The sequence below is a fragment of the Pseudomonas wenzhouensis genome, assembly GCF_021029445.1.
Taxonomy (GTDB): domain Bacteria; phylum Pseudomonadota; class Gammaproteobacteria; order Pseudomonadales; family Pseudomonadaceae; genus Aquipseudomonas; species Aquipseudomonas wenzhouensis.
In genome coordinates this window covers 3,428,544-3,483,412 of the sequence record NZ_CP072610.1, presented here as the reverse complement: position 1 = coordinate 3,483,412, position 54,869 = coordinate 3,428,544, and the positions used below count along the sequence as shown (strand labels likewise).

Genomic DNA, 54,869 nt, shown 5'->3' with positions numbered 1-54,869 from the left:
TGTGGTTGTGGTGAGCAGCAGCATTGTCGGTACAGGTGAGTCCTGCAGCGGAACAAGGCCGATAACAATGATGATCCTCGTGATCGATTGAACGCTTGGCCCCCGCTGCGCGAACTACAGAATGGCCAGGGCGGTAGCGCCCAGAACAGGCCGGATATACGAATGCAACCGCGCTGACGACAGGTGCAAAAGCAAAGCTTTACTCACTACTTGTGGGGAGAGTCCATATACAAACGTTAGACCCAGATCATGAACGGACTCACCCGAGAGAATTCATCAACCATTGCTTTTGTCGTGAATTGCTATCTCAGTAACTCAATCAGCACAGATGAATTGCAGCAATGGGCTACACGAATCATGGAATCAACTGAAGCATGTCCTGATTACATAGTTGAATTGCTGAGCTTTGATGCTCCTCGCTTCCATATCTACAAGGTAATCGGCTTCAGCCCTTGTCGTAGTTTTACAAGTCAGGAGGATGAAGCAATTCTTGGCATTACATACCTACGTAATCGCGAGGTTTTTGACGGCCCAACTAGAGAACGTGCTATAAGCTCGTTACATATGAGTCAGGCTGTCCTTGCAGAATTTAGAACTGCTTTCCCGTTCATCCAATTAGCGGTGTAATGTCTAACAAATGTATATGAACTCTCCCCGCAAGTAGTGAGCAATAGTTTTTTGATCCTCTCGTCAGCGCGGTTGCATGCGTATCCTGGCCTATTCTGGGCTTTTCCGCCCTGGCCATTCTGTAGTTCGCGCAGCGGTGTCCAGGTGTTCAGTCGATCACGCGGATCATTGTCGTGATCGGCCCTGCTGCGCTGCAGGGTTTGCGTGCGGCGGAGTAGCGCCGTGCAGCCAATCTCTGTAACCCTCACGCGCCCTGCGCAAACACCATCCCCAGGCCAAGGGATGGCATGTTTGCAGAACATTGTCAGAACCCCACGAAAAGTCCCGGCGCGGTGAAGTGGCGCCCGGAAGTCGTTCTATGCTGTCAGTAGTGGCTTTTTGACTGGGGAGCGAAAGGGCCGTGATCACGACCTGGGGGCGAGCGCTGGATCCCTTGCACGGCTTGCCCGAGGCTACCCGGCAGGCATTCGAGCAGTGGTATCGGCAGGCCAAGATTGCGCAGATTCGTTATGTCGCCTTCCTGACGATGGTGCTGTACCTGATCTACGCGGCCATCGAGCAGAACGTAACCGCTCCATAAACCCCACCTTCAACTGACCTGTCCGTTCCCGGATGCTGGGCTCCCCATTTTTTCCCGTGGAGCTCCGTCATGATGCGTCCCGACGCCAAGGTGCAGAAGGTCTATCTCTACCCAAAGCCCGTCGATTTCCGCAAATCCATCAACGGCCTGGCCGCTCTGGTCGAGCTGGACATCAAGGTGGAAGTGTTCAACCCCGTGCTGTTCGTGTTCCTCAACCGCACCCGCAGTCAGGTCAAGATCCTCTACTGGGAGCGCAATGGCTTCTGCCTGTGGCTCAAGCGTTTGGAAGCCGAACGCTTCAAGACCAAGCCCGATGCCGGCGACGAGGCCATCGAGCTGACGGTCGATGAGTTGAACTGGCTGCTCGACGGCATCGACCTGTGGCGCAACCGTCCGCACCAGATACTGACGCCGCGTTTCGTGACCTGAGCCGGTATAATCCACGGCCATGATCGCCGTGCCCGCCCCCCTTCCTGACGACCCAATCCTGCTCAAGCATTTACTGCTGCTGGCCAGTGAACAGGCGGCTGCGAAAGATGCTCGCATAGAACAACTTCAGGAACAGGTCGCCCTGCTGCGCCACAAGTTGTTCTCGCCCAAGTCCGAGCGCAGCCCTGAAGATACCGACTCGCCGCAGTTGGCCATGTTCAACGAGGCCGAAGAGCTGATCGAAGCGCTGTCCGCCGCGCCAAGCGAAGCCGAAGCCGAAGCCGAAGCCGAAGCCGAAGCCGAAGCCGAAGCCGAAGAAATCGTTGCGCCGGTCAAGCGCCGTGGCAAGCGCAAGCCGTTGCCGGCCAACCTGCCGCGTGTCGAGGTCATCCACGACCTGCCCGAGCACGAGCTGACTTGCGCCTGTGGCGCCTGCAAACAGCTCATCGGCGAGGAGACCAGCGAGCAGCTGGAGATCATCCCGATGCAGGTGCGGGTCATCCGCCATATCCGCAAGACCTACGCCTGCAAGGCCTGCGAAGCGGCGCCGATCACTGCCGACAAGCCGGCCCAACTGATCGAGAAGAGCCTGGCCAGCCCCAGTGTGCTGGCGATGCTGCTGACCACCAAATACGCCGACGGCATCCCGCTGTACCGCTTCGAGAAGATGCTCAGCCGCCACGGCGTCGAGATCCCGCGCCAGACCCTGGCGCGCTGGGTGATCCAGAGCGGCGAGCAACTGCAACCGCTGCTCAACCTGCTGCGCGACAAGTTGCTCGAATACCCCGTTTTGCACTGCGACGAAACGCGCTTGCAGGTACTGCATGAACCGGGACGCGATCCCACCGCGCAGTCCTGGATGTGGGTACAAAGCGGTGGACCACCGGATAAGCCGGTGATCCTCTTCGACTACACCGCCAGCCGCGCGCAGGAGGTGCCGCTGCGCCTGCTCGATGGTTATCGCGGCTACCTGATGACCGACGACTACGCCGGCTACAACGCCGTGGCCGCGCAAGAAGGCATCGAACGCCTCGGCTGCTGGGCGCATGCGCGGCGCAAGTTCGTCGAGGCGCAGAAAGTGCAACCCAAGGGCAAAACCGGCCGTGCCGACATGGCGTTGAACCTGATCAACAAGCTCTACGGCATCGAGCGGGACCTGAAGGACGCTTGCGATACCGAGCGCCTGGTCGCCCGTCAGCAACGCAGCCAGCCGCTGCTCGATCAACTTAAGACCTGGCTGGACAAGACCCAGCCGCAGGTCGTCGGGCAGACGGCGCTGGGCAGGGCGGTGAACTACCTGGCCAGCAACTGGAGAAAGCTGGTGCGCTACGTCGAAGGTGGACATCTCCCGATCGACAACAACCGCGCGGAGAACGCCATCCGCCCGTTCGTTATCGGGCGCAAGAACTGGCTGTTCAGCGACACGCCCAAGGGGGCCACGGCCAGCGCGCAGATCTACAGCCTGATCGAAACCGCCAAGGCCAATGGCCAGGAGCCTTACGCCTGGCTGCGCCACATCCTCGAACGCCTGCCGGCCGCCAATAGCGTCGAGGATTACGAAGCGCTGCTGCCGTGGAATTGCTCGCCAGTGAGCGCATCCTGACAGACCCGCTCCATCAGCAGTAGGTGGGGTTTATGGAGCGGTTACAGCAGAACGTGGAGAGCGATCAACCGCTGCTGCGCCTGGTCATCCATGCGCTGTTGGTACCGGGCATGTTGTTGTCCGTCGGTCTGTTGAGTTTTCGTCCTGAGCGGCATTCGTTGATGCTGGCCTTGTTGACCACGGCGCCTATCGTTTCGGTGTTGTCCAACCTGTATTTCAACGCCGGCACGCCACGCTTTGTGCTGTATGCGCCGGAGATCTATCTGAACCTGATGTGGACGTTCGCCATCTCCGGGCTGGCGCTCAAGCGCGCCATGCTTACGGCAATGCTATCGATGCTGGCGATCATGCTGGTTACCCTCGAAGAGACGCTTGCGCCTGGGCCGCAGCGTCTGCATCTGATCTGGACGCTGGCGTCGTTCTCCTTTGGTCTGCTCAGTGCCTTTATGCTGGAGAAGGCGCACAAGCGCATGTTCCTGCATCAAGACAGCCTGGCGCTGAGCGCCAGTGTCGACAGCCTGACCGGGCTGTGGAACCGTGCGCGCACCCTGCATTTTCTGATCGAGGAGGTGGCGCGGGCCAACCGTTACGGCGCGCCATTTTCGGTGGTGCTGATCGATATCGATCACTTCAAGAACGTCAACGATCTTTACGGGCATGCCGTGGGGGACAGTGTGCTGCGGCAGTTCGCCGGGCTGCTGCGTGATGGCGTGCGTGTGGTGGACAAGGTTGGCCGGCTTGGTGGCGAGGAGTTTCTGATCATCCTGCCGGAGACGGATGCTGCCAGCGCCGAGCGTGCGGTACATGCCCTGCAAAAACGTATCAACGGATTTTCCTTCGAGCGGGTGCAGCACAAGAGTGCCAGCTTTGGCATTGCCGAGTACCGCCCCGGCGAAAGCCTGGACAGCCTGATGGAGCGCGCGGATCAGGCGATGTACCGTGCCAAGGCCAATGGCCGTGACTGTGTCGAAACGCTCTGAGGGAGCGCCTGGAAACATACCCATTGCGCGATGTTGCGCAGCCGACATTGCCTGGCCTGCGTGCGAGGTGGTGTTTTTCTGACTGGAGACGCTTTATGCAAAGAATTGCCCAGACCCTCTGTGTGGTTGCCGTGCCGTTGTTACTGGCGGGTTGCGCCACGTCCGCCAGTGAGCAGGATGGCCGCGTGACCGAGCAATGGCAGGGCCGTTGGAACGGGCCGGAGGGCACCTACCTGGAGATCACCGGCACGCCCGCCGATTACCGCCTGACCATCGCCAATCTCGACGGCCCACGACGCTTTGTCGGCCGGGCGCAGGGTGGGCAGATCGTCTTCGTCCGTGACGGTGTGGTGGAGCGCATCCGTGCCAGCGACGGCGAGGCCACCGGCATGAAGTGGCTGCTGGACAAACAGAACTGCCTGACCGTGCGCAGCGGCGAGGGCTATTGCCGCGACTGAATCCCCGATATGCCAGAATGTGCGCCTCCATCGGCTTACGACCTGTGCATGAAAATCCTCAGCCTGCGCCTCAAGAACCTCAACTCGCTCAAGGGCGAATGGAAGATCGACTTCGCTGCCGAGCCTTTCGCCGGCAGTGGCCTGTTCGCCATCACCGGGCCGACCGGCGCCGGTAAGACCACGCTGCTCGATGCCATCTGCCTGGCCCTGTATCACCGCACGCCGCGCATGAGCACGCTGTCGGCCAGTGGCAACGAGCTGATGACGCGACACACCGCCGATTGCCTGGCCGAGGTCGAGTTCGAGGTCAAAGGCCAGGGCTACCGCGCCTTCTGGAGCCAGCGCCGTGCGCGGGACAAGATCGACGGCGCGCTGCAGGCGCCCAAGGTGGAGCTGGCGCGGATGGCCGACGGTGAAATCCTCACCGACAAGATTCGTGAAAAGGAAAGCCTGACCGCCGAACTGACCGGCCTGGACTTCGAGCGGTTCACCAAATCCATGCTGCTGGCGCAGGGCGGTTTCGCCGCCTTCCTCGAAGCCAATGCCAACCAGCGCGCCGAGCTGCTGGAGGAGCTGACCGGCACCGAGGTGTACGGGCAGATTTCGCAGCAGGTCTACGAACGCACCAAGGCGGCGGAGCAGGTGCTGAGCCTGCTGAAAAGCCGTGCCCAGGGCATGGAGTTGCTGGACGAAGCGCAGCGCACCGAGTTGCAGGCCGAAGCCGAGCGCCTGGCGCAGGAGCAGGCGCCACTGCTGGCCGAACAACAGACGCTGCTGGCGCAGCAGCGCTGGCGTGAGGTGTTGCAGCGCGCCGAGCAACAGGCTGCCGAAGCCACATTGCGGCTGGAGCAGGCCCGCCAGCGTCAGGCTGATGCCGGCCATGATCTACAGCGCCTGGCCGCCAGCGAGCCCGCCGCACGTTTGCAGCCGCTGCACCAGGGCTGGCAGCAGGCGCAGCACGATTGCCAGCAGGTTGAACAAGGGCTACTGGCCCTGCGCGAGCAGATGCAGGCGTGCGCCGAGCGTGAGCGCCAGGCGCTGTGGCAGGCCAGTGGCCAGGCCACGCATTGGCGTGACGAGCGCCTGGCCGCCCTGACGCAGGTGCAGCATCAGCACGCTGAGGTGCAGGCCTGGCTGAGCGAGCACCGCCAGCAGGCGCGATTGGGCGAATTGCTCAGTGGCTGGGACGAGCGTTTTGCGCAGCGGGCAAAGGCTGAGCAGGCGTTGCAGGCGACGCAGATGCGCCTGGACGAATCCGCTGCACAACTGACGACGCTGCAGCGCCAGCGTGAAGAGCAGGGCGTGCGCCTGGCGACGTTGCAGCAGCAGGTGCAGCAGGCGCGCGACGCCGAGGCACAGCAGCAAGGCGCCGTACTGGCGCTGCTGGGGGACGCCGGTGAGGCCGGCTTGCGCCAGGTTTGGCAGCGTCTGCAAGCACGCAGCCGGGTATTCGACCGGCTGCAGCAATTGGCGCAGAGCCGCGAAGCGCTGGCCAGGCAACTGGGCGAACTGCCGCCGCGCCTGGCCGAGCTGCAAGGTTTGCAGAGCGGCAAGAACGCGGAAATCACGACCCTGCGCGAGCGCTACAAGACACTCAAGCAGCAGGTCGCCGACAAGGAAAAGCTGCTGGAGCAGGAACAACGCATTCAGGATCTGGAGGCCCATCGCGCCCGCCTGCAACCGGGCGATGCCTGCCCGCTGTGCGGCTCGCACGAGCATCCGGCGATCAGCCAATACCAGGCGCTGAACGTCTCGGCCTCCGAGCAGGCGCTGGCGCAGTGCCGCAGTGAGTTGAGCGAGCTGGAAAGCCAGGGCGCCCATATGCGCGATGAGCTGACCCGCCTGGCCGCGCAGATCGAGCAGGTGCAGGCGCAACAGGCGCAGGCCGAGGCGCAATGGCTGCCGCTGGATCAGCAGTGGCAGCAACAACTGAACGAGCATGACATCCGGCTGCAGACCGTTGCCGAGTTGGTCGTTCTGCAACAGCAGCACGAGCACGAACTGGCGGCGGTGCAGGCGCGCCTGGAAACCGTGCAGGCGCAGCAAACCGAACTGCAGCGCCTGCGTGAGGTACGTGAAAAGGGCGAGCGCGCGCAGGCCGAGGCCGAGCGGCAGCAGGCGTTGCTCAGCCGTGATCTGGACAACACCCAGGCGCGTCTGGCTGACCAACAGACTCAACTGAGTGATTTGCAGGCCGAGCAGGCGCAGTTGAGCCAGGCATTGCTGGCCAGTCTGCAAGGCTTCGCCAGCGCGTTGCCGGCCGACAGTGCAGGCTGGTTGATGCAGCAGAAAGCCGCCTGGCAAGCCTGGCAGCAGGCGCAGGCGGACGAGCTGCAGTTGCTGCAACGCGCACGCGAAGCACAGCGACAACTGGACGAAGCCCAGGCGCAGGCCGAGCACTGGCAACAACGTTGGCAGGCGGCGGGTGCGCCGAGCCAGCAGGCTCCGGTAGCGGCGGCCGACCCGCAGCAGGCGCTGCGCGAGGCGGCCGAGCGGCTGGCCGCCACCCAGCGTGAACGCGACGGCCTGGCCGGCAACGAGCAGGCCCAGATCGCCTTGCTGGCGCGCGAACAGCAACGCCTGCAAAGCTGCTGGCAGACCTGGCAAGAGGCGCTAGCCAGCAGCCCCTTCGCCGATCAGGCGGCGTTCGAAACGGCCGTGCTGAGTGAAGACGAACGCCAGCGCTTGCTGCAGCTCAAGGCGGATCTCGAACGCGCGCACACCCAGGCCATGACCCTGCAGGCTGCAGCCCAGGCCGAGGTGCAGCGCCTGCAGGCCGAAGCGCAAACCGAGTTGAGCCTGGAGGCGCTAGTCGAGCAGATTCAGGTATTGCAGGAGCGTTTGCGTGGCCTGAGTGAACGCCAGGGCGAGCTGCGCGCGCAGTTGCAGGCCGACGCGGCGCGACGTAGCAGTCAGCAGGCGTTGTTCGCTGAGATCGAGGCGCAGACCGGCGAACATGCGCTGTGGCAGCAACTCAATGGCCTGATCGGCTCGGCCGATGGCGCCAAGTTCCGCAAGTTCGCCCAGGGCCTGACCCTCGATCACCTGATCCACCTGGCCAATCGCCAACTGACGCGCCTGCATGGCCGCTACCAACTGGCGCGCAAGGGCAGTGGCGAGCTGGAGCTGGAGGTACGCGACACCTGGCAGGCCGACGTGGCGCGCGATTGCCGCACGCTGTCCGGTGGCGAGAGCTTTCTGGTCAGCCTGGCGCTGGCCCTGGCACTGTCGGATCTGGTCAGCCACAAGACCAGCATCGACTCGCTGTTTCTCGATGAAGGCTTCGGCACGCTCGATGGCGAGACGCTGGAGGTGGCGCTGGACGCGCTGGATAACCTCAACGCCAGCGGCAAGACCATCGGCGTGATCAGCCATGTCGAGGCGATGAAGGAACGCATTCCGGTGCAGTTACGGGTACACAAGGGCGTTGGCCTGGGTTACAGCCGGCTCGACGCACGTTTTGCAGTCAAAGAAGGGGCATGACGATGTTGATGCGAGCGAAGGATTCCACCCTGCTGGTGATCGACCTGCAGGAACGCCTGTTACCCGCCATCGATGGCGGCACGGCGGTGGTCGAGCAGGCCACCTGGCTGGTGCGCGTGGCGCAGCGCCTGCAGGTGCCGGTGATCGCCACCGAGCAATATCCCAAGGGGCTGGGCTACACCGAGCCGGCCCTGCATGAACTGCTGCCGGGCGATGGGTTGCGGGAGAAGATTCATTTTTCGGCAACCGCCGGGGCTGGGCTGTTCGACTTGCCCGGTGGCGAGCGCAGGCAGTTCGTCGTCTGCGGCACAGAAACTCATGTCTGCGTACTGCAGACGGTAATGGGCCTGCTGGCGGCCGGGCGTGAAGTGTTCGTGGTCGACGAGGCGGTGGGATCGCGCCGGCCACGCGACAAGGCCTTGGGGCTGGCTCGCATGGAACGTGCCGGCGCGGTGATCGTTTCGCGCGAGATGGTCGCCTTCGAGTGGCTGGAACAGGCTGGCACCGAGTTGTTCCGCGAGGTCAGCAAGGGCTTTATTCGCTGATCATTGACTGCTCATTTTTGGTCCCCGCCTTCGCGGGGATGACGACTGTCTGGAGTCCTCGTCATTCCCGCGCAGGCGGGAATCCAGGCGCCACGTTTTTTCGGTTATGGCGCGGCATCTTCCGGCCCGGGTTGGTAGTGGCCAGCCTGCAGGTCGTCGAAATACTTCTGGTAACGACCGTCGTCGCGGAACTGTTGCAGGCGAGCGTTGAAGCGCTCGCGTAGCGCTTCGCTCTGCGCCAGGCGCTTGGGCAGCATCAGGTAACTGAGGTTGACCAGCAGCGGTTTGGGGTGGTGGGTGATGCGCTCGGCATCGGCGCTGGAGAACTCGTTGAGCAGCGCGGCGTAGCCGACGTTGAGCTCCTGCGGGTAGAGCACCACGCGCTCCTTGAGCAGCTTCTCGAAGTTCTGCCGGTCGCTGGACACTCGTTCGATGAGCACCTTGCCTTCGGCGAGAAAGGCATCGAATGCCGGCCCGTAGCTGTATTCCAGGCCGCCGCCGAGGGTCATGCCACTGAGGTCGTCGAAGCGCTGCCAGTCGAACGGCTGGGTTTTCAGGTGGAAGAACACGAACTGTTCGTTGAGCAGTGGGGCGCTGAAGAGAAAGTCGGCCTCACGCTCGGTCTTGTGCATCCATACCGCGGTGGCGTCGAACCGGCCTGCGGCGGCTTCGGCGTAGGCGCGGGGCCAGGGCAGGAAGGTGAATTCGACACGGTAGCCTTCCTCGGCCAGCAGGTCGCGCAGCAGGTGGGCCACTGGCCCCTGGTGTTCGAGCCGGGCTGACAGGTAGGGCGGCCACTCGCCGGCGCTGATGCGTAACAGCGGGGCTTCGGTAGCGCCCAGAGGGCTGCAGACGATCAGGCCGAACAGGGCGATTAACAGGCGTTGGCGCATCTGATGACTCCGACAGCTCAGGCGGGAGGATTATTCAACTTTACGGCTTTTGTTCTGTTGATCCCAGTCAGCGTCGTGCTCTCAGGCGCGTGAAATGATGACAGCCTGGGGGATGACCCTGTATCGGTTTTTGCACCCACTTGATGCGGGCGCCAGCAGGCAGATATGCCTATGCTTGGAGCAACAAGTCGGTGGCAAGCCGCGAATCGAAGGCCTGGCGTCAGGCATTCCGGTGATGGAGTCTCGTTTTGCACAAAGCGCTGCATTACTGCCTGTTCTGGCTGTTGGCCGGCGCCTGTTACGGCGCGCAGCCGACGCTGACCTTCTGTCACGAAGACCAGGACTCCTTCCCCTGGGTAATGACCGACGGCACCGGCCTGAACCTGGAACTGCTCGGCCTGGTTCAGCAGGCTTTGGGGCTGCAGGTGACTTACGTTGCAGTGCCCTGGAAGCGCTGCCTTTCAGGGCTTGAACAGGGGGTCTACGACGGCGCCTTCGCCGCCAGCTTCAAGCCCGAACGCCTGCAGATGGGCCATTACCCGAGCGATAGCCGAGGGCAGGTGGACGCGCACAGGCGTTTGCACAGCTCACGCTATACCCTGTATCGCCGGGTTGGCAGCGCGGTGTCCTGGGATGGCCGGCATTTCAGCCAGGTCAATGGCCAGGTCGGCTCGCTCAGCGGGTTTTCCATCCGCGATCTGTTGCTCGACCACGGGCTGGCGGTGGACGAGTCGAGCCGCGACCCGCTGGCGTTATTGCAGATGCTGGTGCACGGCCGGGTCGAAGCGGTCGCCTTGCAGACCATGCGTGGTGATTTCATCCTGCAGGCCAATCCGCAGTTGGCTCGGCAGGTGGAGAAGTTGCCGCATCTACTCGAAGAGAAAGCCTATTACCTGATGCTGTCCAGGGCGCTGCTGATGCGTGACCCCGAGCTGGCCGAGCGGATCTGGAGTGAAGTGCAGCGCCAGCGTGACTCGGCGGCGTATCAGGCGCGCGTCAGGGCTTATCTGGCGCGGCCCGATCCCTGAGAAAATGACCATGGGTATTCCCGTGGCGCTTCGGTATCGCTAGAGTCCGCCGCTTCTTCCGTGCATCTTTCGGGTCCATAACGCATGACCTTCGCTGCCTGGCTGACGATCAGCCTGTTCGTTCTCACCTACCTGGGCATGGCGGCTGGCGGCATTCGCGGCCTGCGCATCGACCGCAGCTGGATCGCCTGTTGCGCCGCCGTATTGCTGTTGGTCAGCGGCGCGCTGAGCATGCAGGATGCGGCCCATCATCTCGACCCTGGCGCGCTGTTGCTGCTGCTGGCGCTGATGCTGATTTCCGCGCAGTTCGACTTTTCCGGGGTGTATGCCTGGCTCAACCGCTACCTGACCGAGCATGCCGAGCGTCCGGCGCTGTTGCTGCTGGGTGTGGTGTTGCTGGGCGGTGTGCTGTCGGCGGTGCTGGTCAACGATATCGTTGCCTTCGCCCTGACTCCGCTGCTGTGTCGCAGCCTGCATTTGCGTGGGCTGGAGCCTCGGCCATTTCTCCTGGCGTTGGCGTTGTCCTGTAATGCTGGCTCGGCCGCCAGCCTGATCGGCAATCCGCAGAACATCCTTATCGGTCAGGCCGGCGGTCTGGATTTCTGGGGTTATGTGGCCGTGGCCGGGCCGCCAGCGCTGACGGCGATGGCCATCGTTTATGCGGTGATCTGGCTGCAGTGGCGGCAGCGCTGGGGCGTGGCCATGCCACTGACGGCGGACGATACGCCGGTCGAGCTGATCCATGGTGCGCGCAGTTACCTCAAGCCGCTGCTGGCCAGCGTGGCGCTGCTGGCGCTGTTCGCCACGGCGCTGCCGCGTGAATTGTCGGCATTGCTGATCGCGGTGCTGGTGATGGTGTCGCGCCGGGTAGACAGCCGCGATTACGTGAGCAAGGTGGACTGGAATCTGCTGCTGCTGTTCGTCGGGCTGTTTCTGGTCAGCGGTGCCGCCTTGCAGTTGCCGCAAATGGCGCAGGGGGCCGCCTGGATGGCCGATCACGGCTTGTTGCCGCAGGGGGTGATATCGCTTGCGACTTCTTCGCTGGTGGCGGGCAACCTGATCGGCAACGTACCGTTCGTGGTGTTGCTGCTGGGGTTGATGCCGCAGTTGTCGCCTGAATTGCTGATCGGCCTGGCGGTGATGTCGACCCTGGCCGGCAACCTGCTGCTGATTGGCAGCGTGGTCAACCTGATCGTCGCTGAAGGGGCGAAGCGCCAGGGCGTGCGCATCGGCTTTGTCGACTATGCGCGCAGCGGCGTGCCGGTGACGCTGCTGAGCATGGCCGTGGCCGGGCTTTGGCTGGTGTCTGGGGGCTGGTTGCCCTGGTAGGGCGATCAGTGCGCACCATTAGGTCTCAGCACCAGCGGCTGTCGCGCCAGGCACTGCGGGCTTGTCCGTCCTTGAACGTCCAGGCCACCAGGCGGCTCTGCTTCTGACCCTGGGACATGCCGAGGATGCGTACCTCGACCGCACCGGCCCTGGCCAGCCAGCCTTGCAGCAGTTCGACGTTACCGCCTTTCGATACCAGGCTGCTGAACCACAGCACCTGCTCGGCGACCTGCGCGCTCTCGCTAGCCATGCGCTTGAGAAAGGCAGCCTCGCCACCTGGGCACCACAGTTCGGCCGCCTGCCCGCCGAAGTTGAGTACCGGCAGCTTGCGTTTGGGGTCGAGCTTGCCGAGGTTGCGCCATTTGCGCGTGCTGCCGCTGCTGGCCTCGTCGGCGCTGGCGTGGAAGGGCGGGTTGCACAGGGTCAGGTCGATACGCTCCTCGCTGCCCAGCAGGCCGAGGAAGATATGCTCGGCATTGGCCTGCTGGCGCAGTTCGATGCTGCTGGCCAGTTGCGGGTTGGCGGTGACGATGGCCCGCGCCGAGGCCAGCGCGGCCGGGGCGATATCGGCGCCGATAAAGTGCCAGGCGTACTCGCAATGGCCGATCAGCGGGTAGATGCAGTTGGCCCCGACGCCGATATCCAGCGCGTGTACCCTGGCGCCGCGAGGTATTTGCCCGTCATTGTCGGTCGCCAGCAGATCGGCGAGGTTGTGCAAATAGTCGGCGCGACCGGGAATCGGCGGGCACAGGTAGCCGTCGGGAATGTCCCAGTGGCGGATGCCGTAGTACTGCGCCAGCAGCGCGCGGTTGAACACCTTGACCGCCGCCGGGTTGGCGAAGTCGATGCTGGGCTTGCCGTAGGGATTGGTGATCACGAACTGGCCCAGCTCGGGGCTGGCCTTGATCAGCGCGGGAAAATCGTAATGCCCCTGGTGACGGTTACGCGGGTGCAACTGGCCCTTGCTCGGTGCAGTCTTTACAGCGGCAGGGGCAGGTTTGCGCGGGCGTTTCGGTGGCTGGGACATGAGCGAGCATCTGGCGATGTGGGCGCGGATTTTCTCATGCTTTGCTTGCAACCCGTAACCCATGGCAGTGCGGGAGCGGCCTGTGCTGCCGTTAATGAAAGCTGGCAAGTGGCCATAAAGCAGCTGGCTTTGTATTGATCCAGGTCAATCGGAGACTTGCTGGCGGCCTTAGACTTCGCGCCTCTTCGATCAGCAGCAAGGAGGCACCATGGCATACCTGGGGTGGAGCGACGACCTCGATACCGGTATCGCGGTAATCGACGATCAGCACAAGCGCATTGTCGCCATGATCAATCAGTTGGACGATGCCCAGCGCACCGCCAGCAAGGCGAAGGTGGCTGCGGTAATCGACGAGCTGATCGACTATACCGTCTCGCACTTCGCCTTCGAGGAGGCGATGCTCGAAGAGGCCGGTTATGTTTTCACCAAGGCGCACAAACGGGTGCATGCGCTGTTTATCAAGCGTGTGGAGGACTATCGCCAGCATTTCACCGCCGGCGAGGATATTACCGACGAGCTCAAGGGCTTGCTGGGACGCTGGCTGTTCAGCCATATCCGCAGCGACGACCGCAACTATGTCGACGCCGTTAACGATAACCTGCGTCGACTGAGTGCCGACGTCTCCGAAGGTGGGTGGCTGCGTCGCGCCGGGCGGCGTTTTTTCCGCGGTGCGGCGTGAATGTTCTCAGAGTGGAAAGATCAGTGGCACCAGCACCACGCTGACGATCATCACCAGCAGGGTAAAGGGCACACCGACCCGCACGAAGTCGCCGAAGCGGTACTGGCCGGGGCCGAGCACCAGGGTATTCACTGGCGAGGAGATCGGCGTCATGAACGCCGCCGAGGCAGCCAGTGCGACGGTCATGGCGAAAGGCAGCGGCGAGGCGCCCAGTGCCTGCGCGGTGGCGATGGCCACCGGCGCCATCAGCACCGCCGTGGCGGTGTTGGAGATGAACAGGCCAATCACGGCGGTCAGCACGAACAGGCTGGCGAGTATCAGATGCGGCCCGGCTTCGCCCAGGCCACCCACCAGGCCCTGTACGGCCAGCTCGACGCCGCCGGTCTGCTGCAATGCCTGGGCGAAAGGCAGCATGCCGACGATAAGAATCAGCGTCGGCCAGTGAATGGCGCGGTAGGCGCTGTCCAGGTCGATGCAGCGAAAGGCGCCCATCAGCAGGCAGGCAATCAGTGCGGCCTGTACGTTGGGCACCAGGCCGGAAACCATCAGCACGACCATCACCGCCAGGCTCAGCAGGGCGTAGGGCGCCTTGCGCGCGGCGGGCGCCACTTCGGCCACTTCCGCCGGTAGGCTGAGTACCAGGAAATCGCGGCTCAGCCCTTGCAGGCGGTGAATGTCGCGCCAGGATCCGGCCACCAGCAGGGTATCGGAGGCTTTGAGCTTCTCGTCCACCAGCACGCCCTCCAGCGCCTGGCCCTGGCGGCGCAGGCCGACCACGTTGAGTTTGTGCCGCGAGCGAAAGCCCAGTTCCTGAATGGTCTTGCCCGGCAGTTGCGACTCCGGCGGCAGCGCCACTTCGGCAATGCCCAGTTCATGGGCGTGCAGGCTGAAATACGAATGCGGCAGCGGCATGGGCTCGAGGCCTAGCACCTGGTAGCTGCCGAGCAGGCCGATGGCGGGACTGGCGATATCCACCAACAGCACGTCGCCCGGTTCCAGCAGGGTATTGCCGCTGGCCATCAGCAACAGGGTGCGCAGGCGCTGGCGGCGTTCGATGGCGATGACGTTGATGCCATGATCACGACGCAGTTGCAGCTCGTTGAGCACCTGATTGGCCAGAGGCGAGTCGGCGCGTACCTGCAGGCGCCGCTCGCGCTCGCTCAGGCGATAGCGCTTGGCCAGATCGGCCAGGGTCAGGCGTGGCGGCTCGCCCCCTTCACCCGCGTGCTTGCGCACCAGCCAACGCCGGGCGATCAGCATGTAGCCGATGCCGAGCACCAGCACCGCCAGGCCAATGGGCGTGAGATCAAAAAAGCCAAAACCATCCAGCCCGGCGCGGCGCAGTTCGGCATGCACCACCAGGTTTGGTGGTGTGGCGACCAGCGTCAGCATGCCGCTGATCAGGCCGGCGAAGGCCAGTGGCATCATCAGTCGCGCCGGGGCGATGCGCAGGCGCGCAGCTACACCGAGCACCACGGGGATGAAGATCGCCACTACACCGGTGGAGCTCATCACCGAGCCCAGGCCGGCCACCGCCAGCATCAGCAGAATCAGCAGGCGCGTCTCGCTGCTACCAGCCTTGGCCACCAGCCAGTCGCCCAGGCGGTAGGCGATGCCGGTGCGCACCAGGCCGTCGCCGATGACGAACAGCGCGGCAATCAGGATGACGTTGGCGTCGCTGAAACCGGCCAGGGTCTGCTGCAGGTCGAGTACGCCGGTCAGCGGCAGGGCGACCAGCACCAGCAGGGCGACCACGTCCATGCGTGGCTTGCCGATGACGAAGAGGGTGACGGCACCGGCCAGCAGGCCCAGCACCCAGAGCAGGTCAGGATTCATCGTACTTCCCAGTCAGTATGGGAGCGATTATTTCAGGGATAACCCAGTGTGGTCTTGATCTGTTGCAGGTTCGCGGCGATCCAGCGTGGGTCGATTGGCCCCCAGTCGCGAATCCGGTAGTGGCCGGCATTGTTACGCTCGCCTGCGTTTTGTTCGAACTGGCAGTCGATGTCCAGTTCGGCCAGGGCGGTGAGGGTGTCCTGCGCGGTGCGCCGAGGCATGCCGGTGGCGTCCATCAGCGCCGGCACGCTGACGGCCTGGCCGCTGTCGATCAGCCAGGCCACGTAGAGGCGACGGTAGAAGCTGGTGCGGGTCTTGCTCGTCTGCATGGCAACTTCCTTCTCTGAGCCGAGGGCCGCCGCGTGTCAGGCGGCGAACATCAGCATATAGGTGACGGCACCGGCCAGGTAACCGATGAAGGCCAGGCCGCTGATCTTCTTCAGGTACCAGATGAAGTTGATCTTCTCCATGCCCATGGCGGCCACGCCAGCGGCCGAACCGATGATCAGGCAGCTACCACCGGTACCGGCGCAGTAGGCGAGCATTTCCCAGAAGTTGCCGTCGACCACGAAGTTGCGCAGCCAGGGCAGCTCTTCTGCCGCAGCCGTGGCCAGGGTTTCCGGGCTGATCAGCGGGTACATCTTCATGGCACCGGCGACCATCGGCACGTTGTCCACCACGGCCGACAGCATGCCGATGGAGATAGCGATGCTGTAGACGTTACCCAGGCTGTCCTTGAGCAGGGTCGCCACCTGGATCAGGTGCCCGGCGCTGGACAGCGCGGAAACCGCCAGCAGGATACCGAGGAAGAACAGCACGCTGGTGATGTCGATACGGCGCAATACGCCCACTACCGACAGCGGGTCCTTGTCTTCGCTGTTCTTGCTGCGGTGGATGATCTCGGTGGTGATCCACAGCAGGCTGAGGCCGAAGAGGATGCCCATGTACGGCGGCAGATGAGTGATGGTCTTGAACACCGGCACGAAGATCAGCGCACCGAGGCCCAGGCAGAACACAAGGTTACGTTCGAAGGATGTGGTCGGATCGCGACGGCTCTCGGCGCTTTCCTTGATGCGTGGTTCAGCCACTTCACCCTTGAGACGGAAGCTCATGATCAGCAGCGGCACCAGCAGGCAGACCAGGCTGGGCAGGAACAGCTTGGAGATGATGCCGGTGGCCGTGACCTGGTTACCAATCCACAGCATGGTGGTGGTGACGTCACCAATCGGCGACCAGGCACCGCCGGCGTTGGCGGCGATCACCACGATGCCGGCGTAGAACCAGCGCTCGTGCATATCGGCGATCAGCTTGCGCAGCAGCGAGATCATCACGATGGTGGTGGCCAGGTTGTCCAGCGCGGAGGACAGGAAGAAGGTGATCAACCCCACCAGCCACAGCAGATGCACGCGTTTGTGGGTACGGATGCGGTCGGTGATGACCTTGAAACCTTCGTGGGCATCGATCAGCTCGACGATGGTCATCGCGCCCATGAGAAAGAACAGGATCTCGGAAATCTCGCCGAGATGATGGCGCAGTTCCTCGACCACATGATGGGTGTTGGTGCTGGCGCCAGCCGTACCGGTGCCGAGCAGAGGCAGGATGCTGTCTGCGCCGAGAACCAGCAGGGTCCAGGCGATAACGGCCGTGAGCAGGGCGGAGGCTGCCTTGTCGATCTTTAACGGGTGCTCGAGTGCAATGCACAGGTAGCCGAGGACGAAGACGAGTGCCATCAACGCATACATGTTCGGAGTTCCGCTCTGATTTTTATTAGTTGGGACGTGCCGGAGGGCTGCTGCCAGGCGGGTGAAGATGCCTGAAACAATTGGAAAAAGGGAGGGTTTTTATAGCGAAAAGGGCAAAGAGATGAGTGTTTTGCTACTTAATGAGGCGTTCGGGCCGCTGCGCTGGCCGGCCCGAACGGCTGCGAAATCAAACGGCAGTCTGGGGTTTGGGCGGCAGCAGATAGGCGAGGGCGATGGCCATAACCGGCATGATCAGGTTGAAGAAGCAGTACGGCAGGTAGCTTAGCGTAGCCACGCCGAGAGTCGCGGCCATGTAGGCGCCGCAGGTGTTCCACGGTACCAGCACCGAGGTCAGGGTGCCGCCGTCTTCCAGCGCGCGAGACAGGCTGGTCGGTGCCAGCCCGCGCTTCTCGTATTCGGCACGGTACATGCGCCCCGGCAGCACCAGGGCGATGTACTGGTCGGCGGTGATGATGTTGGTGCCGATGGTGGTGGTGATGGTGCTGGCGACCAGGCCGCTGTTGCTGCGCACCAGGCGCAGGGCGCTTTGCAGCAGGCGTTGCAGCAGGCCGAGGCGCTCCAGCACGCCGCCGAAGCACATGGCGCAGATGATCAGCCAGACGGTGGTGAGCATGCTGGCCATGCCGCCCTTGGACAGCAGGCCGTCGAGTTCGGCGTTGCCGCTGGCCGATTCATAACCGGCGAACAGCGCAGTCCATACCGTTTTCAGTGGCGCCAGTGCGCCGGCCGCCGGATCGGCCAGGCGGCTCATCACGTCGGGCTGGAACACGATGGCGAATACCGCGCCGAGCAGGGCGGCGAGAAATACCGCGGGGAAGGCCGCCCACTGGCGCACGGCGAGCAGCAGCAGGAAGGCTACCGGTAGCAGCAGGTGCCAGCCGAGGTTGAACTGTGCCTCCAGCGCGCCCAGCACCTCGACGATGCGGCTGGTGTCATGTTCGGCGCTGGCCTGCTGGCCGAGGGCGAAGAAGATCACCAGGGCGATCAGCAACGCCGGTACGGTGGTGCGCAGCATGTTGCGGATATGCGCGAACAGATCGGCGCCGGCAGCGGCCGGGGCCAGGTTGGTGGTGTCCGACAATGGCGACAGCTTGTCGCCGAAGTAGGCGCCGGAAATGATCGCGCCGGCGGTGATCGCCGGGTCCAGGCCCAACCCGGCCGCCACGCCCATTAGGCCGATGCCGAGGGTGCCGGCCACCGTCCACGAGCTGCCGATGGACAGTGCGGTGAGCGCGCAGATCAGGCAACTGGTGAGGTAGAAGTACTCGGCGCTGATCAGCTTCAGGCCCAGCCAGATCATGGTCGGCACCGTGCCGGCGAGAATCCAGGTGCCGATCAGCGCACCGACCGCCAGCAGGATCAGGTTGGCCTTCATCGCCATATGGATGCCGGCGAGGATGCCTTCCTCGATCTCGGTCCAGCGCAGGCCATTCTTCAGGCCGACCAGGCCGGCGACGAAGGCGGCGCTCATCAGGGCGATCTGGTTCGGGCCGCTGGAGGAGGCGTCACCGAACAGGTAAACGGAGAGACTGAGCAGTACGACGAGCACGCCAATAGGCAGCAAGGCGTCGAGCAGGGAAGGGGCGCGGGCGGTCATGGGTGTTCCGGGGGATCGATCAAACAAGGGGCAGAAGCCGGGGTGGCGTTCTTCATAAACAGGTCGGGGGTGTTATCGGGCGGGTTGTGCAAGCTTGCCAGGTCGCTCAGCCGAAGTACCCATGGTGGGCTGAAGCCCACCCTACGGGCGGGGCCCCACAAAAAGCAAACCCGCGCCGGTTAGGGCGCGGGCCTGTGGGTGTCGCGCGGTGCTTAGAGTGCGGCGATCTTGCCGCGCTGCTCGACCATCTTGGCCAGGGCTTGTTCGGCCTCGGCCAGCTTGGCGCGCTCCTTCTCCAGCACTTCGGCCGGCGCCTTGGCGACGAAGCCTTCGTTGGCCAGCTTGCCGCCAACACGCTTGACCTCGCCTTCGAGGCGGGCAACTTCCTTGTCCAGGCGCGCCAGTTCGGCGCCCTTGTCGATCAGCCCGGCCATCGGTACCAGCACTTCCATCTCGCCGACCAGGGTGGTGGCGGACATCGGCGCTTCTTCACCGGCTGCCAGTACGCGCACGGATTCGAGTTTGGCCAGCTTGCTCAGCAGCGGCTCGAAGTCGGCCAGGCGGCGCAGGTCTTCGGCCGAAGCGTTGGCAACGATGATGTCGATGCGCTTGGCCATGGAGATCTTCATCTCGCCACGGATCTGCCGTACGCCGAGCATCAATTGCTTGACCCACTCGATGTCACCTTCGGCGGCGGCGTCGATGCGGCTCTCGTTGGCCACCGGCCAGGGTTGCAGCATCAGGGTTTCACCCTGCACGCCAGCCTGGGCCTTGATGCGCTGCCAGATTTCTTCGGTGATGAACGGCATGAACGGGTGGGCCAGGCGCAGGATCACTTCCAGCACGCGCACCAGGGTGCGGCGGGTGCCGCGCTGGCGTTCGATCGGCGCGTTTTCGTCCCACAGAACGGGTTTCACCAGCTCCAGGTACCAGGCGCAGTATTCGTCCCAGATGAACTCGTACAGGGTTTGCGCCGCCAGGTCGAAGCGGAAGGCGTCGAGGTGGCGGGTGACGTCAGCCTCGGTGCGCTGCAGGGCGGAGATGATCCAGCGGTCTACCGGCGACAGCTCGACGGCTTCGCCCTTGATACCGGTGTCCTTGTCATCGGTGTTCTCGATGACGAAGTTGGCGGCGTTCCACAGCTTGTTGCAGAAGTTGCGGTAACCCTCGACGCGGCCCATGTCGAACTTGATGTCGCGGCCGGTGGAGGCCAGCGCCAGGTTGGTGAAGCGCAGGGCGTCGGTGCCGTAGGCGGCGATGCCGTCGGGGAACTCGGCGCGGGTCTGCTTGGCGATCTTCTCGGCCAGCTTGGGCTGCATCATGCCGCTGGTGCGCTTGGCCAGCAGCGATTCCAGATCGATACCGTCGACGATATCCAGCGGGTCGAGCACGTTGCCCTTGGACTTGGACATCTTCTGCCCCTGGCCGTCGCGTACCAGGCCGTGCACATAGACGGTCTTGAACGGGATTTGCCCGGTCAGGTGAGTCGACAGCATGATCATCCGGGCGACCCAGAAGAAGATGATGTCGAAGCCGGTGACCAGTACGTCGGTGGGGTGGAAGGTCTTGAGGAAGTCCGTCTGCTGCGGCCAGCCGAGGGTGGAGAAGGTCCACAGGCCGGAGCTGAACCAGGTGTCGAGCACGTCTTCGTCCTGGCGCAGGGCGACGCCTTCGAGGTTGTGCTTGGCGCGCACTTCCGCTTCGTCGCGGCCGACGTAGACGTTGCCGGCGTCGTCGTACCAGGCCGGAATGCGGTGGCCCCACCATAGCTGACGGCTGATGCACCAGTCCTGAATGTCACGCATCCAGCTGAAGTACATGTTCTCGTACTGCTTGGGCACGAACTGGATTTCGCCACTCTCGACCACGGCGATGGCCTTTTCGGCCAGCGGCTTGGTGGAGACGTACCATTGGTCGGTCAGCCACGGCTCGATCACGGTGCCTGAACGGTCGCCCTTCGGCACTTTCAGCGCGTGGTCTTCGATCTTCTCCAGCAGGCCGGCGGCGTCGAAGGCGGCGACGATCTGCTTGCGCGCCTCGAAGCGATCCAGCCCGGCGAACTGCGCCGGAATGTTGGCTTCGACCTGCTCGTTGACGCTGCCATCGAGGTTGAATACCTGGGCCTGAGCCAGCACGGCGGCGTTCTTGTCGAAGATGTTGATCAGCGGCAGGTTGTGGCGCTTGCCCACTTCGTAGTCGTTGAAGTCGTGCGCCGGGGTGATCTTCACGCAGCCGGTGCCGAACTCGGGGTCGCAGTAGTCATCGGCGATGATCGGGATACGGCGGCCCAGCAGCGGCAGCTCGACGAAGCTGCCGATCAGTGCCTTGTAGCGCTCGTCTTCCGGGTGCACGGCCACGGCGCTGTCGCCGAGCATGGTTTCCGGGCGGGTGGTGGCGACGATCAGGTAGTCCAGGCCCTCGGCGGTCTTCTTGCCGTCGGCCAGCGGGTAGCGCAGGTTCCACAGCGAGCCTTTCTCGTCGTGGTTTTCCACTTCCAGGTCAGAGATGGCGGTGTGGAACTTGGTGTCCCAGTTGACCAGGCGCTTGCCGCGATAGATCAGGCCGTCTTCATGCAGGCGGACGAAGGCTTCCTTGACCGCTTCGGACAAACCTTCGTCCATGGTGAAGCGCTCGCGCGACCAGTCCACCGAGCTGCCCAGGCGACGGATCTGCCGGGTGATGGTGCCACCGGACTGTTCCTTCCACTCCCAGACCTTCTCCAGGAATTTCTCGCGGCCCAGGTCGTGGCGACCGATGCCGTCGGCGGCCAACTGACGCTCGACCACCATCTGCGTGGCGATACCCGCGTGGTCGGTGCCTGGCTGCCACAGCGTATTGCGGCCCTGCATGCGGCGGAAGCGGATCAGGCAGTCCATGATCGAGTTGTTGAAGCCGTGGCCCATATGCAAGCTGCCGGTGACGTTCGGCGGCGGGATCATGATGGTGTAGGGCTCGCCCGAGCCTTGCGGGGCGAAATAGCCCTTGGTTTCCCAGTTCTGGTACAGGGCGGTTTCAATGGCGTGCGGCTGGTAGGTCTTGTCCATGCGCGGCGGGACCCTTTGACGGCTGATCGGAAAAGCCGACAAGTATACCGCTTCTGAGCGCCAAGCCATAAGCCCTGCGCGGCAGGGCAGACCAGCGTTCATTTTTGTAGGAGCCCCGCCTCGGGGCGAATGTCTGGCAGCCAAAGATCAAAGGCTTCGCCCCGGGGCGGGGCTCCTACAGGGCAGGGGCTTACTTGCGCGGCGGCAGCAGACGCGGCAGGCGGGCTTCCAGGCGGCGCTTGAGTTCAGCCTCGATCTGCGGCACGAAGTCGTCAATCACGTCCTGCAGGATCAACTGGGCAGCGGCGCGCAACTCGCCATGCACATGCTGCAGATCGCGGGCGCTGTCATGCAGGCGCGGTTCGATGCGCTCGCGCAGCGTGCTTGGCGCTGGCTGCGGGGCTGGCGTTGGTTTGGGCGTCGGCGTGGCATGAAAGGGCGGCGGCGGGCCGGGCGGCGCGCTGACGATATCGGACAGCACGGGGATGCTGTCCGGGTCGAGCGAGTCGATCAGCAGTGGCGGCTCAGTGCTGCCATCACCCAGCAGCTCGCGTATCGACTCCAGGTCGTGCAGCAACTGAGTGGGCTTTTGTGGCGGCTTGGGGGTGTCCATGGTTATCGGCGCAGCGAGAAAAGGGCAGAAGTAGCCTGAAGTGTGAGCGCCGACGGCCACTAAAGTTCGACGCGCTGCGGATCATACCCGCGCTGGCGGTAGGTGCGGAAATTCTCGCGACAGGCGCTCAGCAACTCGGGCTGCTGATTGACGATCTCGATGATGCGGGAAAAGCGCTCGACATGCGGCGACAGGCTGCTGCCGAGGTTGATCAGCACGCCCTGTTCGCGGCTTGGCGCTTCGTCGATACCCAGCGCCACGGGCGACAGCGGCGCATCGCGGTGCAGGTCGTGTGGCACGAAGCGTTCGGCCTTGAAGCGCCAGAGCATCTCATCGAGTTCGCCGCACTGCGCTTCGTCACTGCCGCGCAAGAATACCGGCAGGCCTGCGCTCCAGGCCTTGAGCGCCAGTTGGCAGGCCGCGCGCAGGCGGCCTGTGGCGTCGCTGGAGGAGAGAACGTAGAACTCGATTTTGGGCATGGCGGGCTTTCGACGGTGAAAAGGGCAGGTGTAGCCCGGATGCAATCCGGGACAGGTGGGTGTCCCCGGATTGCATCCGGGCTACGGGCGCATCAGGCCTTGGCGCGATCCAGCAGGTACTGGGTCAGCAGCGGCACCGGTCGACCCGTGCCGCCTTTGTCCTTGCCGCCGCTGATCCAGGCGGTGCCGGCGATATCCAGGTGCGCCCAGTGGAAGTTCTTGGCAAAGCGTGACAGGAAGCAACCCGCGGTGATGGTGCCGGCCTTCGGCCCGCCGATGTTGGCGATGTCGGCGAAGGGGCTGTCCAACTGCTCCTGGTACTCGTCGTACAGCGGCAGTTGCCAGGCGCGGTCGTCGGCGCTTTCGCCAGCCTTGAGAATCTGCTTGATCAGCGCGTCGTTGTTGCCCATCAGGCCGGAGACGTTGCTGCCCAGGGCGACGATGCAGGCGCCGGTGAGGGTGGCAATGTCGATCACCGCCTGCGGTTTGAAGCGCTCGGCGTAGGTCAGGGTGTCGCACAGCACCAGACGGCCTTCGGCGTCGGTGTTGAGAATCTCCACGGTCTGCCCGCTCATGGTGGTGACGATGTCGCCGGGGCGGGTGGCGCGGCCGCTGGGCATGTTCTCGGCGCAGGCCAGCAGGCACACCAGGTTGATCGGCAGTTGCAGCTCGAGCACGGCCTTGAGGGTGCCGAGCACGCTGGCGGCGCCGCACATGTCGTACTTCATCTCGTCCATGCCGGCGGCCGGCTTGATGCTGATGCCGCCGGTGTCGAAGGTGATGCCCTTGCCGACCAGGGCGAAGGGTTTGTCGTCCTTCTTGCCGCCCTGATAGTGCATGACGATCATCCGTGGCGGCTGCTCGCTGCCCTGAGCGACGGCGAGGAAGGCGCCGGCGCCGAGTTCCTTGAGCTTCTTCTCGTCGAGGATCTCGACCTTGAGGTTCTTGTAGGCCTTGCCCAGGGTCTTGGCCTCCTCGGCCAGGTAGCTGGGGTGGCAGAGGTTGGGCGGCAGGTTGCCCAGGTCCTTGGTGAAGGCGACGCCCGCGGCGATGGCGCGGGCATGCTGCAGGCCGCGTTCGGCATCGGCCAGCTCGGCCTTGTCGATGACCAGGGTGATCTTCTTCAGGGCACGTGGGTCGGCTTTCTGGCTCTTGAACTGCTCGAACAGGTAGCTGCCGTCGGCCAGGGTTTCGATGATCAGACGAGTCTTGCCGTAGGTGTCGCGGCCCTTGACCTTGAGTTCACCCAGGGCGAGCAGGGCATCGCTGCCGCCCAGGCCTTTGAGCACGCCATGCACGCTTGCAACCAACTTGCGCAGTTGGCGGTCGGATAGATCACCTTTGCCGCAGCCCACCAGCAGCACACGCTCGGCCTTGAGCCCCGGCAGGCTGTGCAGCAGCAGGGTCTGGCCCGGCTTGCCGGCGATGTCACCGCGCTTGAGCACAGCGCTGAGCGCGCCATTGCTGGCCTGGTCGACGGCCTTGGCGGTGTCGCCGAGCTTGCGACCTTCGCCGATGGCAACGACCAGGGTCGCGGTTTTCAGGGTTTCCGCACGAGTGCTTTTGACGAGGAATTCCATAGTGAGCTGTCCCCAAGACAAAGAGTCGGGTTTGACGGATAATGGCCGCCATTTTTCGAGGGTCCACCCTGCGGTGGGCCGGCAAGTAGGTGCGGCTAGTGTGAGCGCTCGCGCCTGAGCCTGACAACCCTGGAGCGTCCGGTTTGATCGTCTTCCGTTATCTGTCCCGCGAAGTGCTGGTGACCCTCAGTGCGGTGAGTGCCGTGCTGCTGGTGATCATCATGAGCGGTCGTTTCATCAAGTATCTGGCCCAGGCCGCGCAGGGCGTACTCGACCCGGGCGTACTGTTTCTGATCATGGGTTACCGGATTCCCGGCTTTCTGCAACTGATCCTGCCGCTGGGCCTGTTCCTCGGTTTTCTGCTGGCTTACGGGCGCCTCTACCTGGACAGCGAAATGACCGTGCTGTCGGCCACTGGCGTCAGCCAGCAGCGCCTGACTGTTTACAGCATGGCACCGGCGCTGGTCGTCGCCCTGTTGGTCGCCTGGCTGAGCATGGGCCTGGCGCCGCAAGGCGTGGCCAGCGTGGCGCGCATCCTCAATGAGCAGGATGCCCTGACCGAGCTCGATACCCTGGTGCCGGGGCGCTTTCAGTCGCTCAAGGATGGCTCGCGGGTGACCTATTCGCAGGAGCTGTCAGCGGATCGTAGCGAGCTGCGCGGCGTGTTCATGTCGGAGAAGCGCTTCGCCGCCGATGGTCGTTCCGAGCGCGGTATCACCGTGCTGGTCGCCGAAAGTGGTCGTCAGGAAATTCAGGCGGATGGCAGTCGTTATCTGATTCTGGAAAACGGCTATCGCTATGATGGTGAGCCGGGCGAGGCGGATTACCGCGCCATCCAGTACGACACCTATGGCGTGTTGCTGCCCAAGCCTGAAGTCGCCGTCGAAGCCAGTGAGCGCGAGGCCACACCGACTCGCGAGTTGTTCGGTAGCGACGATCCACGCCTGCAGGCTGAACTGCAATGGCGCCTGTCGCTGCCGCTGCTGGTCTTTATCGTCACCTTGCTGGCGGTGCCGCTGTCGAAAGTCAATCCGCGTCAGGGGCGCTTTCTCAAGCTGCTGCCGGCAATTTTCCTCTACATGGCCTACCTCGGCCTGCTGATCGCCGCCCGTGGTGCGCTGGACAAGGGCAGGCTGCCGCCGGCCCTGGGCTTATGGTGGGTGCATGGCATCTTCTTCGCCGTCGGCATGCTGTTGTTGTACTGGGAGCGTCTGAGTCTGTGGTGGGCCACTCGTCGTGCGTCGGTGGCGGAGGTGGCTCATGGCTAAGTTGGATCGCTACATCGGCACACAGGTGTTCTTCGCCATTCTGGCGGTACTGGGGATCATTCTCGGGCTGGCATTGCTGTTCGCCTTCATCGACGAGCTCAGCGACCTCAACAAGGGCGACTATGGCCTGGGTCAGGTGCTCTGGTACGTGCTGCTGACGGCGCCGCGTCGCGCCTATGAAATGCTGCCGATGGCGGCGCTGATCGGTTGCCTGATCGGCCTCGGTACGCTGGCCAGCAACAGTGAGCTGACCATCATGCGCGCCGCCGGTGTCTCCATCGGGCGTATCGTCTGGGCGGTGATGAAACCCATGCTGGTGCTGATGCTGGCCGGTATTCTGATCGGCGAATACGTCGCGCCGCTGACCGAGAATCAGGCCCAGGCGGATCGCGCGTTGGCCCAGGGCGGTGGCGCGGCGCAAAGCTCCAAGCGTGGCATGTGGCATCGCCAGGGCCAGGAGTACGTGCATATCAACGCCGTGCAACCCAATGGCATCCTGTTGGGGGTGACGCGTTATCGCTTCGATGACGAGCGTCGCCTGCTCTCGGCCAGCTTTGCCCGTCGTGCCGAATACCGGGACAGCCACTGGATGCTGCGCAATGTGCAGACCACCGTGCTGCATGAGGATCGCTCCGAGGTGATCAACCAGCCTGGGGAGCGCTGGGATATCGAGCTCAATCCGGAACTGCTCGGCACTGTCGTGATGGAGCCCGAGGCGCTGTCGGTCACCGGACTGTGGCAGTACATCCATTATCTGGGCGAGCAGGGGTTGAATAACGCGCGCTACTGGCTGGCATTTTGGACCAAGGTGCTGCAGCCACTGGTAACCGGCGCGCTGGTATTGATGGCGATTTCCTTCATCTTCGGCCCGCTGCGCTCGGTGACCCTGGGGCAGCGTGTGTTCACGGGGGTGCTGGTGGGCTTCATCTTCCGTATTGCCCAGGACCTGCTCGGCCCATCGAGCCTGGTATTTGGTTTCTCGCCGCTGCTGGCGGTGCTGGTACCGGCCGGCATCTGTGCGCTGGCCGGGGTGTGGCTGCTGCGGCGTGCCGGTTGAGCAGATTGTCGTGGGCATGAAAAAGCCGGTTCGATGAACCGGCTTTTTTGCATCTGCGCCACTACTTCTTGTGAATATTCTTCGGCAGTTGCACCACACGACTGTCGGAATAGATATCGTGCCAGGTGCGCCCCTGCTTGTCCCACAGCAGCCAGAGAAAACCCAGGCCGGCAAACAGCCAGGAGCCGATGGCGACCACAAAGCGCAGCAGAGCCTGCCACAGGTCGATGGCACTGCCGTCGGCGTTCTGAATGCGCAATCCCCAGGCCTGCATGCCCAGCGTCTGGCCATTGTGCGTCCAGAACTTGGCGAAGAAGGCGAACAGTGACAGCAGCACTAGGCTGGCAAGCAGCGGGTCATTATCCAGTGCGCCGGCTTCGGACATGGCCATCAGCCTATCGCCGCCGTGGATCAGGCGCAAAATGCCCTGCTGATAGATCAGGGTGACCACCATGATCAATGCCACGCAGAGCAGAGAATCGTAGAAGAGGGCCGCCAGGCGACGAATCGGCCCTGCAGTGGGAAAGTCACCCTGCGGGCGTAACTGGTGTTTCGGCATGATGGGCTCGCTTAGACGAAAGTGCGCGCCATTCTAACCGCGACTTCTCTGTCGGCATAAAGATGTGCGCGGGCTATCTGTAACCTGGCGCTGCTACGGGAAAGACAGGCAAAAAAAACCCCTGACAGTTATCAGGGGTTTTTCAAGGCGGCGGCGATTAGCCCAGGACTTGAACCTGGTCAGCCTGCATACCTTTTTGACCTTGCACAGCTACGAAGCTGACTTTCTGGCCTTCTTTCAGGCTCTTGAAGCCATTACCTTCGATCGCGCGGAAGTGCACGAACAGATCCGGACCGCTTTCGGGAGTGATAAAACCAAAACCTTTCTCGTCGTTAAACCACTTGACGGTACCGTTCTGACGATTCGACATGTCTTTTTCCTTGAAACTAGAGTTGATGACAGCCTCCACATAATAGAGGGCTGAGACTGGTTGCAAGGAGTAATAGAAGTCGAGCGGGATGTAGCGGATCTTGATGATCTGCTGCACCAGAGTCACGATTCACAGCGACCCATGCAAACAGTGGCTTCACTCTACGCTAAGTTTTGCGCAAATGCCAACCCCCGCCGGCAAGGTCGCCGGCCAGGTTTTGCGGGGGCTGTCCGGGCGCAATGCCGGTGTGGCAGTAACCTGTCCTGGAGCGGCGTCCGGGTTGCTCGGACGCAAACGAAAAAGCCCGTAAGACCAATGTCTTACGGGCTTCTTGTATCGTGGTGCCCGGGGGAGACTCGAATCTAGCGCTGCAGGCCACGTATTTGCTGGGTTTAAGGTCTGTGCGGTTTTCGATCTACTCACAAATCTACTCACTATTTGTTTTGTGCCCACCTAAAACATGAATTTTGGGGCGTAAGAAAAGGCACCACCGTCGTTCGGCCAGCCGGTGCCAGTCGTGTTGACCATAGCCTTGTTAATGCCGCAACCTCTCAGCCGCGTACTCACTCGCTCAAGGATGACCAGTTATGTCGATGCCAGTCGTTACCTACGGATGTACCGCGTGCGATCTTAGCCGCTGGGACGCCGGCACCTGGGGCTACAGGTATTACCTGCATGGAGAGGCCAAGGTGCGCATGCGTGTCGCCATTGGCTGGTGCCATGCATGTGCTGACCTTGGAGTGATTGAAGTCCTACCTGATGCTGCTGGCGAGCTGGAACGCCAACGAAAGCTGGAGGCCTATCGGGCCGAACTTAGCGAAGTGCTTGCCATTGACTCACCCCGAAAGCGTTGGTGGCAGTTCTCGGCTAACAAAAGCACCAGGCAGATGATATTGGAGGGCGAAGTCGAATCAGCAGCGGAGGCGCTCGCTGAATATCAGTTGGCGCGCGAAGCGTTGTCCTCAAGAGTCAGCCGGGGGCGCTGCCTGAGCTGCGGGTCTGATGATTGCCTACAGCTGCCACCGCATGAGGCCAGGTACTACGATCCAGAGCCAGTGCCTGAACCTATCGGCCTCGAGCATCCAGGCTGCGGCGGACAGCTGACAATCTTCTGTGATGACCTGCGCCTCAATATGCGGCTGACAGAAAAAGGTTATGACCTTGAAGGCTTTCTGGTGGAAGAGGTTACGCCGGAGCGCTAAGCGCTAAGCGCAATGCCGCGTAGAGCTGCGAGAAGCGGGCGATTTGCTGGAAACTATGGTGGAAACCTCTCGTTTGGAAACGTGTGATGCCCGCACGGTAATACCCGCTTGCCTCGCGTATGCCCTCGTACTTACCTCGTACCAGTTAACAGTCCCCGCGCGTAAGGGGTGTTTCCTTAGGTGTTAACAGCGTTTCCAATTCAGTGCGGCCACTTCGGTTTTCCCGTCGCTACACCATGGGCGTGAGGTCATACCGCTGGCGCAACTCAGCACCAGCAGGGCAGTACCGCCCCACAGGCGCATGGCACGCACGGCACGGCATCAGGTGGTGATAGAAGGCGTCACGCGTAGCCAGCCATTCAGGTGAGGCCGTGACGGCGGTTTGAATGAAGTGCTGCGGTTCGTCGTCGTGCGGCTCAGTCTCACTCCGGCGTGTTGTGAGTGTTGATCCTGGCACGCCGTGTTGGTTTCTAAGCGCTGGCGCGCGCTCGGTTCTCGGTTGCTGGTGCTGCTCCAGGTGCGCCACAGTCTGTGGGTGGGATTGCTGGCTGCTGGTCTTGGCCATGCCGCGTGCCACGCTTTCACTCACTACAAAACGTGGCGCGGGCACTTTCTCCAGTTCGGTAAACAGTCCAGAAAGCAGGCTCATCGCGTAGCCTCGCACCGTGAAAACACACATACACATGTGCGTCTGGTTTCAAAAACACCGGCAACAGTGGCAACAGTGGCAACAACCGCTCTAGAACGGGCCTTCCAGGCGTTGCCAAACCCTCGTTTTTGTTGCCAGTGCTTTTTTACCGGCAACAGTGATAACCAAAGTGCGCAGTAGTGGCAGGCTCTTATATTCAGAATCGAGTTTGTGTTGCCACCTGTTGCCACTTCTTTTATTAACCGGCAACGGCTGAAAGCCCCGCCCCGCAAGGCCGTTGCCGGTGTTGCCACTGTTGCCAGTGGTTTTAGGTTCCTGTGTAATTGTGTTTGCTGGGTCGGGGCTGCTTTGTGTGCCTTCATACCCCGCCACCCTCGGTTTCTATCGCCGTCGGGTCTATCACATACAGCCGCGATTGACCGCCCCCGGGTAGTCGGTAGTTCTTGGTTTTGCGGTCGGTGTCGCGCCCGGCGATTGCTCCAGCGACCTCAAGCGCTTTGACCACCCGGCTCAAGCCATACCCGTGCGCCGCTTCCACTAGCGCCGGTCTGTTGAACAGATACAGCCGCTTGGTGCCAATCAATTCCCACCAGCCGGCGCGATTAAAAACCTTGGCGTCTGGTGTCGGCTCTTCCACGTCAGAGAATCGGCTACTGCCGTGCCTGTCGATAAAGTCGAGAATGCCGGCCAGTATCTGGCGATCCTCGGCATTGCCGCTGCCGACTCGGCTCAGCCACTCGCCATACAGCAACTGGCAATCAGCCAGGGCGCTACCCTGGGGCCATGGCAGCAGGCCGTATGCAATCGCCATTTCCCCAGCCAGGGCAATCACGGCGAAGCGATCCGCCACGCGCCCGGCTTGGGCGTTGTCTTCCACGAACTGACCGCGCACCTGGGCGAAGTCTTGCAGCAGGCCGGGCAGATCGTCAGCAGCTAGCAGTCGCTCAACAAAGGCCGGGCCTAAGTGGCCGTGCTGGTGAGCGACGGCCACGGTCAGCAGGCGGTGAAAGTCGGCACCCTCCAGGCCGTGCAGTTGGTCAAAGGCGCGGTGTGTGCGAGTGCCGGCGTTCACGTCCACCATGCGCAGCTCAGCACCAGCATGGGCGGCGTTGCCGGATATAGCAGCGTGCTCAGACAGCGAACGCTCACCACTGGACAGCGCCAGCAGCCGCCACGTCAGCTTAGGCCGGCCCTCGCGCTCGCGGGTCATGGTGCCTTTGCCCTGGCCGTTGGCGAGGGAGTAGGCCATGGCCTGCACCTGCTTGGGGTCAGCACGTTTGATTTCGTCCAGCGGCAGGATGGTGTCATTACGGCTGGCCGCTTCAATCTCAAGCCCGCCCTTGCTCATATCCCAGCTGGCAGCAAACACACCGGGATCACCCCACACCGATGAGCCCACCAGCTGCGCCAGGGACTTACCGCTGGAGCTATCGCCCACTAGGTGTACGCCGCCGCCGACCACCCCGACCAGGCTCAGCAGCGGCCCGGCCAGTGCGCAGCCAATGGCCAAGGTCAGTACCGGATTGCCCGCGCACTTGGCGGCCACCTCGGTTTGCCATTGCTCAAGCGTGCCGCTGGTGCTGTACAGGTTGAGGCTGCGTGCGCCGGCCTGATAACGCACGGTGTCGCTACCTATGGTGCGCTGGGGTAGCACGAACGCGCCCGAGGCGTGCCAGCCTGGCCGCGCCGTGGTGATAATGGTTTGTGCGGGGCGCTGCTCCAGTAGGTACTCCATAAACAAACCGCGCTTGCGTGGGGCGATGATGGCCCCCATGCCGAACAGTGCACGCCGGGCGTCTTCACCACTGCCGCCAAACACCTCCATTGGAATGATCCACTCCTTGGCACCGCTGTTGGTCAGCAGGCGCAGTAACCGGCCCTCGCTGCCGTCGTCGCTATTGGTGGTGCGCGCGGTCACGATCACGGGCGTGGCCAGCCAGTCGTCAGTGATAGGCCGGGCGGTTTCTTCGCTATCGTCGTCGCCCACCGCGGCGCGCTTGAAGCCGTGCCAGTAAACGCCTGGGCGTAGCTTGCGGCCCACCTCATTTGTTACCCAGTGTTCATACACGCCCCAACATGGCCGCTCGGGCGTGATGGTTGGCGAAGTGGGCGAAGGCACCAGGGATAAGGTCGGTTCGGCGGCGCTCATTGGGCTGCCCTCCAATTGGCGAGGTCGTTGAAGTCGGTCAGGTTGTTTGGCGCATCGGCTGGCCACAGAGGGAAGACCACCAGCCCGCCCACTGCCACGGCGGCTGCATTGGCCGCGGTACGCCCCGGGTTGCCCTCGGTCTGGCGGTCGTCGTCACCCGCGATGATGATCGAGGCGTGCGGGTGCTTCGCCCGCAGCGCCAGCGCTGTCGGTTTGAGGTTGCCGGCATTCATTGCACAGGCCACAGCGGCCCCGGTGTCGGCGTGGATCGTCGCGCCGGTAGCCCAGCCCTCGCAGACGTATAGCGGCGCACCCGGTGTAATAACGCCCAGTGGCGAATAGCACCCGATGACTATCCCGCCACTCAGGAAGCGCTTACTGCCGTCCAGGTAGATGCGTTGAAGGTTGGCCAACACGCCATTTCGCACCAACGGCACCAGCAGGGCGTCCCCGCGCTGGCGTAGGCCCTGGGTGCGCAGCCCTTTACGGATCAGATACGGGTGTGCAGGATCGGCGCGACGGGCGTCGCGCCACAGGCGGTTGGCATATTCAGCGGCGGCCTGCTGGCGCTGGTGCTGCTCGACTTGGCGCTGGCGGCGTGCCTGCTCGATGCGCTGGCGCACCTGCTCGGCCTCTCTGGCGTCCACTGGCTCACGGCTACACCAGGTGTGTGCGCTGCCGGCCTTCCAACTGCCGAACGCACCGGAGACGATGCCATCCAAGTACAGCACATACCAGCCGTTAAGGGTGCCGGCCTTGTCGTCCGGAACGTGGAAGCGTTGAATGCTGCCGTCGGCAATGGGCAGCCAATCAAGCAGTCCGAACGTGCTTTGCATGGCATCACGGAATGCGATTACACCGTCCATAGCAGCACCTCCAGTCCGGTCAGTAGCACCAGGTCGGCGCCAGCCGGTTGCAGCGCCAGCAACAGGGCGCGGGCTTTTTTCAGGCAAGCCGAACCCATCGGCGCATGGGCGCCGTTTTTTGTATGCATGGTGGTTACTCCTGCTGGGCGGTTGGCCAGAAGCCGGTGGCGGCCAGGAAAGCGTGGCCGGGCTGCTCGGCTTCTCGCGCCTCGATCACCTGGCGCTTGATGGCGTGTGTTTGCTGCTCGGCCTGCTCGCGCTCGGTCGGACGCAGATCAACGCGCACGATGCAGACCAGGGCGGCGGGCAGTGCGTCGCGGATCATGCCGGCCAGCTCAAGCGCCAGCCCGCCGATGGTCAGCGGTGGCAGTTCGCGGCGGCGTCCATCGCTGGGTTGGCAGACGGTGACGACGTGACCACGGGTGACGCTGCGTGACAAAGCGTGACGGCTCATTGCGCACCCCCTTGGGCTTCGGTGGGGCGGGCGGTGCCCGTTACCTGCGCCAAGCCGGGCACCAGCTCCAGCAGTGCGGCGTTTACTGCTTTCTGAGCGCGCCCCATATCATCGGCCTGGCGCATGGTGCCGGCGTCCAGCGCTTTGGCCCACTCTGGGAGATGGCCTTGAATGCGCAGTTCGTTAAGGATCGTCCAGACTTGCGAGGCATGGGCTCGCTCGGCTTGGAGTCGGCTAATCAGTGTTTCGATTTGAACGCTCATTGCGCACCTCCTACAGCTTCCAGGGTGCGGGCCTTGGCCATGGCTGCGTTGTAGCGAGCCAGGCGGACGGACAGGGAACAGTCGGCGCGCAGGGCGGCCAGGGCGCGGGCCTTCCAGGCGGCTGCGTGTGATGCGGACGGATTGCGGGTGGTTTGCATGGGTGGTGCTCCTTGGATTGTGGAGCTGCCACGAACCGTCGCCAAACGATTATGGGTGGCAGCTGTACGCGGGTTGGCGAACCGGCATCCAAGGGAACCGGCAGACCTTTCGGTCTCCCACGCACAGCCGCCATAACGGACTGCGGGCACAAAAAAAGCGCCAGCTGTCTGCGGTGCGGCGCTTGTGCGCCTTGGATAGTTCGGGTCGCCAAACCCGGTCACTGAATTTGCAGCGACGGTCGCACGATAACGCCGATGCGCCAGCTTGGCAATGGTCGGGAAGGTGCGTGCGGTATTCATGCGGCCAGCCTCCGTAGGTGCTTGCCCTGCAACTCATGCACATAGCGCAGCAGGTTGGACTTTCGTTCGGCGTAGGCCATGCCTTGGCCGATTAACACCGTGTCGCGCAGCTCGGCCAGGGTCACAAGCTCAAGCTCGGCGGCGTTCAACTGGTCACGGTTGCGGCCAGTGAAAGCCCCGGTGATGACCTCGTTAATCAATCGTGCTTCGTTGATGAAGTGGTGCCGCTGGGGCGTCTTGCCCTGCGCTTCACAGTTGAGCGCCAAGGCGTCGCACATTGCGCGGTAGCCGATTGCAGCCTCACGCCTGGCGCTGGCCCAAGGCTTCGGCTCGCCGCGCAACAGGGCGTCCACCTGCGTGTCACACCAGATTTCAAAGTCCACGGATAGCCAGCGGGCAAACTTCACCGCCAGCTTCGGGTGCAGCCAGGTTCCGCCACCGCGATCACTTCGGGCGCGACTCGTTTTTACATATGTGATTTCCCCATATGTACGTTGCAGAGCCTCCAGGTAGCGGGTCGCGTCGGGCAGCCTGAGCCACTGCGTAGGTTCTTTACCGAACCGCGCCGCCGCTTCCGTTGCATTGATCCAACCGTCAGCATTGAAGCGCACAGCCTGGCCGTCGTAGTCGAAGGGAATAATGCGCGCATTCATTGGCTCACCTCGCAGTCGTCCAGAAGTGCGCCGATGTAGTACAGCGCTATGCCGTGATGGGTACGGCCTTGCTCATCAGTCATGGTGATGCGGTGTGTCTTGATAGGATGCCCCTGCTCGCGTAGTTCCTTCGCGCGGGCTGCGGGCATCATGATGTTCAGTTCGGCGCGGGCGGTGATGGTGTCCACCGGGCCGAGGTGCAAGCGCGCTAACAGTCGGGCGCGCTGGGCATGGCCGCTGGTATCATTTACGTGCGTTTTCTTTGGGCTGGCCTGTTGGTCGGCCTTTTTTGTGCTCATCGTTTAGCCCTCCTGCCGCGCTTGTTGCTCAAGGCGAGCCTGAAGGGTTTGGCGCCGCTCACTGAAGGAAACGCCACCGCCGATCAGGATCTGATCCATGGCCCGCAAGTTCTCCAGGGTTTGAGCGTCCACCGTGTCAGCGAAAGTGCCCGCGGCACTATTCGGCGCCGTGCTATCGCATGTGCTGGATTTCCCGATTTCACGGCCGGCAAGGGCCTGTTTGACGAACTCGGCCAACGGGCTCGGCTTCCAGTCATCACCACGGCACTCAAGCCAACGGGCCAGGCCAGCAGCCAGTGCAGGATGGACCCACAGCCCTGCATCATGGTTATAGACGCCGTTGCCCCCGGCGTTTGGCGCCGCCGCCATATGGCCGCCAGGGGTGCCTGCAACGTGGCGAGTTATCCCGGCTGCGAGCAGGGCGCGCAGATATTCAGGTTTGCAGCGTTGGCGGACTCGGCTGTCTTGCCATTGTTCGCGCATAGGGCTGCCGTTGCACTCTGCGACCTGGGCAATGGTCGGCTGGGTGCCGTCGAGCATGATGTATTCGATGGGGTTGCGGCCGAACTGCTTAGCCAGCAGCGAGGCGTTAACCATGCCGTCAGCGTCAATAACAACAGTCGTCTGCTTGTGATGCAGGACAGTTAGATTGCTCATGCTGCCACCTCGCGCTGTGAGGCCAGCGAATCACACCAGGCCAATACCTCTGCTTCGATCCAGGCAACAGACTTGGGGCCAAGGTTCACTTGGGCGGGAAAGGTGCCGGCGGCAATGCGGCGGTAAATCTCGGAAGTGGAAAGGCTGGTGTAATCCTTCACCTTGGGTAGCTTGATAAAGCGGCGGGGAGGTAGGTTTTCACTGCTAGTAATTGCAGGCATTTTAAATCCTCTAGTCACGATTAGGTTGAGCTTGCTTGTGCTGCTCGTGAGCTAGAGGTATGTCACTGGGAGTGCATGGGAAGAGCTGGCTATTAAATTTAATAGACCTTTTGTTGGTTTAAAAAGCAGTCTTATATGCTTTTTAGTTTTATGTGCTCATCGTTTGGCGGCGTGTATCTCCACCGGTGGCAATGAGGTTGCCAGATTTGAAATATATAGCCCTCCCAAGGTGCTAGGCGAGTCAGTACAAATAACCGTGCTGATGAAGGATTGTCATATATAGAGGCGTTTTTGGCGTTATTGCCGCCTTATTTATCGCTCCAGTGACATAAGGCGCATATGGGGGCTTTTGGGCAACTACGCTGGCTTCGTTGCGCTCAAGCCTTACGCTTGATGCTAACCACGTTGGCTCCAGCGCGCAGGGCGTCTATCGAGTCGGCCCACGCTTGCATCATCTCCCGGCGCTGCTCCAGGTAGGCGGCGTGGTTGTAAGTGTCGCGCATTTCGTCGTCATCACCGTGGGCAAGCTGGCGCTCGATCCAATCCCGGTTGTAGCCGCGCCCATTAAGTTCGGTGCTCAGCAGGTGGCGGAAGCCGTGGCCGGTTTGCCGGCCTTTATAGCCGGTGTCAGCCAATGCCTTGTTGATGGTGTTTTCACTCATTGGGCGGTTGGTGTTGTTGCGCCCGGCAAATACCAATGCATAACCCCCGGTGACTTCTTGAAGCTGGCGCAGGATGGCAACGGCCTGGCGTGGCAGTGGCACCGAGTGGTCGCGTCGGGCTTTCATGCGCTCTTTCGGAATCGTCCAAGTGGCGGCCTCAAGGTCGAACTCGGCCCAGGGTGCGGCGCGCAATTCACCAGGGCGCACAGCCGTCAGCACCAGCAGGCGGATGGCGTGGCGGGTCAGGGTATTGATGTTGGCTGCTTCGATCTTGCTCAGCAGTTCGGGTAACTCTGCACAGGTGACGTGCGGATGGTGCCGCGTTGCTGGTGCGTGAGCTGCGATCACGTCCAAGTCAGTTGCTGGGTTTGCCTCTACCGACCCTTGTGCCAGGCCAAAGCGGAAAATCTGACTTAGCCATTGGCGGGTTTTCTTGGCGACGTTGTGCGCCCCGCGTGATTCGATCTTGCGGATTAGTGCTACCAGCTCAGGGCGGGTAATGGCCTTGACGGGGCGGTGGCCAAGGGCGGGCAATAAGTCAGACTCTAAGTAAGCAGCGGCCTTGTCGGCTGTGGACTTTGCCCAGCGTGGCGAGCGGTAAGCGTGCCACTCACGCGCCAGTTCCTCGAATGTCTGCGCCTCAAGTGCTTGCGCCTGTTTAGTGGCTTGGCGTTCTGCGCCTGGGTCTGCGCCTTCGTCCAGCAGTAAGCGGGCGTCATCACGCTTGCGGCGGGCCGCGGCCAAAGGCACGGCAGGATAGGCACCCAAGGAAAGCATTTTAGCTTTGCCGTTGAAGCGGTAGCGGTAGCGCCACAGCTTGGAGCCGGTTGGGGCGACCTCTAAGCACAGGCCGTTGCTGTCGGCTAAGCGATACAGCTTGTCCTTGGGCTTGGCTGTTTTGATTGCGGAATCGGTCAGCGGCATGGTGCCCCCGTGTGAGCCATGCCGGGCGGCGTTTGGCGGCTCAGGTGTGAGTAGATTTATCGACCAAACTCGATCTACTCACAAATCTACTCACAATCCAGTGGGCTTACAAGGTAACGGTAGGGAATTGCGGGCAATAAAAAACCGGCTCAAGTGGCCGGTTCTCTAGGGTTTCAGGTCGTTTCGGTACGTCCTGAGATGTTTGTATGGTGCCCCGGGGAGACTCGAACTCCCACTCCTTTCGAAAACGGATTTTGAATCCGCCGCGTCTACCGATTCCGCCACCGGGGCACGATGGCGGCGAAGTATAGGGATGCCGGTGGGGTTGGTCAATCGGCTTGCGTGGAATCCCTGATCTAGAGCCTTTTCAGGCAGTTAGGCGTCTTTCTTAAGCTACTCCGACGAGTGCGTTTGGCCTGCTCCTGGCCATTCGCTGCTGAGTCACGCCCATGCACTTTGGTGACGCAGCGGTGTAGCAATGGTGACGCAGAACTCAACAGCAAGACGCTTCCTCCTTTCCGATTCCTCGGTCGCTCGGATCAATTGTTCGGGCAGCACTCGGCAGGTTGTCCACGATAGCCACTTGGTGGGCTTCCAGATGGTCGCAGGGGCGCGCTCAAGGGTGTTTCGGGTTCGCCTGCGGGGTAGCTATAGGACGCTTGGCCATTGGCCTGTCATGAGCGCGGAGGAGGCCAGGGCGGCGGCGCTGGATGCCCTGAGAGCAAGGCTTGGGGTTGCTGGTAGGCAGGATGTTGCTCGGGTTGAGGCAGCGACACTCCCAGCACCAGCGCCTAAGCAAAAGACCAAGCCAGCACCGACACTGCAGGCGGTCTTCGATATGTATCGCAACACTCGCAAGCTGAAGGCATCCACTGCTGACGACTACCAGAAGGTCTTCAATCGCTATGCCGCTGACTGGCTGGAGCGAAGCTGGCTGGCTATTTCATCGGATGCTTTCGAGAAACGCTTCAATGAGGTCAGCACCAAGTCCAAGGCCCAGGCCAATCAGCTTGCCCGCATCTTTTCTGCTGTCTGGTCGTTCGGGGCTGCCAAACACGGCATCACGACGATTAACCCGACTCAGCGTCTCAAGGCGATGGGTGGGCTGCACCACATCAAGCCAAGGGATGGCATTATACCTGACTCACTGCAGCCACGGTGGTGGAGGGCTGTTGAGTCGCTGCCAGACAAGGAAGCATCGGCTGCCTTCGTATTCATATCCCTGACCGGTTGCAGAAGAGGGGAGGCGCTGAGGCTGAAGACCACTGACATTGATTGGCAGGGTAAGACGGTCACCTTCCACGACACCAAGAACGGCAGCGACCATAGGCTACCCCTCTGCAGGCGCCTATACGCGATGCTGAAGGTTCACTGTGAGGGGCGACAGGGGTTGGTCTTCCAGTTGTCGACCCGGCGCTTGGAGCTGGTGGTCGAGCATCTGGTCAAGCAGTTGCAGTTCAGTTGGTCACCCCATGACCTACGCAGGACGTTTGTCACGATTGCCCAGCGCACGCTCAAGGACTTGGCCACGGTCAAGCGTCTGGTCAACCACAGCGTGGGTGGTGACGTGACCATGAAGCACTACCTGAGACTGAGTGTGGAGGACTTGAGGGAGCCGATGCAGGCGGTGGAGGATGCTTTCGAGATGGTGCGTGGTTGTAGTGCATATGGAGAAGCCAGGATATAGGTATGTACATCCTGGCGTGTTCAGTTACTCCGCCTTCGAGGGAAGCGCAAACATCACAGCAGTTGCCCCTAAGATGTACCAACAGTTGCGGTTTAAGCCTGAGTCTTTCGAGAATTTCACATCTGTGATTCCGTCAGCGCCCTTGGCATATGCAGCAACTTTGAGGTCTATCAAAAGACTGCTTTCCTCGGGCTCTTTTTCAACCCAGCTGCGATGGCAGCGGCCTGCTTCAACTGGGCCTAGTACCTCGGCACCAGCCGGTAGCGCCTCATATTGACGTACCGTTCGGAGTGCTTCGCGTTGGTCTTTGAGGCTTGTATAAATCTGCTCATTGCCTACCTGCAGGTTGGAGGAGTACTGCGTGCATCCTGCGCTAGCCAGCAATACGGCTATCAAGGAAATCCTGAGCTTCAAGGAAATGTCTCCATGCGAATCAATTGGTTACCGGCTAAATGTCGGGAGGCATAGATTGCCAGAATGTTTTTGGTAGAAAAATCTGAGCTACCTCTTGTAGTAAGGAATTGGCCCTCTTCCCCCCGTATCGGGGGTACCATCGAGCGTCTCTACGGCTCAAAGAGTGGCGACATGAAGGTCGAAGGATTAATGCTTCAATGCAAGATCGGGATGAAAGCGCTCCACAACATGCTGGGTGCTGCTAATGGCTTTCATCTTTTGCTAGAGCGTCACGATGACCCTGTAGCGATTATCCCGGCGTCGATATTTCACTGGGCCGTCATTCGCTATACGAAGCCTTTTCTTAATCACAACATTGACGGGAAGCCTGTTCGATATAAAGAGAGCAGGGTTACCCGCGCAGAGGGCTTTGATGCAGCGATCCATCAGCATCTTCTGAGCATCCGAAACACTCTCATAGCACATGATGACCTTGACGCCATTCCTCCTCGGTTGCTCCTGCAGGGGACAGAGCTAAATGGACAGTTCACTCCCTTGAACGTGAGGATGTCGAATAAGTCCATTTCCCGGCCAAGTGAAAGGGCCACTGTTGAAGCTTTCAAGACCCACGCTAGCTCTGCAGTGCTGGCAATGCATTCTCACCTGAAGACTGACATAAGTAGGCTCAAGGACGCCGTCGCTGAAGACCCAGCATCCTTCTTCAGTGGGAGCAAATATCAGGTGCAAGAGAAGCTGTCTCCGGGGGAGAACGTCATCAGATTGGATGCGCATGATGCCTGGCTAGATATGGATACTCCTGACTTTTCAGCCATTCATGGAGGCTTCATTTACGAGACGTCAGGTATTGAAGAGATATTCGATTGGCCTCAGCTCTCAGGAAAGACTAATCCTTGACGGGGGCTGTTCGTGAGTAGCTCTTAATGTCCACTTGTGAGCCTGGTCGGCACTTGGGTTGCTAGAGCCTGCGACTGCTGTGACGACCAAGTTGGAGCTGGCTAGTCATACTTTACCCGACGCATGAAGGCGTCAAGCGCCAACGAGGCGTCTGTTGCGGTGCCTGGTGCGACGACTGAGAATGTTTGCAAGGCCTGCTCTGACTCAAGCTTGATAACCTGCACAGCAAGCCCGATTTTGATGCCATCCACGCTTGTTGAGTCAGCTGCAGTAATCCCCGGCAAGCCGCGCCATTGCACTGCTGTTGCCTTACAAGTAAGGCCGACCACACCGAAGGCGCCCCTGCAGGCTGAAAGTGCGCGCCTATCAAGATCGGTCTTGTCCGCTCCTGGGACTTGAATAAACATAATCTGCTCCGTGGAGCTCGGCCCAAGGTTGCGTTGCGCCGTAACGGTCGGCACCGCTATGCCGGCAATCGTATCCCGTGAGATGGCGAACAAGTCGGGCGTGAGAATCGTGACTCGAGCAGCTGGAATTGCCTGCTCTATCATCTCTTCTGACCATTGCGGATTGAAGAGTCTGTCGAGGCGGCTTTGCGAGGCTTCAATCCCGTTGAGCACTGTGCCGATCCTTTCTTCGTCGATATAAACAGTCTGGCCATTGGCTGATATTGGGGTGCGATTGGCCGCTGCTGCCAAGAAGCGCTCAGCGTTATCCACTGACGCAGCAATTTGCGGCTGGAGCCCCCGGAGATTGGCTGACATTTTGACAAAGCCAGGTGTCCTAACAACTTTCCGCTGCTCGTAGCTTTGTTGAATGCTCTTCCAGGTTTCCAACGGATAGCCGCTCGCCATGACTCTTGCTTGGTGCAGTGCTGCCACGATCTGATGAAGTGCCTCCGGTTCATTTTCAGCATCCGTCTTCAACAAGCGCCAGAATTCGTCGTGAACAGACTTATTTATAAAACCACTTTCGGCGTTCATCACTGACTGCATAACCATCCGCGCCTGAGCCAGAGCTGGCTCTGAGGCGTTGGCACTGCTGACACAAGCAAGCATGCTGAGTGCAAGGAGTAAGCTAGTGAAGGGTTTCGACATCATGTCAGGAGCTCGTCTCAGGTAGGGGGAGGAAGGATAAGGGCGTAGGGGGAGCTCTGCCAGTCGTATTGCTGGCGCTCATAAGCCAACCAACTCTCTCGCTACCTTCCAGGGCGTTCTCTTTGGGTATACCTCAGCGACAACAGCAACAGCCGCCTGACTTGTTGTCGTTTGGTATGGCCTTGACCACTCATACGGCAACATGCATAGTGACAACACCTAAACGACAACAAGGAGCTGTCACCAATGTTTGTCCGTGCGTATCTCCGGGCATCCACTACTGAGCAAGACGCTAGCCGAGCGCGGTCTGCCCTGGACGCCTTCGCCCAAAGCCATGGTCAGCACATCGCTAGCTACTACACCGAGAACGAAAGCGGCGCCTCTCTACAGCGCCCTGAGCTGTTCCGTCTGCTGGCCGACGCGAAGCCGGGGGATGTTCTCTTGGTTGAGCAGGTCGACCGTCTGAGCCGCCTCACTGAGGGCGACTGGCAGCAACTCCGGGCAACCATCAAGGCGAAGGAGGTGCGGGTCGTTGCCCTGGATCTGCCGACCTCTCACCAGTTCATGGCCAGCGCCAGCAATACCGCAGCCGATGCCTTCACCTCTCGGATGCTGGGCGCAATCAATGACATGCTGCTGGACATGCTCGCAGCGGTTGCCCGGAAGGACTACGAAGACAGGCGCAGACGCCAGAACGAAGGCATCACCAAGGCTAAAGCTCTGGGGGCTTACAAAGGCCGAGGCATCGACAAGGATAAGCACGCCAGCATCCTGGCCCTGTTGAACAAGGGAACAGGTATCAGAGAGACGGCCAAGCTCTTGAGGGTCAGCACCAGCACTGTGCTAAGAGCCAGAGACAAGGCCAGCGCCACAGCCTGAGGCCTATCACCAGTACCGCAAAGACGAAGCCCCTAGAGGTCACCCAACGGGGGCTTGGCGTATCTGGTGGTTGATAAACGGATACCTAGTCCGTGTCATAACCACCAGCAATTTAGGGCTTCACGGATTCCCCGTCCGTTGCACAACCACTGCCTGCATCTCCAACCCCCTGTTGTTTTCTCCTCTCCTCAAGTCCTTCCAGAAAACCCTCATGGCCCTGGAAGACGTCAACGCCCGTAACCGCGCAGTAGCCGCCAGCAAGATCGAGCAGGCCACGCTGCTGGAAGAACAAGCGGACGAGCTGCTGACCGAGGCCACCAAGGCCCAATCCATCGCCAACAACATCAAGGAACTGCTGGGCGAGAAGTAAGGCTCGCCCCCGTCTCCAACCAATTACCCCCAGTACTAGCAGAAAAGCACTGCAGGCCACCAAGGCCACGAATTGACCAGTCTTTAGGAGAGACACCATGAGCAACATCATCACCCGCGACTACAACGGTAACGTCTTCCAGTTTCGTGAGGATGGTTACTTCAACATGACCAAGGCCGCGAAGGAGTTTGGGAAGGAGGTCAAAGAGTTCCTTCGTCTTCCTTCCACTAATAAGTACGTCGAGGCTCTGGAAAAGGTGGGATTTTCACGCATTTATGAATCGCACCAGGGACGTAATGGTGGCACCTGGGGGCACCCCAAACTGGCCGTCTTCTTCGCCCGCTGGCTGGACGTAAAGTTCGCGGTGTTCTGCGACATGGTTATCCACGACATCCTGAACAAGAAGGCCGAGCTGACCATCACCAAGCCGGAAGAGTCTGCAGTGATGAATCGGTCTCAGTCGTTCGCTGACGCTCTGCGCCTAGCAGCCGAACTGGAAGAAAAGCGTGTAGCCCTGAAGCAGGAGAACACCGTCCTCCTGCCGAAAGCTGAAGGTTGCGACGCCACCGTGAGCAACAATGACCTCTATACCTCCACTCAGGTGGCTCACATGCTTGGTTTCCAGAGCGCTATCGCCGTCGATAGGGTCTTGCGCCACATCGGGTGGAAGTCGCGTCGTGATGCTGATACTCCCAGCAAGAGAGCAGTCGACAAGGGTTGGCTAGTCGTTCGCATGCTGCAGCGTGCGGGCAGCTACGACAGCATTCCCGAGGTCTTTGTAACCCAGAAGGGCTTCGACGAGCTGAGTCGCATCATCGGCGGTAGCGCCATAGAGGTGGCTTGATACTCAAGTCTGAACTACGCCCTGCGAGGCTCTCTCTACGAAGTTCAGAAGACCCTTGAAGCGTTCTTTGGGCGGTGTGAAGTCACCGTCCGCGAGAACGAGCCGCTGACGCCCCTTTACCCCCAGTAATAGCAGAAAAGAAAACCGCTCCAGGCGGCGTCTTTCCTGCCTCTCAGCACTCCCCCGGCGACTCCTCCCGACACCCTGCAGGGCTACCCCTAGCGGGGCGCTGGCGTTCGCCTATCACACAGGAACACTACCCGATGAAGCATCAACTGCCTGCGCCCCTGGTGCGCTTCCACGTTCATATGCTCCGAGACCATGCCACCCAGTTGGTCGCCCTGGCCAACGCCTTGGCGAAACGGAAGGGGCGCGATACACGCCTGGGCGAAGCCCTGGAGCTGGCCCTGGTTGCTGGCCTGAGCAAATCACTTGCCGACCTCTTGGATCTTGCCCAGGACGACAAGGATGCCCCTCACTGGCTGAAGCTTGGCCCAGTCAATCGCATGGGCGGGAAGGCGCTCACTCCGGCTGAACTGAGCCGCTAAGGGGGACGCATGGAACAACTACCGAGCGTCACGATCGCCGATGTTGAAACCAAGACTGTGGATGTTGTCCCCTGCGGGCTTGGCCTGCGTTTCTATGTTGACGTTGCGTCAGGCGAAATACTGAACCCCACTGAACAAATGCTGGAAAAGCCCGCTGCACTAACGAAGCGTGACCTGAGGGATGCCCCTTATGTTGGGCTTGATACGCCTTGGCCAAATGACGCCAGGAACGAAGAGGAGCTGTGGCAGGCTGTCCAGACATTTGACTGGTGGGCCGACCGGCTGGTTTATGACGCCGACAATATCCTAGACCTTCTTGATGTCGGACTGAGCGACAAGGCGGTCAGGCTTTTCAAGCATCTTGCGCGTGCGTTGTCGGCTCGCAATATCTGGTATGGCTCCGTGGCCGAGTTATCCAAGGCGCTTTATACCCCGCTGCGAAACATAGAGCGGGCTTTGTCTGATCTGGAGCGACACCGTCTGATTGAGCGAAAGCATCAGGGGCGTTACTGGCCAATGAAAATCAGCCTTCACCCTTGGTATGCCTGGAGAGGTGACCTTCAAGCCAGAAGCCACGCATTGCAGCAATGGGTGTTCAGAACCGCCAAAACTGGCGGCTGATATTGCCTGCAGGCCGCTTGTATCAGAGGGTATGGAAAGCCCCCAATAATATAAAAGACCACCAAGACCAGTACCTCCAAGAGGCCTCCGGGGGTTCGCTCTGGTGCAGTTGCTGTAGTTGCTCCCATCAAAGGCAAACCAAGCAAAGACCAACACCTGGGCCATCTCCAGGCGCAACTCTCAGCGTCACCCTCAGCCATCACATGGTATCTCCTTAAAGCTTGGTCTTCCCCCGAAGGCCTTCGGCCTCGACTACCTGACCGGCATCACCGGAGGTCTCCACCTGAGAAACGTCAGGAGGGAGAGGTCTGCCTGCACTTCAGACAAGGAACACTTACCCATGAGCACCTACACGATCTACACCGACGGCGCATGCACCAACAACGGAAAGCCCAACGCCAGAGCTGGCTGGGGCGCTGTTCTGACCAACCCGCAAGGCGACACCCTGGAGATTGCCGGGCCAGTCCCCGAGGCCCAGGAGCAGACTAACAGCCGAGCCGAACTCATGGCCTTGGTCGAGGCTCTGGAACGATGCACTCAGCCTGCACCTATCACCCTGCGCACCGATAGCGAGTACATCGCCAACGCCTGCAATGGGGGCTTGGAAGGCTGGAAGGCCAAGGGCTGGAAGAAGGCCGACAAGAAGCCACCGAAGCACCTCGACTTATGGCAACGCCTGGCTCAACTACTGCTGGAGAAGGACGTCACTGTCAGGTGGTTAAGGGGCCACAATGGCACGCAAGGTAACGAGCGGGCAGATGTTCTGGCGAGGCTTGGGGCGACCGGGAGGACGTACAAAAAACGAGTCAGGAGAGTGGCTGAGGAAGTGGCGTAGAAGGGAATCTTGAAGCCGATTGACGAGGCTGTCAGGATCGAGTCTTAACCGTGACTCAGCGGTGTAGCAGCGGCCTTGATGGCCTGAAAGGTGCGATCTAGAGGGGTTTGGTAGTTGGCTGGAGTCATTTTGAATCCGCCGCGTCTACCGATTCCGCCACCGGGGCACGATGGCGGCGAAGTATAGGGATGCGTCTGGCGCGGGTCAATCGGCGTTGCTGTTGTTCTCTGGTCAATGGTGAGTCCGTCTGTTTGCAGGCCGTTGTCATCGGGGGGGCAGCGTTGTTGTTACGGTTTGCCGGTTCAAGGCGGCGAGCGTGATGGCTATGGCCTGTATATAGTGGCGCTGGCGTATATCCAGTCATGGAGGAGGGTGTGATCAGAATCTTCTGCGGAGCGTTTTTTGTTAGTCTGCTGCTGGCGCCAACTGCCCGTGCTGCACCATTGGTCTACGGCGTTACTGACGAAAGCTGGGCGCCCTACTGGATTGTCGAGCAGCAGCACGTGAGCGGTATTCTTCATGAATTCATGCTCGCACTGGATGAGCGCTTGCCAGAACAGTTGCAAGCCAGTCGTCCCTTGCCGCCGCTGCGCACGCAGAAGCTGTTTCGCGAGGGGGAGCTACAGATTGAGTGTTGCGTGAGCAAGCACTGGCGCCGTGATGCCGGGCAGGGTGAGGTGTCGTTGTGGACGGTGCCGGTGCTCGAGGGCGAGGAGATGCTGGTTTTCGCGCCAGGCAGGCGTTTTGCCTATCAACGGCTGCAGGATTTGCGCGGGCGTTCGATTGCGACCGTGCGTGGTTATGGCTACGTCGGCAGTGAGTATTTCCAGCGTCACGATGGTGCTGATGTGCAGGCGCTGATTCACCTGGTCGCGCAGGGGCGTAGCGAGGCCGGTATTCTGAATCGTCTCGAATGGCGCTACCTGCAGCATGAGCATGCGATGTTGCAGGGGGCTCGTTGGCAGGTAGAGGAGGGGCCGACGATCAATCGCTCTCAGTTGCGTCTGCGCCTGCATCGGCAGCAGGCGAACAGGTTGGCGGCTTTTAATGCTGCGATCCGTTCTCTGCAGGCCGATGGCACCCTGGCGCGTATCGTTGCCCGCTATGCCCCGCAGGCTCACGTGGTCGGGCCAGTGGAAATCCGGTAAGCTCTGCGACCCTGCAAAAATACCCCCTCCGAATCATGCGTGTTGCCGATTTTCACTTCGACCTTCCCGAATCGCTGATTGCCCGTCATCCGCTGGCTGAGCGTCGTGCCAGCCGCCTGTTGCAGCTTGACGGGCCAACGGGTGCGCTGCGCCATGGCCAGTTCACCGATGTACTGGAGCAACTGCGCCCTGGTGATCTGATGGTGTTCAACGACACGCGGGTAATCCCGGCGCGTCTGTTCGGCCAGAAGGCGTCCGGCGGCAAGCTGGAGGTGTTGGTCGAGCGTGTGCTCGATCAGTATCGGGTGCTGGCGCACGTGCGTTCGAGCAAGTCGCCCAAGCCGGGGTCGCAGATTCATATCGACGGTGGCGCAGAGGCCGAGATGGTCGCGCGCCACGATGCGCTGTTCGAGCTGCGTTTTGCCGAGCCTGTGCTGCCGCTGCTGGAGCGTGTCGGCCATATGCCGCTGCCTCCTTATATAGACAGACCGGACGACGAAGCGGATCGCGAGCGTTATCAGACCGTCTATGCGCAGAAGGCGGGGGCCGTCGCTGCGCCGACTGCCGGTCTGCACTTCGATGACGAGCTGTTGGCGGCGATCCGTGCCAAGGATGTGGCAACCGCATTCGTGACCTTGCACGTCGGTGCGGGCACCTTCCAGCCGGTGCGGGTCGAGCGTATCGAAGATCACCACATGCACAGCGAGTGGCTGGAGGTTGGCCAGGATGTGGTCGACGCCGTGGTGGCCTGCCGGGCGCGTGGCGGGCGCGTGGTTGCCGTGGGTACCACCAGCGTGCGCTCCCTGGAGACGGCCGCGCGCGATGGCGAGTTGAAACCCTTCAGCGGTGATACCGATATCTTCATTTATCCAGGACGCCCCTTCCATGTGGTCGATGCCCTGGTGACCAACTTCCACCTGCCCGAGTCGACCCTGCTGATGCTGGTGTCGGCCTTTGCCGGTTATGCCGAAACCATGGCCGCCTACCGCGAGGCCGTGGCGCAGGGCTATCGCTTCTTCAGTTACGGTGATGCCATGTTCATCACCCGCAATCCCGCCGCGCGCGGGCCCGAGGTTTGAGTATGTCGCGCACCTGTCGCATGTCCTTCGAGTTGCTGGCCACCGACGGCAAGGCCCGTCGTGGTCGCCTGACCTTTCCGCGTGGCGTGGTGGAAACCCCGGCCTTCATGCCGGTGGGTACCTATGGCACGGTCAAGGGCATGTTGCCGCGTGATATCGAAGACATCGGCGCGCAGATCATCCTCGGCAACACCTTCCACCTGTGGCTGCGCCCGGGCATGGAGGTGATCAAGAAGCACGGCGACCTGCACGACTTCATGCAGTGGCAGGGGCCGATCCTCACCGACTCCGGTGGCTTCCAGGTGTTCAGCCTGGGCGCCATGCGCAAGATCAAGGAGGAGGGGGTGTACTTCGCCTCGCCGGTCGACGGCGCCAAGGTGTTCATGGGGCCGGAAGAGTCGATGCAGGTGCAGCGCGACCTGGGCTCGGACATCGTGATGATCTTCGACGAATGCACGCCCTATCCGGCCGAGTTCGACGTGGCCAAGCGCTCCATGGAGCTGTCGCTGCGTTGGGCCAAGCGCTCGAAGACCGCACACGGTGAGAGCAGCGCGGCGCTGTTCGGCATCGTCCAGGGCGGCATGCACGAGGAGCTGCGCATGCGCTCGCTGGAAGGCCTGTGCGAGATCGGCTTCGACGGGCTGGCCATCGGCGGCCTCTCGGTGGGCGAGCCGAAGGAGGAGATGATCCGCGTGCTGGATTTCCTGCCGCCGCAGATGCCGGCCGACAAACCGCGCTATCTGATGGGCGTAGGCAAGCCGGAAGATCTGGTCGAGGGCGTGCGCCGTGGCGTGGACATGTTCGATTGCGTGATGCCCACGCGCAACGCGCGCAACGGCCACCTGTTCGTCGATACCGGTGTGGTGAAGATCCGCAACGCCGTGCACAAACACGATGATTCGCCGCTGGATCCGACCTGCGACTGTTACACCTGCAAACATTTCTCACGCGCTTATCTGCATCATCTGGACAAGTGCGGCGAAATGCTCGGTAGCATGCTCAATACCATCCATAACTTGCGGCACTATCAGCGGGTTATGGCTGGTTTGCGCGAGGCTATCGGACAGGGTACATTGGCCGCCTTTGTCGATGCCTTCTATGCCAAGCGTGGCCTGCCTGTGCCGCCGTTGGACTGATTTCCCGAACGTTTGAAGATCCTTTCCATTAGGAGTGTTACATGAGCTTTTTCATCCCCGCCGCCTACGCTGACACCGCAGCTGCTGGCCCTGCCGGCAGTGGTTTCGAGTGGGTTTTCCTGATCGGCTTCCTGGTCATCTTCTACCTGATGATCTGGCGTCCGCAGGCCAAGCGTGCCAAAGAGCACAAGAACCTGCTTGGCAGCCTGCAGAAGGGCGACGAAGTGGTCACCAGCGGCGGTATCGCCGGCAAGGTGTCCAAAGTTGCCGATGATTTCGTGGTGATCGAAGTGTCCGACAGCGTCGAGCTGAAATTCCAGAAGCAGGCCATCGCCGCCACTCTGCCCAAGGGCACGCTGAAAGCCATCTGATTCGGTTCTCGGTTTTTCCATTCCACGGGGCGCTTTTAGCGCCCCGCGTTTTAAACGGGCGGCCCGTTCATGCTCAATAAATACCCTCTGTGGAAGTACCTGCTGATTCTGTCCGTACTGGCGATCGGCCTGGTCTACTCCATTCCAAACCTCTATCCAGATGACCCTGCGGTGCAGATCAGTGGCGCCAGTTCGGCGTTGAGCATCGAGCAGGCCGATATCGATCGTGCCAGCAAGGCACTCACTGATGCGGGTATTGCCGTCAAGGCTGCCAGCATTGACGAGCGGGGGCGTGGTGGCCTGATTCGCCTGGATAGGCAGGATGACCAGTTGCCGGCCAAGGACATCGTCCGTCGCGCGCTGGGTGATGATTACGTCGTGGCGCTGAACCTGGCGCAAACCACCCCCGACTGGTTGCGCAACCTGGGTGCGAGTCCGATGAAACTCGGCCTCGACCTGTCCGGTGGTGTGCACTTCCTGCTGGAAGTGGACATGGACAAGGCGCTGGATGTGCGCCGCAAGGTCTATGAAGGTGAGATCAAGAGCCTGCTGCGCAAGGAGCGTATTCGCTACCGCAGCATGCCGGAAAGCAATGGCCGGATTCAGCTCGGCTTTGCCGACAGCGAGACGCTGGACAAGGCGCAGCGCCTGATCCGCAAGGATTACAGCGACTTCGACCTGGCCGTCGTCGAGCGCAATGGCCAACAGGTTCTGCAACTGGGCCTGACTCAGGCGAAGATCGCCGAGATTCGCGAATACTCCATCCGCCAGAACCTCACCACCGTACGCAATCGCGTCAACGAGCTGGGCGTGGCCGAACCGCTGGTGCAGCGCCAGGGCGCCAACCGCATCGTGGTCGAGTTGCCGGGTGTGCAGGACACCGCCGAGGCCAAGCGTATTCTCGGCAAGACCGCCAACCTGGAGTTCCGCCTGCAGGCCGATTTCGACGCGCCGCGTGGCGCGACCGAGTCCTTCGGTTTCCGCGAGGAAGGCCGTCCGCCGGTACAACTCGAGCGTGAGCTGATCATCACCGGTGACCAGGTGACCGATGCCCAGGCCAGCTTCGACGAGAACGGCCGTCCGCAGGTGAACATCCGCCTCGACGGTCACGGCGGCGACCTGATGAACCGCGCCACGCGTAACAATGTCGGTCGCAGCATGGCGGTGATCTTCATCGAGCAGAAGCCGGTCACCCGCTATGTGCGGCAGAGCGTCGACGGCGTCGAGCAGGAAGTCGCCGTTTCTTCGTTCGTCGAAGAGAAGAAGATCATCAGCCTGGCCACCATCCAGTCGCCACTGGGCAGCCAGTTCCGCATCACCGGGCTGAACGGCCAGGGCGAGTCGTCGGAATTGGCGCTGCTGCTGCGTGCCGGTGGTCTGGCCGCGCCGATGTACTTCGCCGAAGAGCGCACCATCGGCCCGAGCCTGGGCGCCGAGAACATCGCCAAGGGTATTGCGTCCACCGAATGGGCGATGGTCTTTGTGGCCATCTTCATTATCGCCATTTATCGTTTCTTCGGCTTTCTGGCGACCGTTGCCCTGGCGTTCAACCTGGTGCTGCTGGTCGGTCTGATGTCGGCCATCGGCGCGACCCTGACCCTGCCGGGTATCGCCGGTATCGTGTTGACCCTGGGTATGGCGGTCGACGCCAACGTGCTGATCTTCTCGCGGATACGCGAGGAGCTGGCCAATGGCTTGCCCGTGCAGCGGGCGATTCATGAGGGTTTTGATCGTGCTTACACGGCAATTCTCGACAGTAACCTGACCACCTTGCTGGTCGGCGGCATTCTCTTTGCCATGGGTACCGGCCCGGTCAAGGGCTTCGCGGTAACCATGTCGCTGGGGATCGTGACTTCGATGTTCACAGCCATCATGTTCACCCGGGGTCTGGTCAACCTGATCTTCGGTGGTCGCAACTTCAAGAAGCTGTGGATCTGAGGTACAGCCATGATCAAATCAACCATTCGTTTCATGGCGATCCGCAATATCGCCTTTTCCATTACGGTCGTGCTGACGCTGATCGGCCTGGGTGCACTGTTCACCAAAGGGCTTAACTTTGGTCTGGATTTCACCGGTGGCACGCTGATCGAGCTGCAGTATGAGCAGCCGGCCAACCTCGATCTGATCAAGAGCGAGCTGGGTCAGGCCGGCTATGCCGATGCCGTGGTGCAAAGCTTTGGTGCCAGCACTGATGTACTGGTGCGCCTGGCTGGCGATTCACCTGACCTGGGCAACGAGGTTGCAGCGGCGCTGCGCCAGGTCGACGCGTCGATGCGCTTCGAGGTCAAGCGCGTCGAGTTCGTGGGGCCACAGGTCGGCGAAGAGCTGCGCGACCAGGGCGGTATTGCCATGCTGCTGGCGCTGGGCGGGATCATGCTTTACCTGGCCTTCCGCTTTCAGTGGAAGTTCGGTGTTGGCGCGATCGCTTCTCTGGTGCATGACGTGGTGATCACCCTGGGTGTGCTGGCCTTCTTCCAGATTCCGTTCGACCTGACGGTACTGGCGGCGGTGCTGGCGATGATCGGTTACTCGCTCAACGACACCATCATCATCTACGACCGTATCCGCGAGAACTTCCGCGTACTGCGCAAAACCTCGCTGACCGAGAACATCGACATCTCGATCACGCAGACCCTGCTGCGTACCATTGCCACATCGCTCTCCACGGCGTTGGCGCTGTTAGCGCTGCTGTTCTTCGGTGGTGACGTGCTGGCCGCCTTCGCCCTGACCCTGCTGGTGGGTGTGGTGGTCGGTACCTATTCGTCGATCTACATTGGCGCCGTGGTACTGATCTGGATGAAACTCAGCGTCGAGGATCTGATTCCGCCAGTGGCTGAGGCCGAGGCGGACGACGGTCGCCCCTGATGGTGTGATCGACTTCATGAAACTCAGCGAAAGCCGTGACAAGTCGAACTTGTCGCGGCTTTTTGCTGTCCCAGGCAGGGAGAAGGGCGCGAGTCGCCGAGCCTAGGAGACACATGAAATGAACAAGTCGATGTTGGTAGGTGCCGTGCTGGGTGCTGTGGGTGTGACCGCGGGTGGTGCCGTAGCAACCTACAGCCTGGTTGACCGCGGGCCGGATTATGCCGAGGTGCTGGCGGTAACGCCGATCAACGAAACCGTTAAAACGCCGCGCGAGGTGTGCAAGGACGTCACCGTCACCCGCCAGCGTCCGGTGCAGGACCAGCACCAGATCGCCGGTACTGCTATCGGCGCCATCGCCGGTGGTCTGTTGGGTAATCAGGTTGGCGGCGGCACCGGCAAGAAGATCGCCACCGTGGCCGGTGCGGTTGGCGGCGGTTATGCCGGCAACAAGATTCAGGAAGGCATGCAGCAGCGCGACACCTACACCACCACGGAAACCCGCTGCAACACCGTGACCGATACCAGCGAGAAGCTCGTGGGCTATGACGTCAAGTACCAACTAGGTGAGCAGGTTGGCACCGTGCGCATGGATCGTGATCCGGGTAGCCGTATTCCGGTCAACAAGCAGGGCGAGTTGGTGCTGGTGCAGCAGGCCCAGTAAGAAACTCAAGCCACAAAAAACGCCCCTCGGGGCGTTTTTTATGGCCTGCCATCCCTGGCAGTCACAATCTCGTGGCAGACACTCAGCGCTTCATCGACGGCGCCAGGTGCGGCTGGATCGCGGTCAGTACAGCCTTGAAGCATTTGGTGTTGCCGGCCACGATCTGACCTTTTTCGAGGAATTCATGGCTGCCGCTGAAGTCGCTGACCAGGCCGCCTGCTTCCTGGATCAGCAGCGCGCCGGCTGCCATGTCCCATTCGGACAGGCCGAACTCCCAGAACGCATCGAAGCGACCGGCGGCGACATAGGCCAGATCCAGGCTGGCTGCGCCGGCACGGCGAATGCCGGCGGTCTGGCCGGTCAGGCTGCGGAACATGTTCAGGTAGTTGTCCAGGTGATCGAGCTGGCCGTCACGGAACGGGAAGCCGGTGCCGAGCAGGGCGCCGTCGAGGCTCTTGCGGTTGCTGACGCGCAGGCGGCGACCGTTGAGGGCGGCGCCACGGCCACGGCTGGCGGTGAATTCTTCCTGGCGCACCGGGTCGAGGACGATGGCGTGCTCGAGGCGGCCGCGGTATTTGCAAGCGATGCTGATGGCGAAGTGCGGTACGCCGCGAACGAAGTTGGTGGTGCCGTCCAGCGGGTCGATGATCCACTGGTAGTCGGCGCCGTCGCCGCTGCCTTCCAGCACGCCGCCTTCCTCGCCCAGGAAACTGTGGGTCGGGTAGGCCTTGCGGATGGCCTGGACGATCATCAGCTCAGCGGCTTTGTCGACCTCGGTGACGTAATCCTTGGCGTCCTTCTCGTCGACCGAGATGACATCCAGGCGCTCGATCGAGCGAAAGATCATTTCACCGGCGCTACGAGCGGCGCGCAGGGCGATATTCAGCATGGGCTGCATGGGCGGTTCACCTGGGGCGTTAAAGAAAGCCGGCCATGTTAGCAGAAAACCGTTGCCGATGAAGCGCCGTCTGTACGCTGCATGGCATTAATCGAAGGGCTTGGGTAAGATCGTCGCCCCCTTGAGATTTCTGAGAGCGTCTGCGTTGCTGGACAATATTCGCGTGGTTTTGGTGGGCACCAGTCATCCGGGCAATATCGGCGGTGCCGCGCGGGCGATGAAAAACATGGGGCTGTCGCGTCTGGTATTGGTGGCTCCCGAAGATTTCCCCAGTGGCGAGGCTGTCGCGCGCGCGTCCGGTGCGACCGATGTGCTGGATGCCGCACAGGTGGTCGATACCCTGGAGGAAGCGCTGGTGGGCTGCACCCTGGTGGTCGGCACCAGTGCGCGCGATCGGCGCATTCCCTGGCCTCTGCTGGACCCGCGCGAATGCGGCGTGACCAGCTGTGAGCAGGCTGCTGCGGGGGGCGAAGTGGCGTTGGTGTTCGGTCGTGAATATGCCGGCCTGACCAACGAAGAGTTGCAGCGATGTCAGTACCACGTGCATATCCCGTCCAACCCGGAATTCAGCTCGCTGAATCTGGCGGCGGCGGTGCAGGTGCTGGCCTATGAAGTGCGCATGGCCTGGCTGACGGCCTCGAGTCTGCCGACCAAGGTAGAGAAGCTGGAGTCGACAGCGATGCTCAATGCTCAGGCGGCGACAGCGGACGAACTGGAGTCCTTCTACGGTCATCTGCGGCGCGTGCTGGTGATGATCGGTTTTCTCGATCCCCAGAAGCCGCGGCACCTGATGACGCGTCTGCGTCGACTGTATGGGCGCAGTGCGGTGAGCAAGTTGGAAATGAATATCCTGCGCGGCATCCTGACCGAGACGGAGAAGGCCGTGCGTGGAGAGTCTCACAAGCAGGGGAAGTCTGATGTTTGAGCGCATGCGAGAAGATATCCAGAGCGTTTTTCACCGTGATCCGGCGGCGCGCAATGCGTTCGAGGTGGTGACCTGCTATCCCGGGCTGCACGCTGTCTGGCTGCATCGCGTGGCGCACGCGCTGTGGCGTTCGGGCTGGAAGTGGCTGGCGCGCGTGGTCTCCAACTTCGGGCGCTGGATGACCGGTATCGAAATTCATCCGGGGGCGAAGATCGGTCGGCGTTTCTTCATCGATCACGGCATGGGCATCGTCATTGGTGAAACTGCCGAGATCGGTAACGACGTGACCCTTTACCAGGGGGTCACCCTCGGT

57 protein-coding genes and 1 tRNA gene (1 of these 58 only partly in view) are annotated in these 54,869 nt (G+C 61.6%); 31 read left to right on the top strand and 27 right to left on the bottom strand.

Translation table 11 applies throughout. From position 1 onward, the window contains the following. Positions 1 to 249: 249 nt before the first annotated feature. The 8 genes from J7655_RS16130 (at position 250) to J7655_RS16095 (ending at position 8,705) form a co-directional block, all read left to right on the top strand. On the top strand, positions 250 to 627 hold the full coding sequence (locus J7655_RS16130; RefSeq protein ID WP_230925304.1) for a hypothetical protein: 378 nt from the start codon (positions 250 to 252) through the stop codon (positions 625 to 627). Positions 628 to 1,027: 400 nt separating this feature from the next. Then, on the top strand, positions 1,028 to 1,207 hold the full coding sequence (locus tag J7655_RS16125; protein WP_230925303.1) for a hypothetical protein: 180 nt from the start codon (positions 1,028 to 1,030) through the stop codon (positions 1,205 to 1,207). A gap of 69 nt (positions 1,208 to 1,276) precedes the next feature. After that, positions 1,277 to 1,636 carry an IS66 family insertion sequence element accessory protein TnpB gene (tnpB, locus tag J7655_RS16120; RefSeq protein ID WP_003460146.1) on the top strand — a complete coding sequence of 120 codons (360 nt, stop codon included), beginning with the start codon at positions 1,277 to 1,279 and terminating at the stop codon, positions 1,634 to 1,636. 19 nt (positions 1,637 to 1,655) lie between these two features. Next, positions 1,656 to 3,239 carry an IS66 family transposase gene (gene tnpC, locus J7655_RS16115; protein WP_230925302.1) on the top strand — a complete coding sequence of 528 codons (1,584 nt, stop codon included), beginning with the start codon at positions 1,656 to 1,658 and terminating at the stop codon, positions 3,237 to 3,239. Positions 3,240 to 3,271: 32 nt separating this feature from the next. Then, the gene (locus tag J7655_RS16110; protein WP_230925301.1) at positions 3,272 to 4,219 is read left to right on the top strand and encodes a GGDEF domain-containing protein; all 948 of its coding nucleotides are present in this window, start codon (positions 3,272 to 3,274) and stop codon (positions 4,217 to 4,219) included. Between the two features lie 95 nt (positions 4,220 to 4,314). Then, on the top strand, positions 4,315 to 4,677 hold the full coding sequence (locus J7655_RS16105) for a hypothetical protein (protein WP_230925300.1): 363 nt from the start codon (positions 4,315 to 4,317) through the stop codon (positions 4,675 to 4,677). A 48-nt stretch (positions 4,678 to 4,725) separates the two neighbouring features. Continuing rightward, positions 4,726 to 8,160 carry an AAA family ATPase gene (locus J7655_RS16100; RefSeq protein WP_230925299.1) on the top strand — a complete coding sequence of 1,145 codons (3,435 nt, stop codon included), beginning with the start codon at positions 4,726 to 4,728 and terminating at the stop codon, positions 8,158 to 8,160. Positions 8,161 to 8,162: 2 nt separating this feature from the next. Beyond that, positions 8,163 to 8,705: a hydrolase gene (locus J7655_RS16095; RefSeq protein ID WP_230927743.1), complete on the top strand. Its 543-nt coding sequence runs from the start codon at positions 8,163 to 8,165 to the stop codon at positions 8,703 to 8,705. Between the two features lie 104 nt (positions 8,706 to 8,809). Here J7655_RS16095 and J7655_RS16090 read toward each other — a convergent pair whose 3' ends face one another. After that, positions 8,810 to 9,598: a substrate-binding periplasmic protein gene (locus tag J7655_RS16090; RefSeq protein ID WP_230925298.1), complete on the bottom strand. Its 789-nt coding sequence runs from the start codon at positions 9,596 to 9,598 to the stop codon at positions 8,810 to 8,812. A gap of 248 nt (positions 9,599 to 9,846) precedes the next feature. Between J7655_RS16090 and J7655_RS16085 the strand changes: the two genes are divergently transcribed. Next, positions 9,847 to 10,626, top strand: coding sequence for a substrate-binding periplasmic protein (locus tag J7655_RS16085; protein WP_230925297.1), 780 nt, complete (start codon positions 9,847 to 9,849; stop codon positions 10,624 to 10,626). 84 nt (positions 10,627 to 10,710) lie between these two features. Further along, positions 10,711 to 11,955 carry an SLC13 family permease gene (locus J7655_RS16080; protein ID WP_230925296.1) on the top strand — a complete coding sequence of 415 codons (1,245 nt, stop codon included), beginning with the start codon at positions 10,711 to 10,713 and terminating at the stop codon, positions 11,953 to 11,955. Positions 11,956 to 11,980: 25 nt separating this feature from the next. On the opposite strand, the gene rlmF is transcribed toward J7655_RS16080, so the two are convergent. Further along, the gene (rlmF, locus tag J7655_RS16075) at positions 11,981 to 12,982 is read right to left on the bottom strand and encodes a 23S rRNA (adenine(1618)-N(6))-methyltransferase RlmF (RefSeq protein WP_230925295.1); all 1,002 of its coding nucleotides are present in this window, start codon (positions 12,980 to 12,982) and stop codon (positions 11,981 to 11,983) included. Between the two features lie 208 nt (positions 12,983 to 13,190). On the opposite strand from rlmF, the gene J7655_RS16070 reads away from it, so the two are divergent. Beyond that, a complete protein-coding gene (locus J7655_RS16070) occupies positions 13,191 to 13,661 on the top strand; it encodes a bacteriohemerythrin (protein WP_230925294.1) in 471 nt (156 codons plus the stop codon). Between the two features lie 6 nt (positions 13,662 to 13,667). Here the strand turns inward: J7655_RS16070 and J7655_RS16065 are convergent, their stop codons facing one another. The 8 genes from J7655_RS16065 to J7655_RS16030 all read right to left on the bottom strand — a co-directional run bounded on the left by J7655_RS16065 (position 13,668) and on the right by J7655_RS16030 (position 24,573). Then, positions 13,668 to 15,497: an SLC13 family permease gene (locus tag J7655_RS16065; RefSeq protein WP_230925293.1), complete on the bottom strand. Its 1,830-nt coding sequence runs from the start codon at positions 15,495 to 15,497 to the stop codon at positions 13,668 to 13,670. Between the two features lie 32 nt (positions 15,498 to 15,529). Next, on the bottom strand, positions 15,530 to 15,826 hold the full coding sequence (locus J7655_RS16060; RefSeq protein ID WP_147810679.1) for a winged helix-turn-helix domain-containing protein: 297 nt from the start codon (positions 15,824 to 15,826) through the stop codon (positions 15,530 to 15,532). Between the two features lie 36 nt (positions 15,827 to 15,862). Beyond that, positions 15,863 to 17,239: a sodium:proton antiporter NhaD gene (gene nhaD / locus J7655_RS16055; RefSeq protein ID WP_230925292.1), complete on the bottom strand. Its 1,377-nt coding sequence runs from the start codon at positions 17,237 to 17,239 to the stop codon at positions 15,863 to 15,865. Between the two features lie 187 nt (positions 17,240 to 17,426). After that, positions 17,427 to 18,857, bottom strand: a complete 1,431-nt coding sequence (gene nhaC / locus J7655_RS16050; protein ID WP_230925291.1) for a Na+/H+ antiporter NhaC — start codon at positions 18,855 to 18,857, stop codon at positions 17,427 to 17,429. 212 nt (positions 18,858 to 19,069) lie between these two features. Next, positions 19,070 to 21,901, bottom strand: a complete 2,832-nt coding sequence (locus J7655_RS16045; protein ID WP_230925290.1) for a valine--tRNA ligase — start codon at positions 21,899 to 21,901, stop codon at positions 19,070 to 19,072. Positions 21,902 to 22,091: 190 nt separating this feature from the next. Then, entirely contained in the window at positions 22,092 to 22,514 is a 423-nt protein-coding gene (locus J7655_RS16040; protein ID WP_230925289.1) for a DNA polymerase III subunit chi, read from the bottom strand. A gap of 59 nt (positions 22,515 to 22,573) precedes the next feature. Then, a complete protein-coding gene (locus J7655_RS16035; RefSeq protein WP_230925288.1) occupies positions 22,574 to 22,993 on the bottom strand; it encodes a DNA polymerase III subunit chi in 420 nt (139 codons plus the stop codon). A gap of 92 nt (positions 22,994 to 23,085) precedes the next feature. After that, entirely contained in the window at positions 23,086 to 24,573 is a 1,488-nt protein-coding gene (locus tag J7655_RS16030) for a leucyl aminopeptidase (protein WP_230925287.1), read from the bottom strand. 143 nt (positions 24,574 to 24,716) lie between these two features. On the opposite strand from J7655_RS16030, the gene lptF reads away from it, so the two are divergent. Together lptF and lptG are read left to right on the top strand one after the other, a co-directional pair. After that, positions 24,717 to 25,841: an LPS export ABC transporter permease LptF gene (lptF, locus tag J7655_RS16025; protein WP_003459659.1), complete on the top strand. Its 1,125-nt coding sequence runs from the start codon at positions 24,717 to 24,719 to the stop codon at positions 25,839 to 25,841. Next, the gene (gene lptG, locus J7655_RS16020) at positions 25,834 to 26,898 is read left to right on the top strand and encodes an LPS export ABC transporter permease LptG (RefSeq protein WP_230925286.1); all 1,065 of its coding nucleotides are present in this window, start codon (positions 25,834 to 25,836) and stop codon (positions 26,896 to 26,898) included. Before lptF ends, lptG begins: the two co-directional genes overlap by 8 nt. A 61-nt stretch (positions 26,899 to 26,959) precedes the next feature. Here lptG and J7655_RS16015 read toward each other — a convergent pair whose 3' ends face one another. Then, positions 26,960 to 27,457, bottom strand: a complete 498-nt coding sequence (locus tag J7655_RS16015) for an RDD family protein (protein WP_092377262.1) — start codon at positions 27,455 to 27,457, stop codon at positions 26,960 to 26,962. Positions 27,458 to 27,614: 157 nt separating this feature from the next. Continuing rightward, positions 27,615 to 27,827, bottom strand: a complete 213-nt coding sequence (locus J7655_RS16010) for a cold-shock protein (protein ID WP_003459665.1) — start codon at positions 27,825 to 27,827, stop codon at positions 27,615 to 27,617. Between the two features lie 587 nt (positions 27,828 to 28,414). On the opposite strand from J7655_RS16010, the gene J7655_RS16005 reads away from it, so the two are divergent. After that, on the top strand, positions 28,415 to 29,029 hold the full coding sequence (locus tag J7655_RS16005; RefSeq protein ID WP_230925285.1) for a hypothetical protein: 615 nt from the start codon (positions 28,415 to 28,417) through the stop codon (positions 29,027 to 29,029). 1,007 nt (positions 29,030 to 30,036) lie between these two features. Here the strand turns inward: J7655_RS16005 and J7655_RS16000 are convergent. From J7655_RS16000 to J7655_RS15945, 12 genes are all read right to left on the bottom strand, one after another. Then, entirely contained in the window at positions 30,037 to 31,827 is a 1,791-nt protein-coding gene (locus tag J7655_RS16000; RefSeq protein WP_230925284.1) for a DUF927 domain-containing protein, read from the bottom strand. After that, positions 31,824 to 32,663: a toprim domain-containing protein gene (locus J7655_RS15995; protein WP_230925283.1), complete on the bottom strand. Its 840-nt coding sequence runs from the start codon at positions 32,661 to 32,663 to the stop codon at positions 31,824 to 31,826. Before J7655_RS15995 ends, J7655_RS16000 begins: the two co-directional genes overlap by 4 nt. A gap of 17 nt (positions 32,664 to 32,680) precedes the next feature. After that, positions 32,681 to 32,821 carry a hypothetical protein gene (locus J7655_RS15990; RefSeq protein WP_230925282.1) on the bottom strand — a complete coding sequence of 47 codons (141 nt, stop codon included), beginning with the start codon at positions 32,819 to 32,821 and terminating at the stop codon, positions 32,681 to 32,683. Positions 32,822 to 32,826: 5 nt separating this feature from the next. Then, positions 32,827 to 33,147, bottom strand: a complete 321-nt coding sequence (locus J7655_RS15985) for a hypothetical protein (RefSeq protein WP_230925281.1) — start codon at positions 33,145 to 33,147, stop codon at positions 32,827 to 32,829. After that, a complete protein-coding gene (locus tag J7655_RS15980) occupies positions 33,144 to 33,410 on the bottom strand; it encodes a hypothetical protein (RefSeq protein ID WP_230925280.1) in 267 nt (88 codons plus the stop codon). The genes J7655_RS15985 and J7655_RS15980 overlap by 4 nt, the downstream gene beginning before the upstream one ends. Further along, a complete protein-coding gene (locus tag J7655_RS15975; protein ID WP_230925279.1) occupies positions 33,407 to 33,568 on the bottom strand; it encodes a hypothetical protein in 162 nt (53 codons plus the stop codon). The genes J7655_RS15980 and J7655_RS15975 overlap by 4 nt, the downstream gene beginning before the upstream one ends. A gap of 296 nt (positions 33,569 to 33,864) precedes the next feature. Continuing rightward, positions 33,865 to 34,521: a KilA-N domain-containing protein gene (locus J7655_RS15970; protein WP_230925278.1), complete on the bottom strand. Its 657-nt coding sequence runs from the start codon at positions 34,519 to 34,521 to the stop codon at positions 33,865 to 33,867. After that, positions 34,518 to 34,820: a helix-turn-helix domain-containing protein gene (locus J7655_RS15965; protein ID WP_230925277.1), complete on the bottom strand. Its 303-nt coding sequence runs from the start codon at positions 34,818 to 34,820 to the stop codon at positions 34,518 to 34,520. Before J7655_RS15965 ends, J7655_RS15970 begins: the two co-directional genes overlap by 4 nt. Positions 34,821 to 34,823: 3 nt before the next feature. Beyond that, entirely contained in the window at positions 34,824 to 35,477 is a 654-nt protein-coding gene (locus tag J7655_RS15960; RefSeq protein WP_230925276.1) for a KilA-N domain-containing protein, read from the bottom strand. After that, entirely contained in the window at positions 35,474 to 35,698 is a 225-nt protein-coding gene (locus J7655_RS15955) for a helix-turn-helix transcriptional regulator (RefSeq protein ID WP_230925275.1), read from the bottom strand. The genes J7655_RS15960 and J7655_RS15955 overlap by 4 nt, the downstream gene beginning before the upstream one ends. A 377-nt stretch (positions 35,699 to 36,075) precedes the next feature. After that, positions 36,076 to 37,284, bottom strand: coding sequence for a tyrosine-type recombinase/integrase (locus J7655_RS15950; RefSeq protein ID WP_230925274.1), 1,209 nt, complete (start codon positions 37,282 to 37,284; stop codon positions 36,076 to 36,078). Between the two features lie 207 nt (positions 37,285 to 37,491). Beyond that, positions 37,492 to 37,575 (bottom strand) — tRNA-Leu (locus J7655_RS15945). A gap of 547 nt (positions 37,576 to 38,122) precedes the next feature. Between J7655_RS15945 and J7655_RS15940 the strand changes: the two genes are divergently transcribed. Next, positions 38,123 to 38,971 (top strand): tyrosine-type recombinase/integrase, encoded by an 849-nt coding sequence (locus J7655_RS15940; RefSeq protein WP_230925273.1) that lies wholly within the window; start codon positions 38,123 to 38,125, stop codon positions 38,969 to 38,971. A gap of 24 nt (positions 38,972 to 38,995) precedes the next feature. Here J7655_RS15940 and J7655_RS15935 read toward each other — a convergent pair whose 3' ends face one another. Further along, positions 38,996 to 39,385: a hypothetical protein gene (locus J7655_RS15935; protein WP_230925272.1), complete on the bottom strand. Its 390-nt coding sequence runs from the start codon at positions 39,383 to 39,385 to the stop codon at positions 38,996 to 38,998. 171 nt (positions 39,386 to 39,556) lie between these two features. Here J7655_RS15935 and J7655_RS15930 point away from each other — a divergent pair, with 171 nt between their 5' ends. After that, complete coding sequence (locus J7655_RS15930; protein ID WP_230925271.1) at positions 39,557 to 40,279, top strand: hypothetical protein; 723 nt, start codon at positions 39,557 to 39,559, stop codon at positions 40,277 to 40,279. A 101-nt stretch (positions 40,280 to 40,380) separates the two neighbouring features. On the opposite strand, the gene J7655_RS15925 is transcribed toward J7655_RS15930, so the two are convergent. Further along, positions 40,381 to 41,379 carry a hypothetical protein gene (locus J7655_RS15925; protein WP_230925270.1) on the bottom strand — a complete coding sequence of 333 codons (999 nt, stop codon included), beginning with the start codon at positions 41,377 to 41,379 and terminating at the stop codon, positions 40,381 to 40,383. 243 nt (positions 41,380 to 41,622) lie between these two features. On the opposite strand from J7655_RS15925, the gene J7655_RS15920 reads away from it, so the two are divergent. The 13 genes from J7655_RS15920 (at position 41,623) to J7655_RS15860 (ending at position 52,733) form a co-directional block, all read left to right on the top strand. Next, on the top strand, positions 41,623 to 42,255 hold the full coding sequence (locus tag J7655_RS15920) for a recombinase family protein (protein WP_230925269.1): 633 nt from the start codon (positions 41,623 to 41,625) through the stop codon (positions 42,253 to 42,255). A 211-nt stretch (positions 42,256 to 42,466) separates the two neighbouring features. Beyond that, on the top strand, positions 42,467 to 42,625 hold the full coding sequence (locus J7655_RS15915) for a hypothetical protein (RefSeq protein WP_230925268.1): 159 nt from the start codon (positions 42,467 to 42,469) through the stop codon (positions 42,623 to 42,625). 97 nt (positions 42,626 to 42,722) lie between these two features. Beyond that, positions 42,723 to 43,469, top strand: a complete 747-nt coding sequence (locus J7655_RS15910) for a KilA-N domain-containing protein (RefSeq protein ID WP_230925267.1) — start codon at positions 42,723 to 42,725, stop codon at positions 43,467 to 43,469. A gap of 263 nt (positions 43,470 to 43,732) precedes the next feature. Further along, complete coding sequence (locus tag J7655_RS15905) at positions 43,733 to 44,017, top strand: hypothetical protein (protein WP_230925266.1); 285 nt, start codon at positions 43,733 to 43,735, stop codon at positions 44,015 to 44,017. A 9-nt stretch (positions 44,018 to 44,026) separates the two neighbouring features. Then, positions 44,027 to 44,638, top strand: a complete 612-nt coding sequence (locus J7655_RS15900) for a hypothetical protein (protein WP_230925265.1) — start codon at positions 44,027 to 44,029, stop codon at positions 44,636 to 44,638. Between the two features lie 340 nt (positions 44,639 to 44,978). Continuing rightward, entirely contained in the window at positions 44,979 to 45,473 is a 495-nt protein-coding gene (locus J7655_RS15895) for a ribonuclease H family protein (RefSeq protein ID WP_230925264.1), read from the top strand. 374 nt (positions 45,474 to 45,847) lie between these two features. Beyond that, positions 45,848 to 46,621, top strand: coding sequence for a substrate-binding periplasmic protein (locus tag J7655_RS15890; RefSeq protein WP_230925263.1), 774 nt, complete (start codon positions 45,848 to 45,850; stop codon positions 46,619 to 46,621). A gap of 35 nt (positions 46,622 to 46,656) precedes the next feature. Continuing rightward, positions 46,657 to 47,700, top strand: a complete 1,044-nt coding sequence (queA, locus tag J7655_RS15885; RefSeq protein WP_230925262.1) for a tRNA preQ1(34) S-adenosylmethionine ribosyltransferase-isomerase QueA — start codon at positions 46,657 to 46,659, stop codon at positions 47,698 to 47,700. Between the two features lie 20 nt (positions 47,701 to 47,720). Next, the gene (gene tgt / locus J7655_RS15880; protein WP_230927742.1) at positions 47,721 to 48,836 is read left to right on the top strand and encodes a tRNA guanosine(34) transglycosylase Tgt; all 1,116 of its coding nucleotides are present in this window, start codon (positions 47,721 to 47,723) and stop codon (positions 48,834 to 48,836) included. Between the two features lie 41 nt (positions 48,837 to 48,877). Continuing rightward, positions 48,878 to 49,207, top strand: a complete 330-nt coding sequence (yajC, locus tag J7655_RS15875; protein WP_169970631.1) for a preprotein translocase subunit YajC — start codon at positions 48,878 to 48,880, stop codon at positions 49,205 to 49,207. Between the two features lie 69 nt (positions 49,208 to 49,276). Next, positions 49,277 to 51,145, top strand: a complete 1,869-nt coding sequence (gene secD, locus J7655_RS15870; protein WP_230925261.1) for a protein translocase subunit SecD — start codon at positions 49,277 to 49,279, stop codon at positions 51,143 to 51,145. A 9-nt stretch (positions 51,146 to 51,154) separates the two neighbouring features. Continuing rightward, positions 51,155 to 52,072: a protein translocase subunit SecF gene (gene secF / locus J7655_RS15865; RefSeq protein WP_230925260.1), complete on the top strand. Its 918-nt coding sequence runs from the start codon at positions 51,155 to 51,157 to the stop codon at positions 52,070 to 52,072. Positions 52,073 to 52,190: 118 nt separating this feature from the next. Continuing rightward, entirely contained in the window at positions 52,191 to 52,733 is a 543-nt protein-coding gene (locus J7655_RS15860) for a glycine zipper 2TM domain-containing protein (protein ID WP_230925259.1), read from the top strand. 82 nt (positions 52,734 to 52,815) lie between these two features. Here J7655_RS15860 and suhB read toward each other — a convergent pair whose 3' ends face one another. Beyond that, complete coding sequence (suhB, locus tag J7655_RS15855; protein ID WP_169970628.1) at positions 52,816 to 53,631, bottom strand: type III secretion system regulator SuhB; 816 nt, start codon at positions 53,629 to 53,631, stop codon at positions 52,816 to 52,818. 145 nt (positions 53,632 to 53,776) lie between these two features. Between suhB and trmJ the strand changes: the two genes are divergently transcribed. Continuing rightward, complete coding sequence (gene trmJ, locus J7655_RS15850) at positions 53,777 to 54,556, top strand: tRNA (cytosine(32)/uridine(32)-2'-O)-methyltransferase TrmJ (protein ID WP_230927741.1); 780 nt, start codon at positions 53,777 to 53,779, stop codon at positions 54,554 to 54,556. Next, positions 54,549 to 54,869, top strand: the beginning of a protein-coding gene (gene cysE / locus J7655_RS15845; protein WP_104727178.1) for a serine O-acetyltransferase. Its footprint extends 465 nt past the window's final position; 321 of the gene's 786 nt are visible here — the first part of the coding sequence; the start codon lies at positions 54,549 to 54,551; its stop codon lies beyond the right edge, outside the window. Before trmJ ends, cysE begins: the two co-directional genes overlap by 8 nt.

What these genes read in the sequence shown, in the direction of transcription:
- J7655_RS16130 (WP_230925304.1), top strand. Translation starts at nt 250, where the DNA reads ATGAACGGACTCACCCGAGAGAATTCATCAACCATTGCTTTTGTCGTG.
- tnpB (WP_003460146.1), top strand. Translation starts at nt 1,277, where the DNA reads ATGATGCGTCCCGACGCCAAGGTGCAGAAGGTCTATCTCTACCCAAAG.
- tnpC (WP_230925302.1), top strand. Translation starts at nt 1,656, where the DNA reads ATGATCGCCGTGCCCGCCCCCCTTCCTGACGACCCAATCCTGCTCAAG.
- J7655_RS16110 (WP_230925301.1), top strand. Translation starts at nt 3,272, where the DNA reads ATGGAGCGGTTACAGCAGAACGTGGAGAGCGATCAACCGCTGCTGCGC.
- J7655_RS16105 (WP_230925300.1), top strand. Translation starts at nt 4,315, where the DNA reads ATGCAAAGAATTGCCCAGACCCTCTGTGTGGTTGCCGTGCCGTTGTTA.
- J7655_RS16100 (WP_230925299.1), top strand. Translation starts at nt 4,726, where the DNA reads ATGAAAATCCTCAGCCTGCGCCTCAAGAACCTCAACTCGCTCAAGGGC.
- J7655_RS16095 (WP_230927743.1), top strand. Translation starts at nt 8,163, where the DNA reads ATGTTGATGCGAGCGAAGGATTCCACCCTGCTGGTGATCGACCTGCAG.
- J7655_RS16090 (WP_230925298.1), bottom strand. Translation starts at nt 9,598, where the DNA reads ATGCGCCAACGCCTGTTAATCGCCCTGTTCGGCCTGATCGTCTGCAGC.
- J7655_RS16080 (WP_230925296.1), top strand. Translation starts at nt 10,711, where the DNA reads ATGACCTTCGCTGCCTGGCTGACGATCAGCCTGTTCGTTCTCACCTAC.
- rlmF (WP_230925295.1), bottom strand. Translation starts at nt 12,982, where the DNA reads ATGTCCCAGCCACCGAAACGCCCGCGCAAACCTGCCCCTGCCGCTGTA.
- J7655_RS16070 (WP_230925294.1), top strand. Translation starts at nt 13,191, where the DNA reads ATGGCATACCTGGGGTGGAGCGACGACCTCGATACCGGTATCGCGGTA.
- J7655_RS16065 (WP_230925293.1), bottom strand. Translation starts at nt 15,497, where the DNA reads ATGAATCCTGACCTGCTCTGGGTGCTGGGCCTGCTGGCCGGTGCCGTC.
- J7655_RS16060 (WP_147810679.1), bottom strand. Translation starts at nt 15,826, where the DNA reads ATGCAGACGAGCAAGACCCGCACCAGCTTCTACCGTCGCCTCTACGTG.
- nhaD (WP_230925292.1), bottom strand. Translation starts at nt 17,239, where the DNA reads ATGTATGCGTTGATGGCACTCGTCTTCGTCCTCGGCTACCTGTGCATT.
- nhaC (WP_230925291.1), bottom strand. Translation starts at nt 18,857, where the DNA reads ATGACCGCCCGCGCCCCTTCCCTGCTCGACGCCTTGCTGCCTATTGGC.
- J7655_RS16045 (WP_230925290.1), bottom strand. Translation starts at nt 21,901, where the DNA reads ATGGACAAGACCTACCAGCCGCACGCCATTGAAACCGCCCTGTACCAG.
- J7655_RS16040 (WP_230925289.1), bottom strand. Translation starts at nt 22,514, where the DNA reads ATGGACACCCCCAAGCCGCCACAAAAGCCCACTCAGTTGCTGCACGAC.
- J7655_RS16035 (WP_230925288.1), bottom strand. Translation starts at nt 22,993, where the DNA reads ATGCCCAAAATCGAGTTCTACGTTCTCTCCTCCAGCGACGCCACAGGC.
- J7655_RS16030 (WP_230925287.1), bottom strand. Translation starts at nt 24,573, where the DNA reads ATGGAATTCCTCGTCAAAAGCACTCGTGCGGAAACCCTGAAAACCGCG.
- lptG (WP_230925286.1), top strand. Translation starts at nt 25,834, where the DNA reads ATGGCTAAGTTGGATCGCTACATCGGCACACAGGTGTTCTTCGCCATT.
- J7655_RS16015 (WP_092377262.1), bottom strand. Translation starts at nt 27,457, where the DNA reads ATGCCGAAACACCAGTTACGCCCGCAGGGTGACTTTCCCACTGCAGGG.
- J7655_RS16010 (WP_003459665.1), bottom strand. Translation starts at nt 27,827, where the DNA reads ATGTCGAATCGTCAGAACGGTACCGTCAAGTGGTTTAACGACGAGAAA.
- J7655_RS16005 (WP_230925285.1), top strand. Translation starts at nt 28,415, where the DNA reads ATGTCGATGCCAGTCGTTACCTACGGATGTACCGCGTGCGATCTTAGC.
- J7655_RS16000 (WP_230925284.1), bottom strand. Translation starts at nt 31,827, where the DNA reads ATGAGCGCCGCCGAACCGACCTTATCCCTGGTGCCTTCGCCCACTTCG.
- J7655_RS15995 (WP_230925283.1), bottom strand. Translation starts at nt 32,663, where the DNA reads ATGCAAAGCACGTTCGGACTGCTTGATTGGCTGCCCATTGCCGACGGC.
- J7655_RS15990 (WP_230925282.1), bottom strand. Translation starts at nt 32,821, where the DNA reads ATGCATACAAAAAACGGCGCCCATGCGCCGATGGGTTCGGCTTGCCTG.
- J7655_RS15985 (WP_230925281.1), bottom strand. Translation starts at nt 33,147, where the DNA reads ATGAGCCGTCACGCTTTGTCACGCAGCGTCACCCGTGGTCACGTCGTC.
- J7655_RS15980 (WP_230925280.1), bottom strand. Translation starts at nt 33,410, where the DNA reads ATGAGCGTTCAAATCGAAACACTGATTAGCCGACTCCAAGCCGAGCGA.
- J7655_RS15975 (WP_230925279.1), bottom strand. Translation starts at nt 33,568, where the DNA reads ATGCAAACCACCCGCAATCCGTCCGCATCACACGCAGCCGCCTGGAAG.
- J7655_RS15970 (WP_230925278.1), bottom strand. Translation starts at nt 34,521, where the DNA reads ATGAATGCGCGCATTATTCCCTTCGACTACGACGGCCAGGCTGTGCGC.
- J7655_RS15965 (WP_230925277.1), bottom strand. Translation starts at nt 34,820, where the DNA reads ATGAGCACAAAAAAGGCCGACCAACAGGCCAGCCCAAAGAAAACGCAC.
- J7655_RS15960 (WP_230925276.1), bottom strand. Translation starts at nt 35,477, where the DNA reads ATGAGCAATCTAACTGTCCTGCATCACAAGCAGACGACTGTTGTTATT.
- J7655_RS15955 (WP_230925275.1), bottom strand. Translation starts at nt 35,698, where the DNA reads ATGCCTGCAATTACTAGCAGTGAAAACCTACCTCCCCGCCGCTTTATC.
- J7655_RS15950 (WP_230925274.1), bottom strand. Translation starts at nt 37,284, where the DNA reads ATGCCGCTGACCGATTCCGCAATCAAAACAGCCAAGCCCAAGGACAAG.
- J7655_RS15940 (WP_230925273.1), top strand. Translation starts at nt 38,123, where the DNA reads ATGTATCGCAACACTCGCAAGCTGAAGGCATCCACTGCTGACGACTAC.
- J7655_RS15930 (WP_230925271.1), top strand. Translation starts at nt 39,557, where the DNA reads ATGAAGGTCGAAGGATTAATGCTTCAATGCAAGATCGGGATGAAAGCG.
- J7655_RS15925 (WP_230925270.1), bottom strand. Translation starts at nt 41,379, where the DNA reads ATGATGTCGAAACCCTTCACTAGCTTACTCCTTGCACTCAGCATGCTT.
- J7655_RS15920 (WP_230925269.1), top strand. Translation starts at nt 41,623, where the DNA reads ATGTTTGTCCGTGCGTATCTCCGGGCATCCACTACTGAGCAAGACGCT.
- J7655_RS15915 (WP_230925268.1), top strand. Translation starts at nt 42,467, where the DNA reads ATGGCCCTGGAAGACGTCAACGCCCGTAACCGCGCAGTAGCCGCCAGC.
- J7655_RS15910 (WP_230925267.1), top strand. Translation starts at nt 42,723, where the DNA reads ATGAGCAACATCATCACCCGCGACTACAACGGTAACGTCTTCCAGTTT.
- J7655_RS15905 (WP_230925266.1), top strand. Translation starts at nt 43,733, where the DNA reads ATGAAGCATCAACTGCCTGCGCCCCTGGTGCGCTTCCACGTTCATATG.
- J7655_RS15900 (WP_230925265.1), top strand. Translation starts at nt 44,027, where the DNA reads ATGGAACAACTACCGAGCGTCACGATCGCCGATGTTGAAACCAAGACT.
- J7655_RS15895 (WP_230925264.1), top strand. Translation starts at nt 44,979, where the DNA reads ATGAGCACCTACACGATCTACACCGACGGCGCATGCACCAACAACGGA.
- queA (WP_230925262.1), top strand. Translation starts at nt 46,657, where the DNA reads ATGCGTGTTGCCGATTTTCACTTCGACCTTCCCGAATCGCTGATTGCC.
- tgt (WP_230927742.1), top strand. Translation starts at nt 47,721, where the DNA reads ATGTCCTTCGAGTTGCTGGCCACCGACGGCAAGGCCCGTCGTGGTCGC.
- yajC (WP_169970631.1), top strand. Translation starts at nt 48,878, where the DNA reads ATGAGCTTTTTCATCCCCGCCGCCTACGCTGACACCGCAGCTGCTGGC.
- secD (WP_230925261.1), top strand. Translation starts at nt 49,277, where the DNA reads ATGCTCAATAAATACCCTCTGTGGAAGTACCTGCTGATTCTGTCCGTA.
- secF (WP_230925260.1), top strand. Translation starts at nt 51,155, where the DNA reads ATGATCAAATCAACCATTCGTTTCATGGCGATCCGCAATATCGCCTTT.
- J7655_RS15860 (WP_230925259.1), top strand. Translation starts at nt 52,191, where the DNA reads ATGAACAAGTCGATGTTGGTAGGTGCCGTGCTGGGTGCTGTGGGTGTG.
- suhB (WP_169970628.1), bottom strand. Translation starts at nt 53,631, where the DNA reads ATGCAGCCCATGCTGAATATCGCCCTGCGCGCCGCTCGTAGCGCCGGT.